Below are 57,671 nucleotides of genomic sequence, written 5' to 3'. Positions count from 1 at the left end.
GCGCACCAATTCGCCACGGCGCGGCGCCGGAACCTTGCGCCACAGTTCGAACGCATGATCTGCGCGACTGATGTGCTGCTCGACTTCAGCGGCGCCTTCCCAGTTCACGGCAGCGATACGGCTGCCATCGATAGGCGAATGCACCGGCACTTTGCCGTTCTGGTACAGGGCCGGGTTCACACCTAGACGATCAAGCAATGCGGCAACCATGGGTCACTCCTCAGGCAAAAAACAGAAAACGTGCAGCCGGATTAACTCGGCTGATCAGACCTGTAGTTTTAGCTCCCCGGAGGTTACCCAACAAACGACCTTTAAGAGAGATATCATTCCGTTTATTCATGCTGCGAATCTGCCGGTAAAAAAGAGCACAGAGAAACAAGAAAAAGGACCACCCATGCTGAATAAACGCTACTTGCCGTCGATCACCGCATTGCAGTGCTTCGAGGCCGTGACCCGGCATTTGAGCTTCACCCGTGCCGCCGAAGAGCTGAACCTGACGCAGAGCGCCGTGAGCAAACAGGTCGCGCAACTCGAAGAGTTGTTGCAACACTTGTTGTTCCGCCGGGTGCGCCGACGCCTGCAAATGACCCCGGCAGGTGATTTGTACCTGGTGGAGGTAAGAAAAATCCTCACACAGGTCGAAATGTCGACCCATTACCTACGCTCCTACGGCGGCGATACCGAAGTCTTGCGCGTCTCGACACCTCCGACCTTCGGTGCACGCTGGCTGGTGCCGCGCTTGAAAGGCTGGCGCCTGCGCCATCCGTCAATCCATCTGGACCTGTGCAGCGAGCAGGAAGCCGACGATCTGTTGCAAGGTCGCAGCGACCTGGCGTTCTACTTTGGCCAGGGCTCACGGCCCGGCACCGAATGCCTGAAACTGTTTGGCGAGGAGCTGGTGCCGGTCTGCGCGCCGGGTAGTCTGCCGGATACGCCGTTTACCGACCCTACGCAACTCACCGACCTGGTCCTGCTGCAAAATGCTTCCCGGCCCCAGGCCTGGCACGACTGGTTCGACAGCCAGGGCTACCATACCGAACACAGCTACCACGGCCCACGTTTCGAAACCTTCTACATGTGCATCCGCGCCGCCCAGGTCGGCTGCGGCGTGGCGCTGCTGCCGAAGTTTCTGGTGGAAGAGGAATTGGCCGACGGCAAACTGGTCATTCCCTGGAAGCATGCGATGCCCAGCACCGACGCCTATTACCTGGCGTATCCGGAGCATTCGGCGGAAGTGCCCAAGGTGCGGGATTTTGTGAAATGGATGCTGGAGCAGATCGATAATCCGGATGCGCCGCACAATTGAAATGTCACACGACTTCTGTGGCGAGGGGGCTTGCCCCCGTTGGGTCGCGTAGCGGCCACAAAACCTGCAATCGCGGCCCTTCAGACAGATCGTGCATACCGAACTTGCGACTGCTGAGCAGCCGAACGGGGCAAGCCCCCTCGCCACAGGGATCTCTATCATCTAAAAATTTGCTGGCAATAACTGCCACTGATATGCGCCACTAGCCCCATTCATTGAAACAGCTGCAACGTCGCTGCCACGGGCCGCGGCCAGCCTGGAGAACCCGTTATGAGCGAGAGTGTGTTTGCCGATCGCATCGTGCAGAACCTGCTCGACACCGACTTCTACAAACTGACGATGATGCAGGCGGTGCTGCACAACTACCCGAACGTGGAAGTCGAATGGGAGTTTCGTTGCCGTAACAGTGAGGATCTGCGCCCATACCTGGCGGAGATCCGTTTCCAGATCGAGCGCTTGGCCGAGTTGAGCCTGAGTGCCGATCAGTTGAGTTTCCTGGAGCGCATCAGCTTTCTGAAACCGGACTTCCTGCGTTTTCTCGGTCTGTTCCGCTTCAATCTTCGCTATATCCATACCGGCATTGAAAACGGCGAGTTGTTCATTCGTCTGCGCGGGCCGTGGCTGCACGTGATTCTTTTCGAAGTGCCGCTACTGGCCATGGTCAGCGAAGTACGCAACCGTTATCGCTACCGGGAAATCATTCTGGAACAGGCCCGTGAACAGCTCTATCGCAAGTTCGACTGGCTGTCCGCCAACGCCAGTAGCGATGAATTGTCCGAATTGCAGGTAGCCGATTTCGGCACTCGCCGTCGCTTCTCGTACCGTGTACAGGAAGAAGTGGTGAACGTGCTTAAACATGACTTCCCCGGTCGCTTCGTCGGTACCAGCAACGTGCACCTGTCCCGGGAGCTGGACATGAAGCCGCTGGGCACCATGGCCCACGAATGGATCATGGCCCACCAGCAACTCGGTCCACGGCTGATCGACAGCCAGATTGCCGCCCTCGACTGTTGGGTCCGCGAATACCGGGGTTTGCTGGGGATCGCCTTGACCGACTGCATCACCTCCGATGCCTTCCTTGGCGATTTCGACCTGTTCTTTGCCAAGCTCTTCGACGGCCTGCGCCACGATTCCGGTGACCCGGTGCAGTGGGCGGAAAAAGCCATCGCCCACTATCACAAGCTTGGCATCGACCCAATGAGCAAGACCCTGGTGTTTTCCGACAGCCTGACACTGCCCAAGTCCCTGGAGATTTTTCGGGCATTGCGCGGTCGGATCAATGTCAGCTTCGGTATCGGCACTAACCTGACCTGCGATATTCCGGGTGTCGAACCGATGAGCATCGTGCTTAAAATGACGGCCTGCAACGGCCAGCCGGTGGCCAAGATTTCTGATGAGCCTGGCAAGACTCACTGCAAAGACCCGAATTTCGTCGCCTACTTGCGACATGTTTTCCAAGTACCTGCCGCCCTTTCCAGTACATCAAGCAAGGAGTGAATTCATGCAAGCCGTACAGCGTGAGATTGCTGAACAGCTCAAGGTCCAACCGCCCTTCGCGGACCAACTCGCCCTCGAGGCTGAAGTCACCCGGCGGATCACCTTCATCCAGGACTGCCTGGTCGATTCCGGGCTCAAGACCCTGGTGCTCGGCATCAGCGGCGGCGTCGATTCCCTGACCGCCGGCCTGCTGGCCCAGCGTGCCATGCGTGAACTGCGCGAACGCACCGGGGACAGCAGCTACAAATTCATCGCCGTGCGCCTGCCTTATGGCGTCCAGTTCGACGAACATGATGCCCAGGCCTCAGTGGACTTCATTGCCCCCGATGAACGCCACACCGTAAACATCGGCCCGGCGGTCAAATCCCTGGCCAGCGAAGTGGCGGCCTTCGAGGGTAAGGAGGCGGTGCAGAAGGATTTCGTGTTGGGTAACACCAAGGCGCGGATGCGCATGGTCGCGCAATACACCATCGCCGGCGCGGCTCATGGCCTGGTGATCGGCACCGATCACGCGGCAGAAGCGGTGATGGGCTTCTTCACCAAATTCGGTGACGGCGCCTGCGACCTCGCACCGCTGAGCGGCCTGGTGAAGAATCAGGTCCGGGCGATTGCCCGCAGCTTCGGCGCGCCGGAGTCGCTGGTGGAAAAAATCCCGACCGCCGACCTTGAAGACCTGTCACCGGGCAAACCGGACGAAGCATCCCACGGCGTGACCTACGCCGAGATCGATGCCTTCCTGCATGGCGAGCCGGTCCGTGAGGAAGCGTTCAAGATTATTTGTGACACATATAAAAAGACTCATCACAAGCGAGTGATGCCGTTCGCGCCTTGAGGACGTCGGCGTCTGTACCGACGCCTTCGCGGGCAAGCCACGCTCCCACAGATTTTGTGTCGGACCCCGGTAATGGGCACGACACAAATCCTGTAGGAGCGAGGCTTGCCCGCGAAAAACGATGACTCGGTCTATCGTCAGGCACAAAAAAAGCGTCCCTCACAGGACGCTTTTTTCATGAACGCAATTTAATCACTTCAGGGTAACAGTGCCTTTCATCATCGAGATGTGGCCTGGGAACGAGCAGAAGAAACCGTATTTTTCAGCAGCATTGAGCTTCGACACGTCGAATGTCACCGAGTCGGTTTCCTTCGCGCCGATGACTTTGGTGTGGGCGATGACGCGGGTATCGCCGTCTTTCAGGTAGTTCTTGTCGATGCCAGCCGACAGGCCATCAGTGGCGATCGGCTGCATGTCGGCTTCTTTGCTCAGCACCCAGTTATGGCCCATCACGTTTTTCGGCAGGTTGCCAGAATGTTTCAATTCCACGGTGAACGTCTTGCAGCTCTTGTCGATGGTGATGTCCTTGGTATCGAAGGACATCTGGTCAGTGGAGTCGACAGTGACCTTGCATTCGGCGGCCATCAATTGGCTGCTGGCCAGTGTCAGCAGGGATACCGCAACAAGTTTGGCAAACATGGTGAATCTCCAAGGCAGGGTTAACAAAAGTGCTAATGGACAGAAGACTGCCTGAAATCTTCGCAAGTTCCTATGACCTGAATCAAAAATTGTATACAACTTTCGGGCTATGACACTCATCGAAACAATCTACCAGCCAGACGTCTGGCTCGGCCCTATCATCAGGGCCGTCATCTCTCATCTGGAGCGTCTGTCATGCCTTTCAACAGCTTGTTGTGCAGTTTGCTCGCCGCCTACGCCTGCGGCGTCAGTGGCACCTGTGAAACACCAAAACGCGAGGTTTAACCCTTGGAACGAGGCAAGCCTGCCTTTACTCTGTGGCCCTGATGACCATGGAGTAAGGCATGTCTTTAGCGTCCGTTTGTGTATTTTGCGGTGCCAGCACTGGCACTAACCCGGCTTATCGTGAAGCGGCTGTCGCCCTGGGGCGAGCGTTGGCCGAGCGCAAGCTGACCCTGGTCTATGGCGGCGGCGCCGTCGGGCTGATGGGGATCGTTGCCGATGCCGCGCTGGCGGCCGGCGGTGAAGTGATCGGGATCATCCCGCAGAGCCTCAAAGACAAGGAAATCGGCCACAGCGGCCTGACTCGCCTGGAAGTGGTGGACGGCATGCACGCGCGCAAGGCGCGAATGGCCGAGCTCAGCGATGCCTTCATCGCTCTGCCCGGCGGCCTGGGCACACTGGAAGAGCTGTTCGAAGTCTGGACCTGGGGCCAGCTCGGCTATCACGGCAAACCGCTGGGTTTGCTGGAAGTGAACGGTTTCTACAGCAAGTTGACGTCTTTTCTTGATCATATCGTCGGCGAAGGCTTCGTTCGCGAAGCGCACCGTGACATGCTGCAAATGAGCGAGTCGCCGCAAACCCTGCTCGATGCACTGGACGCCTGGCAACCCTCGGTACCGCCAAAATGGACCGAGCAAAAACCCAGCTAACGGCTCGGTGCCGATACAGGGCAGAATATGCGCCGCTCAACCTCACCTTCGACCCCAGAGGATCGCCCATGGCTAAACCTAATTATTCCTTCGCCAAACGTCAGAGAGACTTGGCCAAGGAGCAGAAGAAAGAGGAAAAGCTTCAGCGCAAGAAAGCTACAGCTGAAGAAGAAGCAGCAGCACTGAACCCGGATACCGAAGGCGAAGTGGCTACAGACGAAACTGAAGCACCGAAAGATCAGGCGCCCGACGCCTGAGACCCTCAGGGCCCGATGATCTGATCAGGCCCACCGGATCTGTGTCCAGGGTCAGCAACGATGTTGCTGACCCTCACAGTCCAGTCTGAAAATCCCCCGTCCAGAACTGACTTGCACATCCCCATGTGGGAGCGAGCCTGCTCGCGATGACGGCGGCACACTTAACAATTACTTGACTGATACACCGCTATCGCGAGCAAGCTCGCTCCCACACTGGATCTCCACTATTCCAATGGCATTACTGTGACCCGAACCTCGGGATCGTGGCTGCCACCGCCCAGGATCACCCCACGCAACGGCGACACATCGGAAAAATCCCGGCCCCAGGCCAGGGTGATGTGCTCCAGCGCCGGCTGCACATTGTTGGTCGGGTCGAAATCCACCCACCCCAGCACCGGGCAAAACACCGACACCCAGGCATGAGACGCATCGGCGCCGATCAGCCGTGGCTGGCCTGGTGGTGGCTGGGTCAGCAGGTAACCGCTGATGTACCGCGCCGCCAACCCCCGGGAGCGCACACAAGCGAGCATCAAATGTGCAAAGTCCTGACAAACCCCGCGCCGCCTCTCCAGCACTTCCACCAGCGGCGTCGCCACTTGGGTCGCTTCGGCGTCGAAGGTGAATTCGCTGAAAATCTTCTCCATCAACGCCTGAACTCCCAGCAGCAATGGCCGGCCAGGAGGAAAGCAACTTTCGGAGAACTCGACGAAGTTGCGCTTCAAGTGCACGTAAGGTGATTCGAACCGGTAACGACAGGCTTCCAGCAGTTCAGGAGAGAGCGGCTGACTGCTGTAGGTCAGTGCGTTGCAGGTCGCTTCCCAGGCTGGCGATTGATTGAAGTCCAGCGATGGTCGGGCCAGCACTTCGACCGTCAGGCTGGCATTGACCAGCAACTCATCGTGCGGCCGCTCGAATGCCAACCGGGTCAGCGGATTACCAAACACGTCCAGCTCATCCCGGCGCGAGGTCGGATCGGGACTGATCTGCAATTGCTGATCGGTGCAGCGCTGCCAAACACAAGCCCGCGGCCACAGGTGCGCCAGTTGCTGGGCCAGGGACACCGGGCTGTCATAGTGATAATGGGTGTCGTGGAAAATCTGGTAACGGGCATTCATCAGACGGACACCGTGCGTTGGCTGACATCATCGACATGGGCGAAATGGCGCAAGGCCAGGCGATCCGATACTTGTCCGCTGGCATCGGCGATTTCCTGCAACAGATCGGCCAACCCCTCTATGGCGGCGCGAACACTGGCCTCGCCAAACAGTGAGTTTTCCAGGCAACCCAGATCGAAGCGCGCCAACCGCTCCACCAACTGCGGCAGACCTGTTTCGCGCGGCGCGCCAAAGTCGTCGTTCAAGCGCTTCAACGTGCGGGTCACCAGTTTCAACTGGAACAGCACCGCGTGAGGGTTCTGCTCGTCGAGCAACAACAGGTCCAGCACCGGGATCAATTGCGCCACCGCCAAATACCGCGAGCGGTAAGTGATGCTGCTGTTGCCCAGCTCCAGCAGCCATTCCAGCCCGGCCTGATCGAAAGCCCCGGCGCCCCGCAGAAACGCCGCCAGACTGCCGCTGAGAAATTGCAGCCGCTCGATCCGCCGACCGATCATCAGGAAACGCCAACCTTCGTCCCGGGTCATGTCGTCGAGGGCAAAACCGGACAGCGCCGCCAGCGACATCACCAGTCGGTTGAGGAAATCCAGCAGCTCGCCGAAATCCGGCTCTTCGGTTTCCAGTTCCATGGCCTCGCGCTGCAATTCCACCAGCGCTTGCCAGTTCTCTCGCGAGAGCTTGCCGCGTACTTGCGACGCCGCCCACTGCAAGCGTTGCAGGTTGGAGCGCAGGCTGAACGGCCAATCATCGCCGAGCAGCGCCGCCAGCAACCGCTCCGGTAACTCGCCCTCCTCCGGCAACAGATTCAAGCGTTCACCGAGATCGACCGCCGCCTCCAGGGCTTGCGGATCATCGCCATCGACATAGCGCGCGAGCATGATGCGCAGCAGTCGCGCGCTGTCATCGCAGCGCTCGCAGTAACGGCCGAACCAGAACAGGTTCTCGACCACCCGCGACGGCAGATACGGATCGCGTCGCACCAGATCGTGAACGCCAATATTGCGCTGGGCTTTCCATTGTTCGCCGCTGGGCGGGCGATCGCCCAACACCCAAGTGTCCTTGCTTGCACCGCCGCGCTGCATCGACACCACTTCGGCGTCGGCTTCGGCGGCAACCCGGGTCAGCCCGCCGGGCAGTACCCGATAGCCGTCCCGACTGGCCACCGCGTACACGCGCATGCCAATGGCCCGCGGTTGCAACTGACCACCTTCGGCCTGCCAGATCGGCGCCTGAGACAGTTGCGCCAATTCTTGCGCAACATAGGCGTAAGGCCGTGCCTGCATGCGCTCGGCCAGTGCCTGGCGCTGTTTTTCACTCAAGTCACGACCAAACACCGGGGCGAAGCTCTGAGAAGGAAACGCTGGTTTGATCAGCAGCTCCGGCAGCTTCTCCAGGGCCTGGGCCAACACCGGTGCTTCACCGCACCACCAGGTCGCGATGGACGGCAGGATCAGCTCTTCACCGAACAGATACTGATTAATCTTCGGCAGGAAACCCAGCAACCCCGGTGACTCCAGTACGCCGCTGCCGAGGGCGTTGGCCACCAGCACCCGGCCCTGACGCACCGCTTCGAGCAACCCTGGCACGCCAAGGGCCGAGTCGGTGCGCAGCTCCAGCGGGTCGCAGAAATCATCGTCGAGCCGACGCATGATCGCGTGGACCCGACGCAGGCCGCTCAAGGTTTTCAGGTAGACCGTGGCATCCCGGACGGTCAGGTCGCCGCCCTCTACCAATGGATATCCGAGCTGACGAGCAAGATACAGGTGTTCGAAATAGCTTTCGTTGAAACGCCCCGGCGTCAGTAGCACCACCAGTGGCGCTTCGTCATCGCTCGGCGCCTGACGAGCGAGCGTTTCCTGGAGCGTGCGAAAGAATCCGGCCAGGTGCTGAACCTTCAAATCGCGGTACAGCTCGGGAAAGGCTCGGGACACGATGGTGCGGTTTTCCAGCGCGTAACCGGCACCGGATGGCGCTTGAGTCCGGTCCGCCGTCACCCACCAGCGACCGTCAGGGGTGCGCGCCAGATCCACGGCGTACAGATGCAAAAAGGCCCCGTCGGGCGGCGAAATGCCCTGACAGGGCCAGAGAAAGTTGTTGTGACCGAACACCAGTTCAGCCGGCAGCAGACCTTCGGCGATCAAGCGCTGAGGGCCGTACAGGTCCGCCAGCACAGCATTGAGCAAGCGCGCCCGTTGAGCGATCCCGGCCGATAACTGTTCCCACTCATCAGCGGCAATCACATGGGGCAGCAGGTCCAGCTCCCAAGGCCGGTCGGCGCCCTTGGGGTCGGCGTAGACGTTATAGGTCACGCCGTTTTCCTGGATCTGCCGGGTCAGCAGCGCCTGACGCTGCACCAGTTGCGCTGGCGTGCTGCGTTGCAATTGATCGAACAGCCGCCGCCAGTGCGGGCGCACGGCGCCGCTGTCGTCGAGCAGTTCGTGGTAAGTGCCCGCGGTCAGCGGGTAGCGGTCAAGCAGGTCAGGCATGGAAAGCTCGGCAGACAGCAAAGAACGGTCAGACTAACGCAGGCTCATGACGCCCGGATATACGAAAAATCCGAGCGTCGCGTACGGTTTAGAAACGTCGCAAATCGAGAGTCATCGGCAGCTCGTCGTTAATTTCCAGATTCGGTATAGGAAGTTTCCCTGGCGTGTGTCCGAGACGGAAGAAACGCGCCATCCGCCGGCTCTCGGCCTCATTGGCGTTCACCGGCAAGCTGTCGTAGTTGCGCCCGCCCGGATGGGCGACGTGGTACTGACAACCGCCCAGCGACCGCCCCATCCAGGTGTCGAGCACGTCGAACACCAGCGGCGCGTGGACCGGGATGGTCGGTTGCAGGCAGTTGGCCGGCTGCCAGGCGCGAAAGCGTACGCCGGCGACGAACTCACCGACCCGCCCCGTGGGTTGCAATGGCACCGGGATGCCGTTGCAGGTCAGCAGATAACGCTGGGGCGGCAGACCGCTGAGCTTGACCTGCAAACGCTCCAGCGACGAATCCACGTAACGCACCGTGCCACCTGCCGCGCCTTCCTCGCCGAGGACATGCCAAGGCTCCAGCGCCTGACGCAATTCCAGCTGGATGCCGCTGACGGCGTAGTCGCCGACCTTGGGGAAACGGAATTCCAGATGCGCCGCGAACCACTCGGCCCGCACGGGGTAACCGGCGGCATTGAGGTCGACGATGACGTCAGCAAAATCCTGCTCGATAAAGTGCGGCAACAGGAACCGGTCGTGCAATTCTGTACCCCAGCGCGCCAGTTTCGGCGGCGCATAAGGCTCGCGCCAGAACCGTGCCACCAACGCCCGCAGTAACAATTGCTGAGCCAGGCTCATGCGCGCATGGGGCGGCATTTCAAAGGCGCGCAGTTCCAGTAATCCGAGGCGCCCGGTGGCGCCGTCCGGCGAATAGAGTTTGTCGATGCAGAACTCAGCGCGGTGGGTGTTGCCGGTCACGTCGATCAGCAAATTGCGCAGCAAGCGATCCACCAGCCAGGGTGGACACTCCTCGCCCGGCTTCGGCATCTGTGCGAAGGCGATTTCCAGCTCATACAACGAATCGTTGCGCGCTTCATCGACGCGCGGCGCCTGGGACGTCGGGCCGATGAACAATCCGGAAAACAGGTAGGACAAGGACGGATGGTTGTGCCAGTAGCTGATCAGGCTGCGCAGCAAATCCGGACGGCGCAGAAACGGTGAGTCAGCCGGGGTCGCACCACCCAAGACGAAATGGTTGCCGCCGCCGGTCCCGGTGTGCCGGCCGTCGATCATGAACTTCTCGGTGGTCAGTCGAGTCTGGCGCGCCTCTTCGTAAAGAAATTCGGTGCGCTCCACCAACTCATCCCAGGTGGCGGACGGCTGGACGTTGACCTCGATCACGCCGGGGTCTGGAGTGATGCGAAAGTTGCTCAAACGCGGGTCACTCGGCGGTTCATAGCCTTCCAGCAACACCGGGCAATGCAGCTCCTCGGCGGTGGCTTCGATGACGGTGACCAGTTCCAGATAGTCCTCGACCCGCTCCAGTGGCGGCATGAACAGGTACAACCGACCTTCTCGCGCTTCGGCGCAGAAGGCGGTGCGGGTCAGCCAGTCGGCGGACTCGTCGATCTTTGGCGCACGCTCTTCAGTGACAGCAGGTTCGCCATGACTCTGCAGTTGGGTGGTGTCCGGCAGCTCAGGAAAATCCTGATTCGGGTCGACTGGATGAATGAACGGATACTCCGCAGCCTTCACCCAAGGCTGCGAACCGAGTGGCAAGCGATACCCCAGCGGCGAATCCCCCGGCACCAATCGGCAATGCTCTTCCCGCAGATACCAGCGACCGCTTTGCCATTGATCGCCCTTGGCGGTGCGCGCCAGCGGCAGGACCTGACCGATAACCTTGTCCAGGCCCTGACTGAAGACTTTGCGCAGGCGCGCACGCTCCAAAGGCTCTTCGAGACGTGAGTCTTCGGCGCTGACGTTCTGCGGCAAAGCGCCTTCGCGCCAGAGGTAATAGAAATTGTCTTCGTAGGCCGGGAACACAAAGCGTGTCGGAATTTTCAAGCGTTCGGCGACACTCGCCAGAAAACGCCCGGCCAACTCGCCATCGGCACCGTAGTCTTCCTGCTCATCGGCGATCAGCGCGCTGTTGTGCCAGATCGGCACGCCGTCGCGGCGCCAGTAGCAGTTCAGCGACCAGCGCGGCAGTTGCTCGCCCGGGTACCACTTGCCCTGACCGAAATGCACCAGGCCTTTGAGCGCGTAATGCTTGCGCATGCGCTGGAACAGTTCGGCGGACAGGCGACGTTTATTCGGGCCGAGCGCGGCGGTATTCCATTCGGCACCGTCCGGGTCATCGATGGAAACGAACGTCGGCTCGCCGCCCATGGTCAGGCGCACATCGCCCTCGAGCAGGTCGGCATCGATCTGCCGGCCCAATGCCTGAATCGCCAGCCATTGATCTTCGGTGTAGGGTTTTGTTACCCGCGGTGCTTCCCAAATCCGTTCCACGGACATCTCGTGGGTAAATTCGCACTCGCACGGTTCCACCAAGCCACTGATCGGTGCCGCAGAGGACGGATCAGGACTACACGCCAACGGAATGTGCCCTTCACCGGCAAACAACCCAGAGGTTGCGTCCAGGCCGATCCAGCCAGCACCAGGCAAATAGACCTCGCACCAGGCGTGCAGGTCAGTGAAGTCCACTTCGGTGCCCGAGGGGCCGTCGAGGCTTTTGACATCGGCGGTCAACTGAATCAGGTAACCGGACACGAAACGCGCCGCCAGGCCGAGGTTGCGCAGCAATTGCACCAGCAACCACGCGGAGTCGCGACAGGAGCCGGAGGCATGCTCGATGGTGTATTCCGGGGTCTGTACGCCTGGCTCCATGCGAATCAGGTAGCCGATGTCTTCGCTGAGGCGCTGGTTGAGCGCAACCAGGAAATCCACGCTCGGTAGCGGCGTGCGATCAATGCCATCCAGATAGGCCTTGAATTTCGGCGTCAGGGGCAATGTTTCCAGGTACGGCGCCAGCTCTTTGCGCTCATCCGCGGCGTAGGCGAAAGGGATCTTTTCGGCGTAAGGCTCGAGGAAAAAGTCGAACGGATTGAAGACGGCCATCTCGGCCAGCAAGTCGACCTCGATCCGCAGTTCATCGGTTTTCTCCGGGAACACCAACCGCGCCAGGTAGTTGCCCTGAGGATCCTGCTGCCAGTTGATGAAATGCTGCTCGGGGGAGACTTTCAGCGCATAGGACAGTATCCGCGTGCGGCTGTGGGCAGCCGGGCGCAGGCGAACGATCTGCGGACCGAGCTCGACAGCGCGGTCGTAGCGGTAATGCGTGACGTGGTGCAATGCGACATGGATCGACACGGCGTGCCTCCTGCGAGCCTGGACGTTATCGAAAGCGGCGCAAAACTTATGCCATACCGACAGGTCGGCCCCTTTCTTCGGTTACTCAAGGCAGTAGAGCACTAAAAGCGCGCATTGCTCGCTTTCGTGCACACAGGGGCGCACATAAATGTGGCGGATCGATGGGCGAGTCGACTTAACGGCGGCGCGATGCCTTGAAGCTCTGTTTCATGCGCTCTCGCTCATGGCGAATATCCACCAGCTTGCTTCGCATTTCTCGTTGTCCGTTGCTATTGAGAAAAAGCAGCCCCAGTAAAGGGGACAGCAAGGCCAACACATAAATGGCTCTGGGGGGGGCGTAATAGATCATCGGCAATACGAACAGCAGGCATGCCACCAAAACCCCGACCACCACCCACACCCACCACGGCCTTCCACGCACAATCATGAAATTGCTATGAACAACCAGCAGCGTCAGTGCTGCGCCTGCCAGAAAAATGTACAACCCGCTGTCAGCAAGTGGCGCATTCTGGAAATAGGTGACGAACGACAGTGCAACTGCAAAGGCGAGTGAAAAGTAGGCGGCAAAAATCCCGCCAAGAAATGCCAGAAAGTAACGTCTGAAAAATGCCTTGAGTGTTAGTTGTTCGCTCACTCGTCGATCTCCTCATACAGGCCGATCGCAACAGTTTTGACATTGCCTGACAACGCACTTCCAGTAAGGCCGATAGCAGCCCCTAATGAATCTTTGATCTGGGTAACCGTGCCGTGCTTGAGTTGAGTTGGCGTGAAGCGCTTAGGCAGTTCTCCCGCCAATTGCTTCAATTTCAACATTTTCGATGTCAACCTTGGATCATTGATGCTCAGAAGTTCCTTGGTCAGCTTCGCCCGTTCCTGCCTGTTCAGCCCACGAAGTACATCGCGCAGGCTTTTCCCAGTAGTAGCTTTGGCGACCCTGACCAGTTTGATGGTGGTCAGAGCAGATGCCCCAACACCCACCAGTGAAGCGGCATCCAACCCGATAGATGCATTCTGGTACCACGCCTCGCTGTCCAGCCAATCGTTCACTTCAGGTTTGGCCACTTCAAGGGTGGTTCGTGTGATGCCATTGAGGCACTGAAGACTGCTTGCACCGGCGGCGGTATAAGCAATAGCTACAACGACCGAACTCGCACCCGCGCTGAACGGAACCAGGATCGTTCCGCTGGCAATGACAGCCCAACTGATCACCGCACCGGCGCACGACAGTGTGGTATTCACTGCCTCTGCTACCAATCGCGATTCCCGCGGATTGCTCTGCACCTGATCAGCGAATTGAGCCGGTGCAATGTACTTCTGCGCCTCGCGCAAAATGATTCGCTTGGGCTTGATACTGCAAATCGGCTTGAACTCGCGCAGGGTCACTACGTTGAACTCGGCGTCGATGTACACCACGCCCGCACCGACGATTCCGGGGTCGGCGTCGATGGCGGCGAACAGGCGTGGCAGGTTGATCTGGCTTTCGATCCGTTGACGGGCCATGAACTGAGAAGGGCTGTAATCCATGCCGATGCCCGGTAAGGGGTTGCTCATGTGAATCGTCCTTGAAGATCGGGGGGAGATCTTTATTGCCTGTGCCGCCATCATCGCGAGCGAGCCCGGCTCCCACAGGGTTTGGCGTCGTATAGGGAAATCAGTTTCCGGGCAGCCATTGAAGTGCGCGTCACCTTAGCAAACAGGCCGCACACTCGCTAGAAAACAAAACGCCAGCACTGAGGCTGGCGTTTTGCGATTTGGCGCGGAGATTAACGCGGCACGACTGGCTTGCGGGCCGGTTTGGGTCCCTTGCCTTTGGCCGCGTCCTTGCGTTCCTTGGCCGCTTGTTGGTTGCGGGCGAATGCCGCCGCCTTGGCCTGTTCACGCTTGTCCCACGGGTTACCGCCATCGCTGGCACGCGGTGGCAGGCCGGTGTGCTGGGTCAGGATCTTGGTGGTCTTTTCCCCGGACACTTTATGGCTACCGGCCGGCGTCGAGTTCTTGCGACGGGCGCTCTGGTAGCTGTCGGTCGCCGGTTGATGCAGCGGGATCAACTGGTTCTTGCCCGGCCCGATCAGGTCGGCGCGGCCCATGCGGGTCAGCGCTTCGCGCAGCATCGGCCAGCCTTTGGGGTCGTGATAACGCAAGAACGCCTTGTGCAGGCGACGCTGTTCTTCGCTCTTGACGATGGTCACGCCGTCACTCTTGTAAGTGACTTTGCGCAGAGGGTTCTTGCCCGAGTGGTACATCGCGGTGGCGGTGGCCATCGGCGACGGGTAGAACGCCTGCACCTGGTCGGCACGGAAACCGTTGCCCTTGAGCCACAGGGCCAGGTTCATCATGTCTTCGTCGGTGGTGCCCGGGTGAGCGGCGATGAAGTACGGAATCAGGTACTGTTCTTTCCCGGCTTCCTTGGTGTACTTCTCGAACATGCGCTTGAACTTGTCATAGCTGCCGATGCCCGGTTTCATCATCTGGTTGAGCGGACCTTCCTCGGTGTGTTCCGGGGCGATCTTCAGGTAACCACCGACGTGGTGAGTCACCAGTTCCTTGACGTATTCCGGCGACTCGACCGCGAGGTCGTAACGCAGGCCGGACGCGATCAGGATTTTCTTCACACCCGGCAAGGCACGGGCGCTGCGATAGAGCTGGATCAGCGACGAGTGATCGGTGTTGAGGTTTTCACAGATGCCCGGGAACACGCAGGACGGCTTGCGGCACGCGGATTCGATGACCGGGCTCTTGCAGGCGATGCGGTACATGTTCGCGGTCGGGCCGCCGAGGTCGGAAATCACCCCGGTGAAGCCTGGCACCTTGTCACGGATCTCTTCGATTTCGCGAATGATCGACTCTTCGGAACGGTTCTGGATGATCCGGCCTTCGTGCTCGGTGATCGAGCAGAACGTACAGCCGCCGAAGCAGCCGCGCATGATATTCACCGAGAAGCGGATCATGTCGTAGGCAGGAATCTTTTCCTTGCCGTACGCCGGGTGCGGAACCCGTGCGTAAGGCATGCCGAAGACGTAGTCCATTTCTTCGGTGGTCATGGGAATCGGAGGCGGGTTGAACCAGACGTCCACTTCGCCATGCTTCTGCACCAGCGCACGGGCGTTGCCTGGGTTGGTTTCCAGGTGAAGCACGCGGTTGGCGTGGGCGTAGAGCACCGAGTCGCCACGGACTTTTTCCATCGACGGCAAACGGATGACCGTTTTCTCGCGGGTAAGGCGCGGGTTCGGCAGCAATTGCACGACCTTCGCTTCGTTCGGGTCTTCAACCGGCCCCTTTTCCTGCTCGATAGCACAAGCCTGGGTGTCTTGGGTGTTCACGTACGGGTTGATGATCTTGTCGACCTTGCCCGGACGGTCAATGCGCGTGGAGTCGATCTCGAACCAGTCTTTTGGCGTGTCACGACGAATGAACGCGGTGCCACGCACATCGGTGATGTCTTCGATCTTGTGACCGAACGACAGACGCTGGGCGACTTCGACGATCGCACGCTCGGCGTTGCCGTAGAGCAGGATATCGGCGCAAGCGTCGATCAGGATCGAGTTGCGCACCCGGTCCTGCCAGTAATCGTAGTGGGCAATGCGGCGCAGGGAGGCTTCGATGCCACCGAGCACGATCGGCACGTGCTTGTAGGCTTCCTTGCAGCGCTGGCTGTAAACCAGGCTCGCGCGATCCGGACGTTTGCCCGCCAGGCCACCGGGGGTGTAGGCGTCGTCGGAACGGATTTTCTTGTCGGCGGTGTAGCGGTTGATCATCGAGTCCATGTTGCCGGCCGCGACACCGAAGAACAGGTTCGGCTCGCCGAGCTTCATGAAGTCGTCTTTGGACTGCCAGTTAGGCTGGGCAATGATCCCGACGCGGAAGCCCTGGGACTCCAGCAGCCGGCCAATGATTGCCATGCCGAAAGACGGGTGGTCGACGTAGGCATCACCGGTGACGATGATGATGTCGCAGGAATCCCAGCCAAGCTGATCCATCTCCTCCCTGCTCATCGGCAGGAATGGCGCTGGCCCGAAACATTCGGCCCAGTACTTGGGATAGTCAAATAACGGCTTGGCTGCTTGCATGTCGATAACCGGTGTTGGCTTTCATTGAATTTCGCGGGCGCGGAATATAGCACAAAATTTGACCAATTCCGACGGCTATGGTCGGAAATTAGTGTCGCCCCCTTCGCGGGCAAGCCTCGCTCCTACAGGTCATGTGTCGTTCGTGCAATCGTGATCCAACACAAAACCTGTAGGAGCGAGGCTTGCCCGCAAAGAGGCCCTGTCAGGCACTACACAACTTACTCGTCGTCGAAATTGTAGCTGCCCGGCGCCAGGTTTTCGAAGCGGGTGTACTTGCCGATGAACGCCAGTCGTGACGTGCCGATCGGGCCGTTCCGCTGCTTGCCGATGATGATCTCGGCGATGCCTTTATGCTCGGTTTCCGGGTGATAGACCTCATCCCGGTACACGAACATGATCACGTCAGCATCCTGCTCGATCGCTCCGGATTCCCGGAGGTCGGAGTTGATCGGGCGTTTGTTCGGTCGTTGTTCCAGGGAGCGGTTGAGCTGGGACAGCGCCACCACCGGGCAGTTGAATTCCTTGGCGAGGGCTTTCAAGGAACGGGAGATCTCGGAAATCTCGTTGGTCCGGTTGTCGCCGCCGGAACCTGGAATCTGCATCAACTGCAGGTAGTCGATCATGATCAGGGCGATGTCGCCGTGTTCACGCACCAGACGCCGGGTCCGCGCACGCATCTCCGACGGGCTGATACCGGCCGTGTCGTCGATGAACAGCTTGCGATCGTTCAGCAGGTTGACCGCCGAGGTCAGGCGCGGCCAATCGTCATCGTCCAGGCGACCGGCCCGGACCTTGGTCTGGTCGATACGCCCAAGGGACGACAGCATACGCATGATCAGCGATTCGCCCGGCATCTCCAGCGAGTAAACCAGTACGCACTTGTCGCTGCGCAACACGGCGTTTTCCACCAGGTTCATCGCGAAGGTGGTTTTACCCATGGACGGACGGCCGGCGACGATGATCAGGTCGGAAGGCTGCAAGCCGCTGGTCTTCTCGTCGAGGTCGGTGTAACCGGTGGACAGGCCGGTGATGGCGTTGTCGGTGTTGAACAAGGTATCGATGCGGTCGATAGCCTTGGTCAGCAGGTCATTCACGCTCACCGGGCCGCCGGTTTTTGGCCGGGCCTCGGCGATCTGGAAGATTTGCCGCTCAGCTTCGTCGAGAATCTCTTCAGCCGTGCGGCCTTCCGGGTTGAAAGCGCTGTCGGCAATTTCGGTGGCGATGCCGATCAGTTGCCGTAAGGTCGCCCGCGCACGAACGATCTGGGCATAGGCCTTGATGTTGGCGACAGACGGCGTGTTTTTCGCCAGCTCACCCAGGTAGCCGAGACCACCGACCTGGGACGTCTGACCTTCCTTGTCCAATTGCTCGGCAAGGGTCACGACGTCGATCGGGGAGTTCTGATCGGCCAGCTTGGCGATCGCACGGAAGATCAGGCGGTGGTCATGCCGATAGAAATCGCCGTCGGAGACTTGATCCAGCACACGTTCCCAGGCGTTGTTGTCCAGCATCAGACCACCGAGCACGGCCTGTTCGGCCTCGATGGAATGCGGCGGCACCTTCAGGGCAGCGGTTTGCAGATCGTATTGCTCGGGAGCGGAAATATCGTTCATGGCCACTTGGAATTAGTTTGTAGAAAATCAGGAACCGCAGAAAGACAAAGGGCACGACCTGTAAACAGGATCGTGCCCGATGTTACCGGCAAGCACCCGAGGGTGCCAGCCGACAAGTGCTGCTTAAGCTGCTACCACGACAACGCGTACGGTGGCTTCAACTTCGGCGTGCAGGTGCACGGCTACGTCGAATTCGCCTACGTTGCGGATGGTGCCGTTCGGCAGACGAACTTCGCTTTTTGCAACTTCAACGCCAGAGGCGGTCAGTGCATCAGCGATGTCGTGGGTGCCGATCGAACCGAACAGCTTGCCTTCGTCACCAGCGGTGGCAGTGATAGTCACTTCCAGCTCAGCCAGTTGGGCGGCACGGCTTTCAGCCGAAGTTTTACGGTCTGCTGCGGCTTTTTCCAGCTCAGCGCGACGCTCTTCGAACGCAGCCAGGTTGGCAGCGGTCGCAGCGGTAGCTTTGCCGTAAGGCAGCAGGTAGTTACGACCGTAACCAGCCTTAACGTTCACTTTGTCACCCAGGTTGCCCAGGTTGGTGACTTTTTCCAGAAGGATCAGTTGCATGTGAAAATCCTCTTAACTTTTAACCTTCACCGTTCGCGTTATCGGCATCTTTCGGTGCCGAACGACCGCGAAAATCAATCAGGCTGTCGACGATGGCCAAGACCACCAGCAACGGATAGATCAGTTGCATGAACAGCAACAGCGTGACGTACAACCCCACCAGCCAGAATTTGGCCAGTCGCTTTTGCGCCACCAGCCCGTGAATCAGGGCCAGCCCGGCGAACACCAGCGGTACGCTGCACAACGGTGTCAACATGGCCATCTGCGAGCCTAAGTTAGGCCCCAGAAGCATCAACACCAGCAGCAACATCGCCGGTAAAAGCGGGATTCGGATGGCGCGAAACTCGCGACCAAAACCACCCGGGTTGTACAACAACGCCTGCCAGTAGCGCCCGACAATCAGGCTCAGCACACTGACGATTTGCAACAAGGCCGCAATCAGGCCGGTCAGGACCGGTGCAATCAGGGACGCGAAACGCGCTTGCTCGTCTACCGACAATTGCTGGTAGACATCACCGAGTAGCGACGGCATGACTTTTATCAAAGCCTGCGCCAGCATCTCGATCTGGGGCGCAAAAGCCGCCCCCAGCACCACTGAAAACACCAACCCCATCGCTATGCTGACCAGCAGCACGCGGTTCCAGGACTCGCTTGCGCGCAAAACCAACGCAAGGCTCGAAGACCCCAGCAGCACCAGAAGTGCCCGTGGGTCGTCGGAGTAAAGCCACCAGATCAACGCCGGCAGCAGTCCCAGAGCAAGAACGCCCAAGGCGTCCTTCAATCCGCGCCGCAGGAGCACAAGGCATCCGGCGGCAGCACCCAACCAATACAACAACGGCAATGTTGCGCATCCGGCCACTACCAGAGTGGCCTGCATACGGCCGCGCATGATGAACTCAGCTAAGGCGCGCATGCATTCAATCCTTTGCTACGTGTCGACTGCCCGGTCTCAGCGGCCGTGGCTGTCGGTGTAGGCCAGCAGGGCCAGGAAGCGGGCGCGCTTGATAGCGGTGGCCAGCTGACGCTGATAACGAGCTTTGGTACCGGTGATGCGGCTTGGAACGATTTTGCCGGTCTCGGATACGTAAGCTTTCAGAGTGTTGAGATCTTTGTAATCGATCTCTTTCACGTCTTCAGCGGTGAAGCGGCAGAATTTACGACGACGGAAGAAACGTGCCATGTAATAGGCTCCTCAAAAGGTCCGTGGATTACTCGTCAGCGTTATCGCTGGCGTCGCTGTCATCACCATCAACGCCTTCGGCGTCGGAGTGCTCAGGACGGTCGCGACGCTCACGGCGCTCACTGCGGTTTTCTTCAGCCTTGAGCATCTCGGATTGGCCGGTGACGGCTTCTTCGCGACGGATGACCAGGTTACGGATCACTGCATCGTTGTAGCGGAAGTTGTCTTCCAGCTCGGCCAGGGCCTTGCCAGTGCACTCAACGTTCAGCATCACGTAGTGAGCCTTGTGAACATTGTTGATTGCGTAGGCCAGTTGACGACGGCCCCAATCTTCCAGACGGTGGATTTTGCCGCCGTCTTCTTCGATCAGCTTGGTGTAACGCTCAACCATGCCGCCGACTTGCTCGCTTTGATCCGGGTGGACCAAAAAGATGATTTCGTAATGACGCATGAATGCTCCTTACGGGTTGTAGCCTGCCGCTCAAAAGCGGTCAGACAAGGAGTGAATGACACTTATGGACTTGCTTGCGATAGACACATGCGTGCCTGCCGTCACAGCAAGGGGCGCAATTGTAGAGAAGGGACAAGAGAGGCGCAAGGCAATTGGTGATTATTTGAACAACCACAATTATTTGCCCAAAACACAAACCACTGTGGGAGCTAGCCTGCTAGCGATGAGGAAACAACATTCAATATTGATGCTGAATGTTACTCCGCCATCGCTAGCAGGCTAGCCCCCACAGGAGGGGTTTACCGCTGAATCAGGACTTCTTGGCAGAAGCCTTGGCCTTGGCACCACGTTGACGCAGGGCCTCGAACAGGCACACTCCAGTCGCCACGGAAACGTTGAGACTGCTGACACTACCAGCCATCGGCAGGTGCACCAGGTAATCGCAAAGATCGCGGGTCAGGCGACGCATGCCGCTGCCTTCAGCACCCATGATCAGGATGGTCGGGCCGGTCATGTCTTGCTGATACAGACTCTGTTCAGCCTCGCCCGCCGTACCGACAACCCACAAGCCACGCTGCTTGAGTTTTTCCAGGGTGCGCGCCAGGTTGGTCACGGCCACCAACGGAATCACTTCCGCCGCACCGCAGGCCACTTTACGCACCGTCGGGGTCAGCGTGGCTGACTTGTCCTTCGGCACGATCACCGCCAGCGCGCCGGCCGCATCGGCCGAACGCAGGCAAGCGCCGAGGTTGTGCGGATCGGTCACACCGTCGAGCACCAGCAGCAACGGTGCGCCTTCGGTGCGATCGAGCAACTCATCGAGCATCGCTTCGCCCCAGACCTGGCTCGGACTCACCTCCGCCACCACGCCCTGGTGCACGCCTTCAACCCAGGCATCCAGCTCACGACGCTCGGCGTTGCCGACGGCCACGCGATTTTCGTTCGCCAACTCGATCAGCGCCTGAACCCGCGGATCACTGCGGCCTTCAGCCAGCCAGATCTGCTTGACGCGTTTTGGGTGGTGACGCAGCAACGCTTCTACAGCGTGCACGCCATAGATCTTTTCCAACTGACTCATGACTTGGCCTTAGGTTTACGCGCCCCGCCGCTTCTGGCGGCTGGAGCGGAACCCGCTTTTGGCGGGCCTTTACGGTGTTTGCTCGGCTTTGCTGGCTTGCCGCCGGAGGCCTTGTCAGGCGCCGACCGCCCGGTCTTTCCCCCAGACGCCGCTTTACCGCCGCTTTTCGCTTCAGACAACAACGCCTGTTTCAGTTCACGACTTTTGCGCAACTCGGCATTTTTTGCCGCGGCATCGCTCGGGCGATAGGCTTCGACAGCCTTTTCCTTGGCAGGACGACGGCCGGTTTTCGCCGGTGCCGGTTCTGCGGCGGTTTTGGCAGCAGGGGCAGTAGTCTCAGCCCCTCGCTTCTTGCGGCCGATTGGCGCGCTGATGGTTTTTTCAGCCATCTCGAAGTCGATCTTGCGCTCGTCGAGGTCGACGCGCATGACGCGCACTTCAACGGTGTCGCCAAGGCGGAAGCTGCGACCGGTACGCTCACCGGCGAGGCGGTGGTGTACAGGATCGAAGTGGTAGTAATCACCCGGCAGCGCGGTGACGTGCACCAGGCCCTCGACGTAAATATCGGTCAGTTCGACGAACAGGCCGAAACCGGTCACGGCGGTGATCACACCCGGGAACGATTCGCCCACGCGGTCTTTCATGAACTCGCACTTGAGCCAGTTCACTACGTCGCGGGTCGCTTCGTCGGCACGGCGCTCGCTCATCGAGCACTGCTCGCCGAGCTGCTCCAGGATCGCTTCGTCGTACGGATAAATGCGCGCTTTCGGAATGGTCATCGCGCCAGCACGGCGAACGTGCGGGGTGTCCATTTTCGAATGGATGACGCTGCGAATCGCCCGGTGCGTGAGCAAGTCCGGGTAGCGGCGAATCGGCGAAGTGAAGTGGGTATAGGCTTCGTAATTCAGGCCGAAGTGGCCCTGGTTATCAGCGCTGTACACCGCTTGGCTCAACGAACGCAGCATGACGGTCTGGATCAGGTGGAAATCCGGACGGTCCTTGATGCCTGCCAGCAAAGCCTGGTAATCCTTCGGCGACGGACCATCCTTGCCTTTGTGCAGGGACAGGCCGAGCTCGCCAAGGAAGGCGCGCAGTTTTTCCAGACGCTCCGGTGGCGGGCCGTCGTGAACGCGATACAGCGCAGGGATTTCGTGCTTCTTCAGGAACTCTGCAGTGGCCACGTTGGCCGCCAGCATGCATTCCTCGATCAGCTTGTGGGCGTCGTTGCGAACGGTCGGACGGATTTCGGCGATTTTGCGCTCGGAGCCGAAGATGATCCGGGTTTCCTGCGTTTCGAAATCAATCGCGCCACGCACGTGACGGGCCGCCAGCAAAACCTTGTACAGCGCATACAGCTGCTTGAGGTGCGGCAGGACGTCGGTGTACTCACCACGGAGCTGACGCGCTTCGGTAGCTTTCGGCGTCTCCAGCATGGCACTGACCTTGTTATAGGTCAGGCGGGCGTGGGAGTGAATCACCGCTTCGTAGAAGCAGTAGTCGGTCATTTCGCCGGATTTGGAGATGGTCATCTCGCAGACCATGGCCAGGCGATCGACGTGCGGGTTCAGCGAGCACAGGCCGTTGGACAGCTGCTCAGGCAGCATTGGCACGACGCGCTCGGGGAAGTACACCGAGTTGCCACGAACCTGGGATTCGTTATCCAGCGCCGAACCGATTTTCACGTAGCTGGAAACGTCGGCGATCGCCACGTACAACTTCCAGCCACCGGAGAACAGGCGCAGCTTGCCCGGTTTGGCTTCGCAGTAGACCGCGTCATCGAAGTCGCGCGCATCTTCACCGTCGATGGTCACGAACGGCAGATGGCGCAGGTCGATGCGCTTCTCTTTGTCTTTCTCTTCGACCTCCGGCTTGAGCTTGGCGGCTTCCTTGAGCACCGCTTCAGGCCAGACGTGAGGGATATCGTAGGTGCGCAGGGCGACATCGATTTCCATGCCCGGCGCCATGTAGTTACCCACGACTTCGACCACGTCGCCTTGCGGCTGGAAGCGTGGCGTCGGCCAGTGAGTGATCTTCACTTCGACGAATTGACCGATCTGGGCATTGGCGTTACGGCCCGGAGTCACCAGCACTTCTTGCTGGATCTTCGGATTGTCCGCGACGACGAAACCGATACCGCCCTCTTCGAAGTAACGACCGACGATGGTCTCGTGAGCGCGGGACACCACTTCGACGATCATGCCTTCGCGGCGACCGCGACGGTCGAGACCGGAAACACGAGCCAGGGCACGGTCACCATCGAACACCAGGCGCATTTGCCCCGGGCTCATGAACAGGTCGTCACTGCCGTCGTCCGGTACCAGGAAGCCGAAGCCGTCACGGTGACCGCTGATGCGGCCCAGGATCAGGTCGAGCTTGTCCACCGGCGCATAAGTGCCACGACGGGTATAGATGAGTTGAGCGTCGCGCTCCATGGCGCGCAGGCGGCGACGCAGGGCTTCGATCTGGTCTTCTGTGATCAGACCAAACTCTTCGACCAGCTGCTCGCGGTTAGCAGGCGAACCTCGATCAGCAAGGTGCTGAAGGATCAGTTCGCGGCTAGGAATAGGGTTTTCATATTTTTCCGCTTCACGAGCGGCCTCGGGATCGAGGGACTGCCAATCGGCCATTAGAGAGTTTTCACCTTGTCTATATGCGGGTTAGTTTGGCATAGGCGTAATGAAACGGGAAATTTCAGGCTATGACAGCCCATCTAAAGCCCTTTATCGACATCGCAAAGCTGATTTGAATACCACTGGAGAAATTTTCCAGGTTTTTTCGATGTCGGGGGTTTACAGTTAAAAAGACGCTCCGTATAGTGCGCGCCATCGACGACGCACACGCGCTGCCGATACTGCCCAGATGGTGAAATTGGTAGACACGCCAGCTTCAGGTGCTGGTGACCGCAAGGTCGTGGAAGTTCGAGTCTTCTTCTGGGCACCAATTTCGAGCTTGAGATTAGAACAATTTCAAGGCTCACACAAAAACCCGCGAAAGCGGGTTTTTGCATTTCAGGCTTCCGGTTTATTAAAATTAAATCAGGGGTTTACAGATCAAAATGCTCTCCGTATAGTGCGCCACATCAACAGCGGCAACGCTTGCGATTATGCCCAGATGGTGAAATTGGTAGACACGCCAGCTTCAGGTGCTGGTGACCGCAAGGTCGTGGAAGTTCGAGTCTTCTTCTGGGCACCAATTCAAATTCAAGGTCACGATCTTGAATTTCACAGAAACCCGCGAAAGCGGGTTTTTGCGTTTCTGGCTTTCAAAAACCCCAAGCCAATACCTCCCTGTGGCGAGGGAGCTTGCTCCCGCTGGAGTGCGAAGCGCTCCTCATCATTCCAACAGTTACACCGCACTCTCAGGGTTTACGACTGCTTCGCAGCCGAGCGGGAGCAAGCTCCCTCGCCACAAAACTCGCCCCCGCCCCTCTAGCAAACACTCCTCAGACCCGCAAGACGCATATGAGAAACAATATCGTTTATCATTGTTACAAGTTTTTGCAATGCGACAGTGAGGAACCCTGCGAATGATGTTTCGAAATACCCTGCGCCGCGGCCTGACCATCACCCTCCTCGGCCTGACACTCGCCACTCCCCTCACCCAAGCCGCCGACCCGGCTTCCCTGACACTCTATAACGGCCAACACAAGGAAGTCGGCGACGCCGTCGCCAAAGCCTTCGAAGCCAAGACTGGGATTCACGTCAATGTGCGCAAGGGCAGCAGCAACCAGCTCGCCAGCCAGATTGTCGAAGAAGGCGATCGCTCCCCCGCCGACGTGATCTACACCGAAGAATCCCCACCACTGAACAAACTCGGCGAACAAGGCCTGCTGGCGAAAACCGATGCCGCCACCCTTGAAGTCCTGCCCAAGGACTACGTTGCCAGCAACGGCACCTGGATCGGTATCACTGCGCGAGTCCGCGTGGTTGCGTTCAACCCCAAGTTGATCGATGAAAAAGACCTGCCCAAATCGGTGATGGAATTTTCCGATCCGAAATGGCAAGGCAAGGTCGGCTTCGTACCCACCAGCGGCGCATTCCAGGAACAGGCCGTGGCGATCATTAAAGTCCACGGCATGGACGCCGCCGAAGAATGGCTCACTGGCCTGCGCGCTTTCGGCAAGACCTACAGCAACAACATGGTCGCGCTGAAGGCTGTGGAAAACGGCGAAGTCGCCACCGTACTGGTGAACAATTACTACTGGTTCGCCTTGCAGCGTGAAAAAGGCCAGCTCGATTCGAAACTGCATTACTTTACCGGCGGCGACGTCGGTGGGTTGATCACTGTTTCCAGCGCCGCCGTACTGAAATCCAGCAAACATCCAGAAGAAGCCCAGCAATTCCTCGCCTACATGGCCAGCGAAGAAGGTCAGCGCGTGATCACCCAGACCACCGCCGAATACCCGCTGCACAAAGGCATGGAATCGGATCGCGGCCTCAAGCCGTTCAGCGAACTGCAAGCACCGAACGTCACGCCCGCCGATCTCGGCAACGCCGAAGAAGCCCTGGACCTGGAACGTGACGTTGGCCTGAACTGATGAGCGCATCGTTATCTGCCCCCGCCTTGCGTGGGGGCTACGTGCCACGGCGCAAGCGGCCGTCGATCTGGTTGTTGCTGCCGGTTTTGCTGCTGGTGGTGCTCAGCCTGTTGCCACTGGCTTATGTCGGCCTCAAGACCTGGCAAGCAGGCTTGGCCGAGGCGCTGCATCTGTTGTGGCGACCTTACGTGCTTGGCCTGCTGCGTAATACGCTGGCGCTGATGGTGGGCGTCACGCTGGCCTGCGGCGTGATTGGCTTGTCGCTCGCCTGGTTGCTGGAACGCAGCACTCTGCCGGGGCGACGGCTATGGGGCGTGATCCTGTGCCTGCCGTTCGCAGTGCCGGCATTTGTCAGCAGCTTCACCTGGGTCTCCCTGAGCGCTCACTTCGAAGGGCTAGGCGGCGCGATTCTGGTGATGACCCTGTCCAAGTACCCGCTGATTTTTCTGCCGGTGGCGGCAACCCTGCGCAATCTCGATCCGTCCCTGGAGGAGTCCGCACGGACCCTGGGGCAGAATCGCTGGGGCGTGTTCTTCAAAATCACCCTGCCCCTGCTTTGGCCGTCGCTGCTGGCCGGTTCGCTGCTGATTGCGCTGCACATGCTGGTGGAGTTCGGCGCGCTGTCGATCATCGGGCTGCAGACTTTCACGACAGCGATCTACCAACAGTTCGAGCTGGAATTCAGCAACGCTAACGCAGCGATGCTCTCGGCGGTGCTGTTGGCGCTGTGTCTGGTGCTGCTATGGCTGGAGGTACGCGTGCGTGGCAAGGGCCGACATGTGCGCACCGGCCAGGGCGCGGCGAGGCAGGCGCAACAGGTTCGCCTGGGGCCATGGACGACTGTCGGACAGGTTTGCTGCCTGCTGCTCGCGATCATCGGCAGCGGCATTCCGCTGGGGATGCTGGCGTACTGGCTGATGGTGGGTTCGTCGGCGGCGTTCCCGGTCGCCGCGATCAGCGAGGCGTTGTTGTCGTCTCTGGCGCTGTCTCTCGGTGGTGCGGCGCTGTGCCTGGTGCTGGCGGTACCGGTGGGATTATTGGTGGTGCGCCATAAAGGCCGACTGGCAATCTGGGCCGAGCGCCTGCCGTATCTGCTGCATGCATTGCCAGGATTGGTGATTGCACTGACTCTGGTGTATTTCGCCCTGCATTATGTGCCGGTGCTGTATCAGACCTCGGCGCTGTTGCTGATTGCATATGCGCTGTTGTTTCTGCCACTGGCACAAGCACCGATTCGCACCGCGCTGAACAAGGCGGCACCGCAACTGGAAGAGGCCGCACGCACGCTGGGGGCGTCGTCCTTCAGCGCGTTTTGTCGGGTGACGCTGCCGATTATCTTCCCTGCCTTGGGGGCCGCGTTTGCATTAGTGTTTCTGGATGCGATGAAGGAGCTGACGGCGACGCTGTTGCTGAGTCCGACCGGGCTGAATACCCTGGCGACGGAAGTCTGGGCGCATACCGCGAATGTGGAATTTGCGGCGGCGGCGCCTTATGCGGCGCTGTTGATTGTAGTGTCGGGGTTGCCGGTTTATCTCCTAACGACTCGGATGTATTTGAGCCGCTGAACAGCTTCGCGGGCAAGCCTCGCTCCTACGGTGCCGCGTCGTTCGCAAAATGTGCGCACGACGCAATTCCTGTAGGAGCGAGGCTTGCCCGCGAAGGCGTCAGACTTGCGGAGGAAAAACTTAAGCCCGGAACTGCCCCAGGCTCGCCTTCAATTGCGCCGCCAAGCCATCCAGCACCTTGCCGCTGGCAGTGGTTTCCACCACCGCCTGAGCAGCCTTCTCAGCCTGAGCATGAATGGTCTCAACCCGCCCACGCACAGCCTGCGCACCTTGCGCCTGATGCGCCGCGGCCTGGGTCGCCAGACCGATCGCCGCATGCACCTGCTCGACCGACGCCTGCACCGACTGCTGCAACCGCGCACTGTCGCGCAACACCAGCAAACCTTCGCTGGCCTGACGTCCAGCCTGACCAATCGCTGCAACAGCCTCCCTTGCGCCCTGCTGCAACGCAACGATGTGTGCCTGAATGTCGCCGGTTGAGCTCTGAGTCTTGCTCGCCAGTGCCCGCACCTCATCCGCCACCACGGCAAACCCGCGACCGGTCTCGCCGGCACGCGCGGCCTCAATGGCCGCGTTCAACGCCAGCAAGTTGGTTTGTTCAGCGATCCCGTGAATCACCGTCAACACCACTTCAATCTGCTCACTCTGCTGCGCTAGGCGCTCGATGACTTTCGCGCCGGTATCGACTTGTCCGGCCAATGCCTCAATGAGACTGCCAACTTTCGCCGAGGTCCGGGTGTTCTCATCCGTAGCCTGACGAATATCCACCACCTGCCGCAAAGCGGCCTGCATGGCGTGGCTTTCAGACTGGGCTTCATCAGCCATTTGCGACAACGCGCGCAAGCTTTCGGCCACTTCATCGCGCTGCATGCCCGCCGCGGCATCGGCGCCGGCATTGCGCAGGGTCATGGCGCCGATTTCCACGCCGGTCCGCTGGGCCACATCGCCTGCCTCCCGCACGATCGGCTGTAACTTATCCACAAAGCGATTGACCGCCGAGGCCATGTCGCCAATCTCGTCCTGGCTGTTGATCTGCACACGCTTGGTCAGATCACCCTCACCTGCCGCTAAGTCATCCATGGCGGTGATCAGCATTTTCAAGCGGTTTACCACTCGACGGCCCAGTACCACTGCCAGCAACAGCAGCACACCAAAACCCACAAGCGCCAAACCCATGCCAATGCGCCAGCGTAAAGTCCCCGCTGCTTCCTGCACGGCAGTGGTGGTATTGGCTTTCATTTCAGTGGCGGTGGACTGCGCCGATTGCAGACGCCCGCGCATCGCCGCTGCGCTGTCAGCCGCCGCGCCTTTGAGGCTGTCGCCCACCAGTTGATCACTGCTGGCGATCAGCGCCGAGAAACGCTTGTCCAGCGCCGCCAGATCGGTTTCCACCGAGGCGGTCGAGACACCCATCAGAACCTTGCCGATCTCCACCCCATTGGGGTTGATCGAGGCTTCAAGGTAGTAGACCGACGGATCGTTCTTCGCCGCATCCAGTACCTTGTCCAGCGCCCGCTCGCCCTGGCCTTTTTCCAGAAGCGCCTTGTTGATCGGGTTCTCCCGGTTGAGGTAGCGCGTCAGGTGCTGGCCCGTGGCGTCGTCGTAGACCACGAACAACACATTGGGATTGCGCTGGGCACGGCGAGCGAATTCGGACAGGGTGGGGATGTCGCTGTCCCACATGGCGCGGGGTGCGACCGAGGCCAGAAGCTGCGCCATGTCGTTGGCCGAATCCTTCAGGTCCTTCTCCAGCGTCGTACGCAGTTGTGCCTGCTCGTCCTTCAGACGCGAAGACAGCCCAGCGGTCAGGCGCTGACGGGTACTGGTGGACAGGCTATCCAGGCTCGACGTGACTTCACGCCCTGCCTGCTCAAGTTCACCCGAGAGCTTTTGGCTGTCGGCGTCCAGTCGCACACCCAAATCAGCTTCCAGCGCAGTCACTGTGCTCCGGGTCAGAGCGACAGCCACCAGCACCTGCACCAAAAGGGCGATACCAAGGGTAACGAACACGGGCCGCAAGAGACGGCTTTGTAACAGTGAGAGAACGGCCGACACTGAAAATCCCTCTGCTTTGACGCCATCAAATTGATAGCACGTCAGAAACGATGCTTTTTTAATGTTCGCAGCAAAGGTCATGCCGTTCGACGGGCATAAACGACAAAGGCCCCAATTAAGGGGCCTTCGTGTTTTACATCAACGACTTATTAAGCGAACGGGTGACGCAGAACGATGGTTTCGTTGCGGTCCGGGCCCGTCGAAATAATGTCGATCGGCGCACCGATCAGCTCTTCAACGCGCTTGATGTAAGCACGGGCGTTAGCTGGCAGCTCTTCCAGAGTTTTGGCACCCACGGTCGACTCTGTCCAGCCCAGCACTTCTTCGTACACCGGCTGCAGACCCATGTAGCTGTCAGCGTCAGTCGGGGCAACGTCCTTACCTTCTGCATCTTTGTAGCCGACGCAGATGTTGATGGTTTCCAGACCGTCGAGTACATCCAGCTTGGTCAGGCAGATGCCCGAGATGCTGTTCACATCGATAGCGCGACGCAGGATAACGGCGTCAAACCAGCCACAACGACGAGCACGACCGGTAGTCGCGCCGAACTCGTGACCTTGTTTAGCCAGGTGCGCACCGACTTCGTCGAACAGCTCAGTCGGGAATGGACCCGAACCTACACGTGTGGTGTAAGCCTTGGTGATACCCAGGATGTAGTCCAAGAACATAGGACCAACGCCCGAACCGGTAGCAACGCCGCCAGCGGTGGTGTTAGAGCTGGTCACGTACGGGTAGGTGCCGTGGTCGATGTCCAGCAACGAACCTTGGGCGCCTTCGAACATGATGTCTTTGCCAGCACGACGCAGGTCGTGCAGCTCGGCAGTCACGTCCAGCATCAGCGGCTTGAGCAGTTCAGCGTATTCTTTACACTCGGCCAGGGTCTTGTCGAAGTCAATGGCTGGTTCTTTGTAGAAACCGACCAACATGAAGTTGTGGTATTCCACCAGTTCACGCAGCTTGGCTTCAAAGCGCGGCATGTTGAGCAGATCACCTACGCGCAGACCGCGACGGGCAACCTTGTCTTCGTAAGCCGGGCCGATGCCGCGACCGGTAGTACCGATCTTCAGCTCGCCACGGGCCTTTTCACGGGCCTGGTCCAGCGCTACGTGGTAGGACAGGATCAGCGGGCAGGACGGGCTGATACGCAGGCGCTCGCGCACCGGTACGCCTTTCTCTTCCAACTTGATGATTTCCCGCAGCAGGGCGTCGGGTGCAACCACCACGCCGTTACCGATCAGGCACTGCACGCCTTCGCGCAGCACGCCCGACGGGATCAGGTGCAAGACGGTTTTTTCACCGTCGATCACCAGGGTGTGGCCAGCGTTGTGGCCACCTTGGTAGCGCACTACGGCGGCAGCATGTTCGGTCAGCAGATCAACGATCTTGCCTTTGCCCTCATCACCCCATTGGGTGCCCAGGACTACGACATTCTTACCCATAACACTTGTCCTCATTCGCGCAAACTTGGTGCCGGCGGCGGCCGGCAGGAAAACTCAAGAAGCCAGCGGCAATACTTGCCAAAGCCCGTTCTGCTGAATCAATTGCCGGTCGCAGTCCGCTTCACGGGCGGCGGCCAAAAGCTGCCCAGGCAATGCCTGAACGACACGCTGACCCTCACTGCGCAACTGGCAAACCTGCTGCCAGAGTGCTGCATCCGTACTGTCAGGCATCCAGATACCGCCAGACGGTAGCTCGATTTCAGCACGCCCCAGGGTCACCAGGGTTTTCAAATCGGTAGAGAAACCAGTCGCCGGACGGGCACGACCGAAGTCGGCACCGATGTCGTCGTAACGACCGCCCTGAGCAATGGACTGGCCAACACCCGGTACGAACACGGCGAACACTACACCGGTGTGGTAGTGGTAGCCGCGCAACTCGCCCAGGTCGAAATACAGCGGTAATTCCGGGAAACGCGTGGACAGACGCTCGGCAATTGCCAGCAGATCGTCCAGGGCCGCCAGCACGGGTGCCGGCGCATTGGCCAGACGCTCACGCGCTGCGCTCAACACCTCACGACCGCCACACAGGTCGACCAGCGCTCGCAGCATGCCCGACAGATCGGCAGGCAGGCCTTCGGTCAAGGTAATGACCTCGTCGATGGCTTTACGTTGCAACGCATCGAACAACTGTTGCTCGACTTCACCGGACAAACCGGCGGCACGGGCCAGGCCGCGGTAGATGCCTACATGACCGAGATCCATGTGCACATCCGGCACATCGGCCAGTTGCAGCATGGCCAGCATCAGGCTGATGACTTCCACGTCACTGCTCGGGCTGGCATCGCCGTACAACTCGGCGCCCAGTTGAATCGGGCTGCGCGAGGACGACAACGCACGCGGCTGAGCATGCAGCACGCTACCGGCATAACACAGACGGCTCGGCCCTTCGCGACGCAGGGTATGCGCATCGATGCGCGCCACTTGCGGCGTGATGTCGGCACGGAAACCCATCTGCCGGCCCGACTGCGGGTCGATGACCTTGAAGGTACGCAGATCGAGGTCCGAGCCCGCGCCGGTCAGCAGGGATTCCAGGTACTCGATATGGGGAGTCACGACAAACTCGTAACCCCAGCTCTGGAACAGATCCAACACCTGGCGACGCGCTACTTCGATGCGCGCAGCTTCTGGTGGCAGTACTTCTTCGATGCCATCTGGCAGCAGCCAGCGGTCTACCGTTGCCATTACGCCATTCCCCTATGATCCGGGCGACAAGCCTTTGGGCGAGCCTTGAGTGAAGCAGAAAATGATCGGCCCATGCGCACAAACCGCGCGCATGGACAACGGGGCGAAAAGCCTGAAACCGGCTTCGCCAACCACTTTCCTCGAAAAACCTGTCGAGTCATTCAACTCGGGCGCCTGCATAAAAACAGCAATCAAACGTGCAGACGCAAAAAAGCCGGGAATTTCCCGGCTGCCGCATCATACACACGTTTTCCCAAAGGATCACCCCGCCCGAGGTTTTAGCCGCCAGGCGGGGGATGATTCAGGTCAACGCCGTATCAAGGCTTGGCTTTTTCCAGGTAACGGAAGAAGTCGCTGCCCGGGTCCAGGACCATGACGTCGGATTTGTTCGCGAAGCTTTCACGGTAGGCACGCAGGCTACGGTAGAACGCGTAGAACTCCTGATCCTGGCCGTATGCCTTGGAGTAGATCGCAGCAGCCTGGGCGTCACCGTCACCGCGAACCTCTTCAGATTCACGATAGGCTTCAGCCAGCAGCACGCGGCGTTGACGGTCGGCGTCGGCACGAATGCCTTCGGCCAGCTCGTTACCCTTGGCGCGGTGCTCGCGAGCTTCACGCTCACGCTCGGTGCTCATACGTTCGAACACGCTGCGGTTCACTTCCTTCGGCAGGTCGATGGTTTTGACCCGGACATCGACAACTTCGATGCCCAGCTCTTTTTCCGCCATCTTGTTCAGCGAAGAGGTGATGTCTGCCATCAGCGCATCACGCTCACCGGACACCACTTCGTGCAGGGTGCGCTTACCGAACTGGTCACGCAGGCCAGATTCCAGACGACGGGAAAGACGCTCGTCGGCAATCTGCTTGAGGCCGGAAGTCGCGGTGTAGAAGCGCTCGGCATCTTTCACGCGCCACTTGGCGTAGGCATCGACCATGACGGCTTTCTTTTCCAGCGTCAGGAAGCGCTGTGTCGGTGCATCCAGTGTCATCAGGCGCGCGTCGAATTTGCGCACCTTGTTCACGTAAGGCACTTTCACGTGCAGGCCCGGCTGAACATCGGCCTGGACCACGCGACCGAACTGCAGCAACACCGCACGCTCGGTCTGAGCCACGATGTAGAAGCAGTTCCAGGCAACGATCGCCACGACGACGCCGATAATAAGGGCGATCAGCGATTTATTGCTCATCAGCGACTCTCCCTGGTACGTGCTTGCTGTTGCTGCAGATCAGCTGCCGCACGCGCATTCACTTCATTGCTGCTGGCTGCCGCACCGGTCACCGGAGCGCCGGGACTGCGACCACTGTCGATCATCTTGTCCAGCGGCAAGTAGAGCAGATTGTTCTGGCCATCCTTGTTGCCGGTCACGAGAACCTTGCTGGTGTTGCTGAAGATTTCCTGCATGGTGTCCAGGTACAGACGCTGGCGGGTGACTTCAGGGGCCTTGCGATACTCGGCCACCAACTTGGTGAAGCGATCGGCCTCACCCTTGGCGCGGGAGACGGTCTCGTCGCGGTAACCGTTGGCATCCTCGAGGATGCGTTGGGCCTGACCACGGGCTTCCGGCACGACACCGTTGGCGTAGGTTTCAGCCTGGTTTCGCGAACGCTGCTCGTCTTCACGGGCGCGGATCACGTCATCGAAGGCTTCCTGGACTTCACGCGGTGCAGCTGCGCTCTGTACGTTGACCTGAGTGACGGTGATACCGGTGCGGTAGGTATCGAGGAAGCGTTGCAGACGCTCCTTGATTTCGCTGGCCATCAACTCACGACCTTCGGTCAGCACCTGATCCATGGCGGTAGAACCCACCACGTGACGCAAGGCACTGTCGGTTGCATGTTGCAGGCTGATTTCCGGCTGATCGACGTTCAGTACGAAGTCTTGCAGGTTGCTGATCTTGTACTGCACGGTCAGCGGCACTTCGACGATATTTTCGTCTTCAGTCAGCATTTGACCCTGCTTGGTATAGGCACGCTCACGCGTGACGTTTTCCATGTACTTGCGATCGATCGGCGGGAAATAGATGTTCAGGCCCGGGCCGACGGTTTCATAGTATTTGCCGAAGCGCAGCACTACGGCTTGCTCCTGCTCGTCGACCACGTAGACAGCGCTGTACAGCCACACAGCCGCCAGCACGACCAGGCCGATGCCGAGCAGGCCGCCGAAGCCGCCACTCTTGCCCGGGCGACCGCCCTCGTCACCGCGTTTTTTACCACCACCGAACAACCCGTTCAGGCTTTCCTGCAGCTTTCGGAAGGCCTCGTCGAGATCCGGTGGTCCCTTGCGGTCGCCGTTATTGCGGCGCTTGCCACCCCAAGGATCCTGATTATTCGAGTTGCCACCCGGCTCATTCCAAGCCATAGCGCTCTCCATCTGATAAAGCAAAGACGCACCCACGGCGCGCCGACCAATGCTACAGAATGCCTGTCACCACGGCACAACCGCTTTCTCAGGCTTTTATTGCAAAGTGTGTTGCTCGATGAATTCCATCGGTTGCAGACCCTCGCGGCTCACGAGTCGATTCAATTCGATCCGTGGCAAGCGAACGGCCAGCAAGCTGATGCCTTCTTCGTCGTGTTCTTCTTTTTGCACCGCACCGAGTTCGAAAAACTGCGCACGCAGTCGAGCAAAACGTTGCGGCAAGCGCAAGGTGCCAATAAACAAATCACTGCCTAACAGTTCGGCCACAGCCTGCTTGAGCAGGTCCAGACCGGTACCGTCCTTGGCCGACAACCAGACCCGCTGCGGTTTGCCATCGGCATCGCGCTGGATCTGCGGCTCAACACCCTCGAGCAAATCGAGTTTGTTGTATACCTCAAGGATCGGCAAGTCTTGCGCCCCGATCTCCCCGAGCACCACCATGACCTGTTCAATCTGGGCCATACGCTCAGGCTCATGCGCATCGATCACATGCAGCAGCAGGTCGGAGTTGCTCGACTCTTCGAGCGTAGCCCGAAATGCCTCGACCAGTTTGTGCGGCAGGTGGCGAATGAAGCCCACGGTGTCGGCCAGTACGATCGGCCCGAGGTCGTCGAGTTCGAGTCGGCGCAAGGTCGGGTCGAGGGTAGCGAATAGCTGGTCGGCGGCGAAGACGTCGGAATCGGTGACCGAGTTGAACAGCGTCGATTTGCCGGCGTTGGTATAACCCACCAGTGAAACCGTCGGGATGTCAGCACGTTTGCGCCCGCGCCGAGATTGCTCGCGCTGGCTGCGGACCTTTTCCAGGCGCCCCTTGATCTGCCGCAGGCGAACCCGCAACAGACGCCGGTCGGTTTCCAGCTGGGTTTCACCCGGGCCGCGCAGACCGATACCGCCCTTCTGCCGTTCAAGGTGAGTCCAGCCACGAACCAGCCGCGTACTCATGTGTTCAAGCTGGGCCAGTTCGACCTGGAGCTTGCCTTCATGGGTGCGGGCGCGTTGGGCGAAGATATCGAGAATCAAACCCGTGCGGTCGATCACGCGACACTCGAAAATACGTTCGAGGTTACGTTCCTGACTGGGCGTGAGGATGTGATTGAAAATCACCAGATCGACCTGTTCGGCGCTAACCAGGTCGCGTAATTCTTCGACCTTGCCGCTGCTGATCAGGGTTTTGGCGGTTGGCCGATGACGCGGCACGTTAAAAAACGCGACGGTCTCGGCGCCAGCCGAAATTGCCAACTCCTGAAACTCCTGCGGATCTTCGCGCGCCTCAGGGTCCTGACCATCCAAGTGAACGAGAATTGCCCGTTCACCACCACCGTGGCGCTCAAAGAACAAAGGAGACTCCTATCAGGCGTTACCTGGCTCAGCGTCACCTGCTTCGGATTCGGTTGCGCTAGGCAGACGAATTGGACGAACCGGCACCACTGTAGAGATAGCGTGTTTGTAAACCATTTGGCTAACGGTGTTTTTCAGCAGGATTACGAACTGGTCGAAAGACTCGATCGTGCCTTGCAGTTTGATCCCGTTGACCAGGTAGATGGAAACCCCCACTTTCTCTTTACGTAAAGTATTCAAGTAAGGGTCTTGTAGCGAATGCCCTTTTGACATGTGCCGCACTCCTTTAAGGATTCAATATAAAAAATAGGTAAACAGATGGCTTGGGGCCGTCACACCCCCAAGGATAGACGGCAATTGCAAGGACTCAGCTCAATATGGAGATGGTCCCGAGGTATTTCAAGGCGCGCGGCAGATTGTCGCAATCGAGGCTGTCCAACCAGTGTAAATCAGCCCAACTGCGCAGCCAGGTGAACTGGCGCTTTGCCAATTGGCGCGTGGCAATGATTCCACGCTCCTGCATCTCGGCTTGCGTCAGCTTGCCATCCAGGTAATCCCAGACTTGTCGATAGCCTACAGCACGTATAGACGGCATCCCCGAATGCAGGTCACCTCTATCTCGCAGGGCTACGACCTCGTCTATGAATCCCTGTTCCAACATATTTGTGAATCTTTGTTTAATGCGCTCGTGCAGTACCTGACGATTTGCCGGGGCGATAGCCAAGTTCGCGACAGTATAGGGCAATTGTTGCAGTCCCGAAGCGGCTGCTTCAGTACTTTGCGCAGATTGTCGCAAGCGTAGCTCAGTCATGCTCTGACCACTGACGCGATAAACTTCCAGTGCGCGACTGAGGCGCTGCGGATCGTTCGGATGAATTCGCGCTGCAGATTGCGGATCGATGACCGCCAATTGATCGTGCAGGGCTTGCCAGCCAAGGCGTGCAGCCTCTTCTTCGATTTGCGCGCGCACCTGCGGATCGGCCGCCGGCATGTCGGCCAGACCTTCGAGCAAAGCCTTGTAGTAGAGCATTGTACCGCCTACCAGCAGCGGAATTTTGCCTCGAGCGGTGATCTCTGCCATGGCCTCAAGCGCATCACGACGAAAATCGGCAGCGGAATAACTCTCGGCCGGGTCGAGAATATCGATCAACCGATGCGGAAATTCGGCCAACAACTCTTTGGAAGGCTTGGCGGTGCCAATGTCCATGCCACGGTAAACCAGCGCCGAATCGACGCTGATAAGCTCGCAGGGCAAAACTTTGGTGAGTTCGATGGCCAGGTCGGTCTTGCCGGCAGCCGTCGGCCCCATCAGGAAAATCGCAGGAGGGAGCTGGCTCATCAACGACCGCGCAAAAACAGTTTGTCCAGATCGTCCAGGCCCAATTGGGTCCAGGTCGGTCGGCCATGGTTGCATTGACCGCTGCGTTCGGTGTTTTCCATGTCCCGCAGCAGACCGTTCATTTCCGGCAAGGCCAGACGCCGATTCGCGCGAACCGCGCCGTGGCAGGCCATGGTGCCGAGCAGTTCGTTCAGGTGTGCCTGAATCCGGTCGCTGGTGCCGTATTCCATCAAATCCGCCAGAACGTCGCTGACCAATCGATTGGCTTCCGCCTGTTTCAGCAACGCGGGGATTTGCCGGATCGCCAGCGACTCCGGGCCAAGGCGCTGCAATTCAAAGCCCAGCCGCTGGAACCACGCGACGTGTTCTTCGGCGCAATCGGCTTCGCGCTGACTGACCGCCAGGGACTCCGGCACCAACAGCGGCTGACCACTCAGACCTTCGCTGGCCATGGCGATTTTCAGGCGTTCGTACATGATCCGCTCGTGGGCGGCGTGCATGTCCACCAGCACCAGGCCCTGGGCATTTTCCGAAAGAATATAGATGCCCTTGAGCTGCGCCAACGCATAGCCTAGCGGTGGAATGTCGTCCTGCCCGGCTGGCAGCGCGACCGCGTTGGCTTCGGGCAGTGGCGCGAAGAACTCACGGTAGGCCGCTTGAGCTTCGGCGACGGGCACGCCGGACTGCGGCCGCGGCGTGTATTGATACTGATAACCGGCGCCAGCGCCCGAGCCAGCCGGCGTGTTGAACGACGGTTGTGCCTGCGGCTGTTCCAGCAGCGCATTGGCCGCCAGACGCATTTCGCCCTGCGGACCGAACTCACCGGCGTCGAGCCCGGTAGGCCGGACAATGGCGGTCGCGACAGGTGCGGCCAGATGATCCTCCGGCCGCACATCGCCGAGGGCGCGGTGCAAAGTGCCATAGAGGAAATCGTGAACCATGCGCCCGTCACGGAAGCGTACTTCGTGCTTGGTCGGGTGCACGTTGACGTCGACGCCCGCCGGATCGACTTCGAAAAACAGCACGAACGTCGGGTGCCGACCGTTGAACAGCACGTCGCGATAAGCCTGGCGCACCGCGTGGGCCACCAGTTTGTCGCGCACCGCGCGGCCATTCACAAAGAAATACTGCAAGTCTGCCTGGCTGCGGTTGAACGTCGGCAACCCGACCCAACCCCACAAATGCAGGCCATTGCGCTCGATTTCGATCGGCAGCGCCTGTTCCAGAAAACCCGCCCCGCAGATCGCCGCCACACGCCGGGCGCGGGCCGCATCGTCATGGGCTTCGTGCAGGCTGAGGATGGTTTTGCCGTTGTGGCGCAGATGGAATGCCACATCGAACCGCGCCAGCGCCAGACGCTTGATCACTTCTTGCAGGTGATCGAACTCGGTTTTTTCGGTCTTGAGAAATTTGCGGCGCGCTGGGGTATTGAAGAACAAATCGCGCACTTCCACCGAAGTCCCCACGGGATGGGCCGCCGGTTGAACGCGAGGCGCCATGTCCCGGCCTTCGGTTTCCACCTGCCAGGCTTGATCGGCATCGCGAGTGCGGGACGTCAGGGTCAGACGTGCCACGGAACTGATGGACGCCAGCGCCTCACCACGAAACCCCAGGCTCATCACCTGTTCAAGGTCTTCCAGGTTACGAATCTTGCTCGTGGCGTGACGGGCCAGGGCCAAAGGCAGGTCATCGGCAGAAATGCCGCTACCGTCATCGCGCACCCGCAGCAACTTGACGCCGCCCTGCTCCACATCGACATCGATGCGTTTGGCGCCGGAGTCGAGGCTGTTCTCCAGCAACTCCTTGATCACCGAGGCTGGGCGCTCAACCACTTCACCGGCGGCAATCTGGTTCGCCAGCCTCGGGCTGAGCAGCTCGATGCGCGCAGTGTTGGTCAGCACCTGGTTCATTCTTTGGCCGCCAGTTCAGTGCCGGGGATGGTCAGAGTCTGACCAATCTTCAGCTCGTCACTTTTCAAGTTGTTTGCGTTACGCAAGGTGGCCGGGGACACCTGATAACGCACGGCGATCATCGCCAGGGTTTCGCCGGGGTTCACGCGATGGTCACGTGGGCCTTGGGCAATTTTGCCGGAATCGCGCAGCCAGGCAATGTAGGTGCCCGGCGGTGGATTCTGCTGGAAGAACTGCCGCACGCCGCTGCTGATAGAACGCGCCAGCGCCTGCTGGTGGTTCGCTGCGGCAAGCTTGGAAGCTTCATTGGCGTTGGAGATAAACCCGGTTTCCACCAGAATCGACGGGATATCCGGCGACTTCAGCACCATGAACCCGGCTTGCTCTACGCGCTGTTTGTGCAGCGGCGTGACGCGGCCGATGTTGCTCAAGACTTTCTGGCCAACGTTGAGGCTGGATGTCAGGGAAGCAGTCATCGACAAATCGAGCAGCACACCGGCCAGCATGCGGTCCTTGTCGTCGAGGCTGACGTTGCCGGCACCGCCGATCAAGTCGGAACGGTTTTCGCTGTCGGCCAGCCAACGGGCAGTCTCCGACGTCGCGCCACGGTCAGACAAGGCGAACACCGAGGCACCGAACGCAGCAGCCGAAGGTGCGGCGTCAGCGTGGATCGAAACGAACAGGTCAGCCCCCTTCTTGCGAGCGATTTCGGTACGACCGCGCAACGGAATGAAGTAGTCGCCGGTGCGAGTCAGTTCGGCGCGGAAGCCTTTCATGCCATTGACCTGACGCTGCAGTTCACGGGCGATCGCCAGCACCACGTCTTTTTCCCGCTGACCGCGAGAGCCCGAGGCGCCTGGGTCCTCACCACCGTGGCCGGCATCGATCACCACAATGATGTCGCGCTTGCCGGCTGGGGCGGGCGGCAATTTGATCGAAGGCTCGGAGGGTGCGACAGGGACCGCAGGCAACGTTGCCACGGACGGCGTTGGCGCAGGCGGTGGCGCGGCATCGGCCGCATTGTCGAACAGGTCGACGACCAGGCGATTGCCATATTGGGCGTTTGGCGCCAGGGTGAAGCTTTTTGGCGTGACGGCTTTTTTCAGGTCGATGACCACCCGCAGGTCGGTCGGCGTGCGCTGAGCCGAGCGCATCGCGGTAATCGGGGTGTTCGAGGTATTAACGTTCAGTGGTGCGCCGAGAGTTGCACCATTAATGTCGATCACCAGTCGATCCGGGGAGGTCAGGGTAAAAACGCTGTGCTGGACAGACCCTGTCAGGTCAAACACCAGCCGCGTGTTGTCCGGCGCCCGCCACAGGCGAACACTGTTGACCTTCGTCTCGGCCACAGCGTCGACGGTCACCGCCAGAAACAACAATCCTACGGCAGCAACCAACGCGCGAAAGCGCATACCTAACCCCATCATTTATTTGGATTCCAATGCCAAAGCGGCACACCACGACTCGCCACGCGAGCCTTGTGGCGAAATTTTCAGCGAACGCCCGCTGTCTTGCGGGCTAATGGTAATGGTCAGGTCGGGCTTTGGCAAAAAGCCTGCACCGTTACGGGGCCATTCGATCAGGCACAACGCGTCGTCTTCGAAATAGTCGCGGATGCCCAGGTACTCCAGCTCCTCCGGATCGACCAGTCGATAGAGGTCGAAATGGAAGGCGCGGACCTCCCCAATCTCGTAAGGCTCAACCAGGGTGAAGGTCGGACTTTTTACCGCCCCCGTATGCCCCAGGCCACGAATAATGCCCCGGGACAGCGTGGTTTTCCCGGCGCCCAGATCTCCCTCGAGAAAAATCAGACCGTGCCCTTCAGTGGTTTGTGCGATACGCGCACCAAACGCGGTCATCGCCTCTTCATCAGCCAGGTACAGGGTTACTTCAGACACGGTGCTTGCTCCTCCAACAACTGACGAATGGCTGGAATCAGATCACTGGCCGCCAGCCCACGGCCGAATTTACCTTGTTGCTCGCCGGCATTGGCGTGCACCCAGACCGCCAGGCATGCCGCGTCGTACGCATCCATACCCTGAGCGAGCAAGGCGCCGACCAGCCCGGCCAGCACATCACCCAAACCGGCAGATGCCATGGCCGGATGGCCCTGATGACACAGCGCCAGGCGCCCGTCGGGGCTGGCGATCAGGCTGCCGGCGCCCTTGAGGATCACCACCGCTGTATATTTTTTGCTCAATGCATGGGCAGCGGCCGGACGATCGGCCTGAACTTCGGCCGTCGACAACCCCAGCAATCGCGCCGCCTCGCCAGGGTGCGGCGTGATAACACAACGTGCGGGCAAACTCACGCCACCTTCGGCCAACAGGTTCAACGCATCGGCGTCCCAGACTTGCGGCAAAGGCGCATTGGCCGCGGCCGACAACAGACTGCGCCCCCAGGCGGCCTGCCCCAGCCCCGGGCCGACGACCAACACCGTGACCTTCTCAAGCAGCCCCATCAATTGATTGGCCGACGAAGTGCCGAGCACCATCGCTTCTGGCAAACGCGCCAAGGCGGCTGGAACATGTTCGTTGCGGGTGGCCACAGACACCATGCCGGCGCCGCTGCGCAAAGCACTTTGTGCACCGAGCAGAATGGCGCCACCAAAACCACGATCACCACCGATCAGCAATACATGACCAAATTTGCCTTTGTGGGCAGTTGGAGCGCGACCGGTCAGACGCGGCACATTACCGGCCGTCAGGCGACGAGCACTGACCGTGGCCCCGATAAACGTCTCAGGGGCGGCTTGCAGATCATTGAAGACCAAATCACCAACCACATCCGCAGCGTCACCGGTGAACAGGCCCAGCTTCAAACCGATGAACGTCACCGTCAGGTCCGCTCGAACCGCAATGCCGAGCTCGCGCCCCGTATCGGCGCACAGCCCCGAGGGGATATCCACCGCCGCAACCGGTAGCCCACTGGCGTTGATCGCGGCGATGACGCTGGCGTATGGCTCGCGCACTTCACCGGTCAGGCCGGTGCCGAGCAAGGCATCCAGCACAATGCCACGCAATTCTGAATGCGCATTCCAGTCTTGAATGGCGACGCCTTCGGCTACTGCCTCGGCATGGGCCGACGCGGCATCGCCCTGCAAACGCCCGGGATCCCCGGCGGCCAGCACCCGCACGTGCCAACCGGCACGTCGGGCCAGCACGGCCACCAGGTAACCGTCGCCCGCATTATTGCCGTGGCCGGCCACCACGCTCAATTCGTGTGCCGTGGGCCAATGACGGACCAGCGCGCGCCAGGTCGCCCGCGCCGCACGCTGCATCAATTCGAAGCCCGGCGTACCGGCCGCAATCAGGCTCGCATCGAGCCCTCGGACTTGCGCGGCGCTATACAGCGCGTCGGGTAATTCATCTTTAGTGTGCGGCATGCGTCTTCAGGCTCCGATGTCTGGCAGAATTATACGCACCTCAGCTCCGGTTTCTCTCGCCTCATGCCCGCTATTACCACAGACCTGCCCGCCCTCGCCCAATCCATCAAGGACTGGGGCCGCGAGCTGGGCTTTCAGCAAGTCGGCATCAGCGGCCTCGACCTGGCCGAGCATGAGCAGCATCTGGAGCGCTGGCTCGAAGCCGGCTACCACGGCGAAATGGACTACATGGGCGCCCATGGCAGCAAACGTTCGCACCCGGAAGAGCTGGTGCCGGGCACTCTGCGAGTCGTTTCCCTGCGCATGGACTACCTGCCGGGCGACACCGAAATGGCCAAACGCCTGGCCCAACCGGAAAAAGCCTACGTCTCGCGTTATGCCTTGGGCCGCGATTACCACAAATTGATCCGTAAACGCGTGCAACAACTGGCAGAAAAAATTCAGGCAGTGATCGGCCCGTTCGGCTACCGCGCCTTTGTCGACAGCGCCCCGGTACTGGAAAAAGCCATCGCCGAACAGGCTGGCCTTGGCTGGATCGGCAAAAACACCCTGGTCTTGAATCGCAAGGCGGGCAGCTATTTTTTCCTCAGCGAACTGTTCGTCGACCTGCCGCTGCCGGTGGACCCGCCTCACGCAACCGAACACTGCGGTCGCTGCACCGCCTGTCTGGACATCTGCCCGACCAACGCCTTCGTCGGTCCATATGTACTGGACGCCCGACGCTGCATTTCGTACCTGACCATCGAACTGAAAAGCGCGATCCCCGAAGATTTGCGGCCATTGATCGGTAACCGGGTATTCGGTTGCGATGACTGCCAGATCGTCTGCCCATGGAACCGCTTCGCCCGACCTTCCGGGGAAAGTGATTTCAAGCCACGGCACAATCTGGACAACGCCGAACTGGCCGAACTGTTCATGTGGGATGAAGAGAAGTTCCTCAGCAGCACCGAAGGCTCACCGCTCAGACGTGCGGGTTACGAGCGTTGGTTGCGCAATCTGGCGGTCGGCCTGGGTAATGCGCCGTCAAGCATTCCGGTGCTGGAAGCGCTCAAGGCACGACGGGACTATCCGTCGGAGCTGGTGCGCGAACACGTCGAATGGGCCTTGAAACAACACGGACTCCTGTAGCAGCAGCTGCCGAAGGCTGCGTTCGGCTGCGCAGCAGTCGTCGTACCGCAAAGCGAGTCCTGCGGCCTCGAACGCAGCCTTCGGCAGCTGCTACAGAGACCGTGTCAGGCCTCGTCGTTATAAACGAACTTGGGCATTTCCCAGTGGAAGCGGATCGCCAGCAAGCGCAGCAGGAAGCCGCCGAACAGGGTGATCAGGATCGACTGTTCGCCGGGTAATTGCAGGTAGATGCAGAGCAGGTAGCACCACGCCGCGGCAAACGAGACGCTGGCGTAGAGCTCGCGGCGGAAGATCAGCGGGATGTCGTTGCAGAAGATGTCCCGCAAGATACCGCCAAACACGCCAGTGATCACGCCGCTGACCGAGGCCACCAGCATGCCGTGGCCCATTTCCAGGGCAGTCATGCAGCCGATCAGGGTGAACGCCACCAGGCCCACGGCGTCAAGCACCAGAAACAGCGAGCGCAGGTGGCGCATCCAGCGGGCAATGAAGATCGTCAGCATCGCCGCGACGGAGGTCAGCACCAGGTATTCCGGGTGTTTGACCCAGGTCAGCGGGTAGTGGCCAAGCAGCACGTCGCGCACCGAACCGCCGCCCAGCGCCGTGACGCACGCGATCAGCACCACACCAAACCAGTCCATGCCGCGACGGCCCGCAGACAGGGCGCCAGTCATGGCTTCGGCAGTAATGGCGATCAGGTAGAGCATCAGCAACATGGTGGCGGTCCTGGCAGAAAGGCGCGCAGTCTAGCCATTTAGGGCCGGCACCAAAAGGGGGCACTCATTCAAATAGACCGCGTCGCCTTCTTCGCGGGCAAGCCTCGCTCCTACAGGTACAACGCAGGTCCCGTAGGAGCGAGGCTTGCCCGCGAAGGCGTCAGAACAGACACACCACCCAATCAGGCCTTGATGAAATTCTTGCGGTAGTGCTGAAGCTCGGCGATCGATTCGCGGATGTCGTCCAGCGCGAGGTGGGTGCTGCCCTTTTTGAAGCTGTCGCGTACGTCCGGCGCCCAGCGCGCGGCCAGTTCTTTAAGGGTCGACACGTCGAGGTTGCGGTAGTGGAAGTAGCTTTCCAGCGATTTCATGTGGGTATAAAGGAAGCGACGATCCTGGCAGATGCTGTTGCCACAGATCGGCGACTTGCCCTTCGGCACCCATTTTTCCAGGAAGGCGATGGTCTCGGCTTCGGCTTCGGCCATGCCGATACGGCTGTCGCGAACCCGTTGGGTCAGCCCGGAGCCGCCGTGCTGACGGGTATTCCACTCGTCCATGCCGGCGAGGATCTCGTCGCTGTGGTGGATGGCGATCACTGGACCTTCGGCCAAGGTGTTCAAATTACTGTCGGTGACGATGGTGGCCATCTCGATGATGACGTCGGTATCAGGGTTCAGACCGGTCATTTCCAGGTCGATCCAGATCAGGTTCAGCGGGTTTTGCATGAGTCGGCTCCTCGGCGTAGGTGCGCAGTTTAGCCTAGGGAGGCCACCGGGCGTGCTAAACTCGCGGCCGTTTTACCTAATCGCTGCATTCTCGATACGGAACACCCATGGCCAAACGCCAACTCAATCGTCGTCAAAACTGGCGCATCGAAAAGATTCAGGGCGAGCGCGCTGCCCGCGCCGCCAAACGCGAGTCCTCGGCTGTCGAGGCTCTCGAAGGCGGCGACCTGGGTCCGGAACAGACGGGCCTGGTGATCGCGCACTTCGGTGTGCAGGTCGAAGTCGAGGCCCTCGATGGCGAATTGGCCGGCCAGGTATTCCGTTGCCATTTGCGCGCCAACCTGCCAGCGCTGGTGACCGGCGATCAGGTTGTCTGGCGTGCCGGCAACCAGGGCATCGGCGTGATCGTGGCGCAACTGCCGCGTAAAACCGAGCTCTGCCGTCCCGACAGCCGTGGCCAGCTCAAGCCAGTGGCGGCCAACGTCGACTTGATCGTGATCGTCTTCGCGCCGCTGCCCGAGCCTCACGCCAACTTGATCGACCGTTACCTGGTCGCCGCGGAACACGCGGGTATTCGGCCGTTACTGCTGCTGAACAAGTTCGACCTGATCGACGAACAGAACGCCCCGGCGCTGAATGCCTTGCTGGCGGTTTACCGCACGCTGGGTTACCCGGTGCTGGAAGTGTCGGCCCACCACGGCAATGGCATGGAACAGTTGCAGAAGCAGCTGGACGGGCACATCAGCGTATTCGTCGGCCAGTCCGGCGTCGGCAAGTCGTCGCTGGTCAACAGCCTGCTGCCGGAAGTCGACACCCGTGTCGGCCCACTGTCCGAGCTGTCGGGCCAAGGCACCCACACCACCACCACCGCGCGGTTGTTCCACTTCCCCGGTGGCGGTGAGTTGATCGACTCCCCGGGTATTCGGGAATTCGGCCTGGGTCACGTCAGCCGTGCCGACGTCGAAGCCGGTTTCATCGAGTTCAACGACCTGATCGGCACCTGCCGCTTTCGCGACTGCAAGCACGACCGCGAACCGGGTTGCGCCTTGCTCAAGGCTCTTGAAGAAGGCCGCGTGCAGCAGCAACGGATGAACAGCTATCGCTCGATCATCGCCAGCTTGCCCGAAAGCAGTTATTAAACAGACGTGCCAGCCGCCCCTGACTCTTACGGGGCGGTAGGTCGTTCGTGGCATCCTACAAAAACTCCCTAAATTAAACGTCAGACCTTCCTGTAAGGCTTCTTCGCGCCTGCCTGAAGGACGCGTCTCTTTAACCGTCAAGGCCTTGTTGCGGCCACTCAAGTGCATACATTCGAGCCCTCATCGCATTTCAGGCGATACCGAGGGACAGCCATGCAAACCTATCATTTGTTCATCAGCCACTCGTGGAACTACTCAGACGCCCACGACAATCTGGTTCGCCTGCTCAACGCCAAGCCCGACTTCGCGTTCAAGAATTTTTCGGTGCCACCGGACAACCCGATCATCGGCGCGAAAACCGACAAGCAACTTGAAGAAGCCATCGAAAACAAGATTCGGCTCTGCTCGGCAGTGCTGATCATGGCAGGGATGTATTCGACCTACAGCAAGTGGATCAACAAGGAAATCGCGATCGCCAGGCGAATGGGCAAGGTCATCATTGCGATAAAGCCGTTTGGCGCCGAACGGATTTCCACGGTGGTACGCCGGGCGACGCACGCGGAGTGTGCGTGGAACACCAATAGCATCATCAGCGCCATTCGCACTCACGCGGCGGGCTGAACCATGCGCAAGGGACTGTTCATCGGCATTAATAACTACAGCCATGTTTCGCAATTGAGTGGTTGCAACAACGACGCGATGGCCATGGCTTCGGTGCTGAAAACCGACGCCAATGGCGATCCGAATTTCAAGAACCTGGTCCTGACCTCCGCCGAAGATTATCTGAGCCGCGAAAAGCTCGAAGGGCATATCCAGGAATTGTTTTCAGGCGATTGCAGCGTTGCATTGTTGTATTTCGCCGGACACGGCAACTTCGACGTCGATACGGACGAAGGCATGCTGATCCCCCAGGACTACAAATCCGCCAAGGATGGAATTCGCATCAGCGACATCCTGAACTGGGCGACCAAAGCGGTAAAAATCAAAAACAAAGTGATTATTCTCGACTGCTGCCAGGCGGGCTCGGCGGGCGAAGTGCGGGCGCTACGCAGCGAAAGCAGCATGGTGTGTGAAGGCATGACCATTCTCACCGCGTGCAAAAAAGAAGAGCCGGCGATGGAAGGCGCCAACCACGGCGTCTTCACAGGGCTGTTGCTGCAAGCACTGCACGGCGGCGCCGCAAACATATTGGGAAAGATCACCCCCGGCAGCCTCTATTCATTCGTCGACAACGCTCTCGACGCATGGGAACAGCGCCCGGTGTTCAAGACCAATGTGTCGCAGTTCATTTCATTGCGAGAAGTCTCGCCGCTGATCCCCAAAGAGATCCTGCGCAAACTGCCTGATTGGTTCGAAGAGGCGGAATCAATGTTCGCCCTCGACCCCAGCTACGAACCTACCGAAGCCATGTTCGACCCAGAGCACGGCGAAGTCTTCGCACAACTGCAAAAGTGCAACCGCCACAGCCTGATCGAACCGGTGGACGCCGAGCACATGTACTACGCGGCCATCCACTCCACGGGCTGTCGCCTCACCGCCCTCGGCGCCTATTACCGCGAACTCGCGATCAAGGGACATTTCTGATGCCCGTGTTTATCAGCTACCGCCATACCGATCGGTCCCACGCCATCGCCATCAGCACCCGTCTGATTCGGGCCAACATCAAGACCTACTTCGACGTGCTGGATCCGGAATCACAGACCACTGACGACATCACCGGGGTCATCACCCGCAACATCACCGAGTGCACGCATCTGCTGGCGATAGTCTCGGACAAGACCGCGCTGTCGTGGTGGGTGCCGTTCGAAATCGGTGAAGCGACCATCAGCAACCGGCGGATATGCTCATTCAAGACCGGACCGGCGGAACTGCCGCTCTATCTCGACAAATGGCCAAAGCTCAGCACCGACAAGGATCTGGAGTTTTTCATTGATGCCTATCGTGAAGAAGTGGCGACCAAGCGCTCAATGACGCTGGGTTCGATCAATGAATCCCTTTACCGCACCTACAGAGGCAACGCCGAGTTGTTCCACGACCAACTCAAGAGCCGCATCCGACGTGGTTTCTGACAGGTGCAAAAAAGCCGCGATGATTGCAATGCTGTTCACTTAAGCGAGACTCTTCAGTCAAGCCTACCTTTGTGGCGAGCGAGCTTGCTCCGCGCGGCGTTCCGATGCAGGGTTGCTTAGCAGCCCCAAAATCCGATAACAATCGCCGAATTTTGTGAGTCCGCACTCAAGCGGGAGCGAGCTCCCTCGCCACAGGTTTCTCACTGACTAAAGCCCCTCTTAAGTGCCCTCTGAACGGCCAAAAACAGGATTTACGCACGCTATCAGCACTAGTGATACCGTGCGAAAAAAATGAATTAACTGAGGCTGAAGGCTTCTTGAATGGTCTTGATCAAGCGGTCGCCATCCACCCTTTTGTAACCTTGAGGGTTTGACGCAAGCTCAGCGGGCACCTGGCTGAGAAATAACGTCAAATCGAGAGCCATTCGTTCAGGAAGCTTGGCCATTCCTTCTGTAAGACCGACAGACAGTAAGATCACATCCCTGAAGTGCTTGTTGATATCACGACTGTCCACTCGTACGCCGCTCTCGACCTGTGCCTTCTTGTTAAGCCAAGCATGGGCCTTGAGCGGAACGAGCCTGTCGGCCCCGATGTGACTGATTTCCTGAGTGTGGTCGACGCCGGCCAGGAGAAAGTTGTAATACTCATCATCAAGGATGATCGCAGAAAGGCTTGCGGCTTGCTCTTCTACGGGGACTTTGGTCATTCGTGCCGCTTCTTCGTGCTCCAGGCCATCTGGAACCCGAGAAAAAAGCTCGATCTGAACTGGAAAGGATTTGTCCTGAGGATCCTGGAAGCGATAGAAAACAGGGGAGTCCCCTCCGCTGTCGCCATTTTGGCGAATGGCGTACCCGCCGTCCTTGATGAACTTCCAGAACTGCCCTACGAACTCACGATTGAGGGCCTCAACGACCAGCACGACATCCAGATCCTTGGTGGCTCGAAATGGCTCATCCAGAAGCTCCATGGTAATGGATGCTGCCACCCCGCCAATCAGAACGTAGCTACCTTGGTAGTCTTTGAAATACTCTCTAAACCGGTCGATACCCACTACCATTTCACGTTCTCCATCATTTCATCCAAGCACATTTGCACTCGGTCATCATGCTCATCCTTGAGACTCAGGTAGAGAGAAAAGGGGTCTACAGCCCCGGTGGCTGTGTTGCTATACAGAGGGTCATAGCTCCAAAACTGGATGCAACACGCTGCATGGTTTTGCGGCACCTCATAATAGGGGGATGTGGTTTCGAATTTCGATTTGGCCGTCTTTGAGGTTGAGCCCCAAAAGCTGATCTCTACCCCATATGCCGTATTCACTTTTTGACTGTGATCAGACTGAGCTAGCCCTCGAATGTTATCGAACTGCGCAGTCGTCATTGCAAAACAAGGCACTTTTGGACTGGCGAGAAGGCTCATTTCTGCCAGGGCTGCCTCCCCCGCCAGCAGCATTGGGGTGTCAAACGCCTCAGGAATTGCATTTAACCAAAGCGTTTTTTTGACCGGCGTACGCATATAGTTTTTCGCCATTTCCCAAGTCGCCCTGGGAGACAAGTGAAAAAATATCGCGGCTTCACCCATTTCCTTTCCAGGCCGAACGATGTCCAAGTCGGTCAGCTCTTTAATGGCTCTGGTGACGGTCATTTTCGCGTAGGTAAAGGATTTTTCGAAAGTGGAGCGAGTGATCAGTAGCTGGTGCTGCCATCCTTTAATCAAGAATTGAATAAGCATGGATTGGGTGGCGGGACTCAGGACCTGAGGTTTTTCCAGACGCTGCCTGTAGTACTCCCGCAAATCCATTCCAAACGCAGGAAGGTAAAGCTGGTTTCCTGGCACGATGAATTGGACGCCTTTCTCGACCAGTCGCTTTCTGTCATAGCTCGGAAGTGTGTCTGTGACGAAGATCATGAGGTCGCTGGTTTCGGGCGATTTCTTCGCCAGCAGGTTGTTGATTGCCTGCATATGCTTGGCGACATCTGCAACGCTAGCTTCCCGCTGCGGACGTTCCTTGAGGATGAGGCACTCGGCGCCCAAGATTTGCGTGACGAAAAACTCGTATCGGTCACGCAGCGCATACGGAAGGATTTTGATGTGTTCCCACGGTTTTAATCGCAGCTTTAGGCCAAGCACACTCTCTACATAGACCTTGAGCTCGATCAGGTCACGCCTCTCATGGAGGTCGTCGCTGGTAAAATCAACCATGGTCATTCTTCCGCATCACGATTTCATCACGATATCAGAGGGTCTGATAGCGTGCAAAATTCTTGATATTCCTCCGTGAATTTTGATGCAGAGTCTCTGAGAAGCAAGATAAAAGGTAATGGCCGCCGACGCTGAAATTGCCTTGCAGAGGATGATACTTAGCCATAGGTCTAACTCCGGTCACTTGGGTGAGATTCCATCCTTGTTTCGACCGGCTAAGATCGATCGCCGATTCGTCGGCGACGGGCGAACTATAGCGAGCAACCTAGGGAAGTAAAACCCGGCCAATACGCCTCAGAACGGTCCTACGCCAATCTCGGAAGAAAGCCATGTTCTTTATTTTTGCTGCTGGCAGTGTCAGTCCCGTGCCCGGTGAGTAGAGACAAAAAAGCCGCGATCATTCGCGGCTTTTTCATGGGTCACTGCTTGGGCGACTCACCCGATTTCGGCACCGGATCATCAAACAGATTCAACCGCTCACGAAGCTCATGAGCCGGCAGCGGTTCCTTGTCCGCCGGCAATGCGTTCGGGTCGGCTGGCGGCGTGGGCACTTCGCCCGGGCCACCCTGCCCTTGCGTCGGCGCTGGCGCAGGTTCGGCACCTTGCGAACCTTCGATCGCACGCTGGGCTTTCTTGGTCAGCACCACGATGTCGATGCGGCGGTTGACCGGATTGAACGGGTTTTCCCGGTCGAACAGCGCCGACGAGGCATAACCCACGACTCGCGCTACTTGAGAGTCCGGATAGCTGCCGGCGATCAATGCACGGCGAGCCGCGTTGGCTCGGTTGGCCGAGAGTTCCCAGTTGCCGAAGTCGCCGGTGCCCGAGTACGGCTTGGCATCGGTGTGGCCGCTGATGCTGATCTTGTTCGGCACCGCTTTGATGGTGTCGGCCATGGCCAGCAGAATGTCTTCGAAATACGGCTTCAGACGCGCACTGCCGGAGTCGAACATCGGGCGGTTTTCGGCGTCCACAATCTGGATGCGCAAACCGTCCTGGGTAATCTCGAAGAGGATCTGGTCCTTGAACTTTTGCAACTGCGGGTTTTCTTCGACCTTGTTCTGCAACTCTTGCAGCAGCAGTTCCAGACGCTCTTTCTCGACCAGCTCGGCCATGCCTTCGACCTGCTCGGAGTCGATGGTCACCTTGTCCGGCTGAGGCTGGGACTTCACCTCGGGGTTGAGGGTGTTCTCCGGCGCCAGGGTCGGCGAGCCGCCCAGATCGATGATGTACGGCGTACCGCTTTCGGAAAAACCGACCGGGTCCTTGAAGTAACCGGCGATGGCAATCTTCTGTTCCGGTGTTGCCGTGGACAACAGCCACAACACCAGGAAGAACGCCATCATCGCCGTCGCGAAGTCCGCGAAGGCGATTTTCCAGGAGCCCCCGTGATGCCCGCCCGCGTATTTCTTTACGCGCTTGATGATTATCGGCTGGTTATTTTCCATGACTTAGCGACCGCGAACCGCTTGTTCCAGCTCAGCGAAGCTAGGACGGTGCGCCGGGTACAGAACCTTGCGACCGAATTCCACTGCCAGCGATGGCGGCATGCCAGAAGCCGAAGCCACCAGCGAGGCCTTGATGGCTTCGTAGACGTTCAGTTCTTCCTTGGCATCGTGGGCCAGGGCATGGGCCAGCGGACCAAAGAAGCCGTAGGCGGCGAGAATACCGAAGAAGGTCCCCACCAGTGCCGCACCTACGTGCACGCCGATCATTTTCTGGTCGCTTTCACCCAGGGAGGCCATGGTCACCACGATACCCAATACGGCCGCGACAATACCGAAACCGGGCATCGCGTCGGCGATGCCATTCACCGCGTGGGAAGGATGATCCAAGTCTTCCTTAAGGCTGGTCAGCTCCATGTCGAACAAGCCTTCGAGCTCATGGGGAGCCATGTTGCCGGAGGACATGATGCGCAGGTAATCGCAGATGTACGCAGTCATGCGGTCATCTTTCAGGACTGCCGGGTACTTGGCGAAGATCGGGCTCGCGGCGGCATCTTCGATGTCGCCTTCGATCGCCATCATGCCTTCGCGGCGGCTCTTGTTGAGGATCTCGTAAATCAGACCCAGCACTTCCAGATAGAAAGTGTGATTGAAACGCGAGCTGAACATTCCCAAGGCTTTCTTGAGAACGTGCTTGACCATATGACCAGGGTTGGCCTGCAGGAATGCGCCGAGGGCCGCACCACCGATAATCATCACCTCGAAAGGCTGAATAAGGGCGGCAATCTTGCCGTGGGAGAGCACGTATCCGCCGAGCACGCTCGCGAATACGACGATGATGCCGAGAATTTTAGCCATAGGTAGGAGAGCACTTACTGAGTCGGGTTCAAGGTCATATTCGGAAGTTAAAAAATCTCTTCTTCTCCTTATCGGCAAAACTGCGCCAGACTATAGCCAGTTCAATCGAAAAGCTAAATTAGCCCGCGCAGGGATAGGTAATGCAGACAATGATCGCGTGCAACCATGGCTAACGAAACGAACGTCCCAACGCCAAAACCAACCACGCTCGAAGGCTGGGTCAAGCTTCTCGATGGCGTACGCCTGCCGGTTCCGCAAGCCAGTCACGACCAAGTCTGCAAAGCCATCCGCGACAACCGCAGCTCGCTACGAGACATCGCCGAACTGATGCAGGACAGCCCGGCCCTGGCCTTGAGCGTGATTCGCGAAGCTAACCGCCATACCCATGGCAGCATGACCGAGCCTGCTGAAAATCTTGAAGTGGCGATCAATCGGCTCGGCTTGAAACGCACCGAAGAATTGCTCGAGCGCCTGCCCGCCGAACCCCAATCGCAGCTCCCTGTCGCCTTGCGCCAGCTTCAGTTGATCAGCCAGCACGCCACCCAACAAGCCAATGGTTTTTTTGCCGGTCGCCTGGCGCGGTTATGGCAGGACATCCACTGGGGCAGCCTACTGTTTCTTTCGCCACTGTGGCCCATGGCGTTGATCCATCCGCAGTTGCTTGAAGAATGGGAGCTGCGAGTCATCCATAAAGGCGAGTCGGCGCGCAAAGTCGAAAAGCAATTGTTCGGCGTGCGCCTGCTGGAAATCTGTCTGGCGCTGGTGGATGTCTGGCGTTTGCCGATCTGGGTGCAGCAGGGTTATCGGCTGCTGCGGAGCGAACAACGCGAACTGGTGAAAGTCCTGCGCATCGCGCGTGACAGCGATCACCCGCTACGCCAACAGAATCGTCTCGATGACGACCCGACGCTACGCCGCTGGCTCAATCAGCCGGCCAATACCGTGCTGCTGGCCAACGGTCTGGCGTTGTCGGCACAACAGGGCTGGGACAGTCCTCACTGTGAACGCTGGCAGTACCTGGCCAGCCTTTACCTGCAGATGCCGATGGATGAAGTGCAACAACAATTGCACCAACAGGCCGCTAACAGTGCGCGCCAACACGCCATGCCGGACCTCTGGCACCCGGCCGAAGCGTTGATCTGGCCGTCGGGCATCAACCGTGTTCACAGCGGTTTGCTGCCAGCCCCGGCACCCACCGCTGAAGACCTGGCGAAGTGGCGTAAACAATGCGCCGAATTGCTGGTGGAGCCGAGCCCTTTTACCAATGCCATGCACTTGACCAGCTCGGCCCGAGACGCCCTGGTGGCGTGTGGCATGCGGCGGGTGATGATCCTGATGGCCGACCGCACGCACGCTAATCTGCGCGCGCACCAGACCGCCGGGCTGCCCAAGGAAGTGGCCGGCCTGAACCTGGTGGTCAGCCAAAGCACCGTGCTGCAACGCCTGCTCGCACAACAGGCCCAGGTGCGCCTGACGCCGGCCAACAACGCACAATTCTCGGCCCTGCTGCCGGCCAGCCTGCGTAAACAGTTCAGCGGTGAACACTTGCTGCTGCGCTCCCTGGTCAACAACGGTCGGGTGATCATGATCGTGGTGGCGGATCAGGGCGGCGGGCCGTTCTCGGAAATCACCGTGCAAGCGTTCGGCAAAACCGCACAGTGCATCGAAAAAGCCCTGCACAGCTTCAGCCATCGCTAGGGGCTGATGCCAGTCAGTTAAGAAAAGGACGTGCCAAATGCCATGTTTGTGGCGAGGGGGCTTGCCCCCGTTCGGCTGCGAAGCAGTCGCAAATCCAGTGGATGCAGTGTGCCTGGCAGAATGAGGTTGTAGGTTTTAGGACTGCTTCGCAGTCCCACGGGGGCAAGCCCCCTCGCCACAAGCCCGTGCCGAAATAACTGATAACAGGCCCTCATGACGCTGCGCTACAATCCTCCCCTTTGTGCTCTGGAGACCTCACATGTCTGACTTCTCTGGCTTGGCGTTGGTGATCGAGCCGAGCGACCTGCTCCCGCGTCTCGACTCCCGCGAACTGATTCTGGTGGATCTGACCAGCAGCGCCCGCTATGCCGCAGGGCATATCCCCGGGGCACGCTTTGTCGATCCAAAACGTACTCAACTGGGTCAGGCGCCTGCGCCAGGCCTGCTGCCGACCCACGCTGCGCTTGAAGCATTGTTCGGCGAGCTGGGCCACAACCCCGATGCGGTCTACGTCGTCTATGACGACGAAGGCGGCGGCTGGGCCGGGCGTTTTATCTGGCTGCTGGATGTCATCGGCCACAGCAAGTATCACTATATCGATGGCGGCCTGCCGGCCTGGCTGGCAGAAGGCTTGCCCATGTCGATCCAGATCCCGCCGGCGGTCGGCGGCCCGGTCGCCCTGACCCTGCACGATGAACCCATCGCCACCCGCGAATACCTGCAAAGCCGCCTCGGTGCCAACGATCTGGCGATCTGGGACGCCCGTGGGCCGCTGGAGTACTCCGGCGAGAAAGTGCTAGCGGCCAAGGGCGGGCACATTCCGGGCGCTGTCAATTTCGAATGGACAGCCGGCATGGATCAGGCACGCAACCTGCGCATCCGCACCGACATGCCAAAAATCCTGGAACAACTCGGTATCACCAAAGACAAAGAAGTCATTACCCACTGCCAGACTCACCACCGTTCTGGCTTCACGTATCTAGTAGCCAAGTCGCTCGGTTATCCGCGCGTCAAAGGCTACGCCGGCTCTTGGGGCGAATGGGGCAACCATCCCGACACGCCCGTAGAGATTTAAGGTTTTTTAAGGACAGTTAATGAAGAAGCGTTTGTTTATCCTCAGCCAATACCTGCTGCCCCATCACTTGCTCTCGCGACTGGCCGGCTGCATTGCCGAATGCCGCGTGCGCTGGTTCAAGAACGCCCTTACCGCCTGGTTCGCCAAGCGTTACCAAGTGGACATGTCCCAGGCGCTGGTCGAAGACCTGACGGCTTACGAGCACTTCAATGCATTCTTCACTCGTGCCTTGAAAGACGGCGCTCGCCCGCTGGACGAAACCCCAGGCGCGATCCTCAGCCCGGCCGACGGTGCCGTCAGCCAGCTCGGCCCTATCGAACACGGTCGCGTTTTCCAGGCCAAGGGTCACAGCTTCAGCGTGCTGGAACTGCTCGGTGGTGACGCCGCCAACGCAGCACCATTCATGGGCGGTGATTTCGCCACCATTTACCTGTCGCCCAAGGATTACCACCGCGTGCACATGCCGCTGGCCGGCACTCTGCGCGAGATGGTCTACATCCCCGGCCGCATCTTCTCGGTCAACCAGACCACTGCTGAAAACGTACCGGAGCTGTTCGCGCGCAACGAGCGTGTGGCGTGCATTTTCGATACTGAGCGCGGGCCGATGGCCGTGGTGCTGGTGGGCGCGATGATTGTGGCGTCGATCGAAACCGTGTGGGCCGGGCTGATCACGCCGCCAAAACGCGAGCTGAAAACCTTCCGCTACGATGAAGCCGCCCGTGCGCCGATCCATCTGGAAAAAGGCGCGGAATTGGGCCGCTTCAAGCTCGGCTCTACGGCGGTCGTGCTGTTCGGACCGGATCAAGTGAAATGGGCTGAAGGCCTGGGCGCTCTTTCGCCAGTGCAGATGGGTCAGAGCATCGGCTTGCCAAGCGCCTGATCCCGGGCCCGCCGCCCCGAATTTCTTCCGGGCGGCACATCCCCCTGTAAGGCAAGCGTGACGTAAAAATCGCGACACCCCCTCCGCGTTCATAGCTGCTACAGTCAAGTCATTCACTGCCCATTTCCCGGTCGGAGTTTGTCTACGGCATGAATGAAACCAATCCTGTCCTGCTGCTACGCGCACCGATCCCGACGCAGTCGCGTCTGTCTTTCTGCGAAGCCACGCCTCGCGACCTCAAGCGCTGGATCGCCAACCTGCCCAAAGCCAACATCGGCGAAACCGCTCGCCAGTTGTATCAAGGCTTGAGCGAACTCAACCAACTGCTCACACCCAGCGACAATCGCCTGCAATTGCTCGAACTGCTGCGGCCCGAGGTGTATTACGTCTGCAAGCACCTGGAGCGACATTTCCTGCATCAGGCGATTGTGCTCGACGAGCGCTCGCGCAAGATCGCCAACCTTTGCCAGGCACTGCAAAGCCACTTGGCGATCGGCTACAAGCAAATCGTCATTCGCGTCACGCCGCGCTTCAGTAAGGATCGCGCGCCGCTGCTGACCCAGGCTTTGCAACGGGCAATCCATTGCCTGAACGGCGCATTGATCCGCGCCACTGAACTCTATTGCCCGGTGCCCGAAAATCTGTGGCTGGAACTGCATCAGCTGTATCGGATTGGCTGTCAGTTCCAACTGCAACATTTGAGCGCGCGCGATGAACTGGCCAGTCAGACGCACAGCCTGAGCATCGAGCAAACCTACGTCGTCGCCCTTCTGCTGGGTGCTTCACGCTGCAATCAGCTGCGCCAGAACCAGATCGCCCGGCTCGCCGAGGTGCTCGAACCCTGGAGCCAGTGGATCAAGCTGCAACCGGCCAAACCGGACAACGGGCTGTTTGCCATCGCCCCGGATCTCGACACCGGGCCGCGCTACCGCTCCAAATTCCTCGCCGAACAACAGGAGAGTTTGCTAGGGATCGACCCGCAGCCCTTGGTCACGGCCATTGAAAACCATCTGCAACAGTCAGCCGACAAGGCATCGCCGCTGCCCGTTCCGACGGGGCTGAGCCTGGATACGCTGCAACACCTGCATGCCGCCTGGGGTCAGGCCGCCGAGCGCAGTTTCC

Annotated in this window: 49 protein-coding genes and 2 tRNA genes (2 of these 51 cut by a window edge); 18 read left to right on the top strand and 33 right to left on the bottom strand. The window is 59.4% G+C overall.

Annotation, left to right across the window (positions count from 1 at the left end; translation table 11 throughout):
- Positions 1-210: the beginning of an L-piperidine-6-carboxylate dehydrogenase gene (amaB, locus tag PMI18_RS11145; protein ID WP_007902720.1), read on the bottom strand. It extends 1,281 nt beyond the left edge of the window; only the first 210 of its 1,491 coding nucleotides appear in the window; the start codon lies at positions 208-210; the stop codon falls past the left edge of the window.
- A 184-nt stretch (positions 211-394) separates the two neighbouring features.
- Between amaB and PMI18_RS11150 the strand changes: the two genes are divergently transcribed.
- The 3 genes from PMI18_RS11150 to nadE all read left to right on the top strand — a co-directional run bounded on the left by PMI18_RS11150 (position 395) and on the right by nadE (position 3,635).
- Complete coding sequence (locus tag PMI18_RS11150; protein WP_007902718.1) at positions 395-1,306, top strand: LysR family transcriptional regulator; 912 nt, start codon at positions 395-397, stop codon at positions 1,304-1,306.
- 270 nt (positions 1,307-1,576) lie between these two features.
- A complete protein-coding gene (gene pncB, locus PMI18_RS11155; RefSeq protein WP_007902716.1) occupies positions 1,577-2,803 on the top strand; it encodes a nicotinate phosphoribosyltransferase in 1,227 nt (408 codons plus the stop codon).
- Between the two features lie 4 nt (positions 2,804-2,807).
- Positions 2,808-3,635, top strand: a complete 828-nt coding sequence (gene nadE, locus PMI18_RS11160) for an ammonia-dependent NAD(+) synthetase (protein WP_007902715.1) — start codon at positions 2,808-2,810, stop codon at positions 3,633-3,635.
- Positions 3,636-3,827: 192 nt separating this feature from the next.
- Here nadE and azu read toward each other — a convergent pair whose 3' ends face one another.
- Positions 3,828-4,274 carry an azurin gene (azu, locus tag PMI18_RS11165; RefSeq protein ID WP_007902713.1) on the bottom strand — a complete coding sequence of 149 codons (447 nt, stop codon included), beginning with the start codon at positions 4,272-4,274 and terminating at the stop codon, positions 3,828-3,830.
- A gap of 344 nt (positions 4,275-4,618) precedes the next feature.
- On the opposite strand from azu, the gene PMI18_RS11170 reads away from it, so the two are divergent.
- Positions 4,619-5,206, top strand: a complete 588-nt coding sequence (locus PMI18_RS11170; RefSeq protein WP_007902708.1) for a TIGR00730 family Rossman fold protein — start codon at positions 4,619-4,621, stop codon at positions 5,204-5,206.
- Positions 5,207-5,274: 68 nt separating this feature from the next.
- On the top strand, positions 5,275-5,463 hold the full coding sequence (locus PMI18_RS11175; RefSeq protein ID WP_007902706.1) for a hypothetical protein: 189 nt from the start codon (positions 5,275-5,277) through the stop codon (positions 5,461-5,463).
- Between the two features lie 224 nt (positions 5,464-5,687).
- Here PMI18_RS11175 and PMI18_RS11180 read toward each other — a convergent pair whose 3' ends face one another.
- The 13 genes from PMI18_RS11180 to rnr all read right to left on the bottom strand — a co-directional run bounded on the left by PMI18_RS11180 (position 5,688) and on the right by rnr (position 24,014).
- A complete protein-coding gene (locus PMI18_RS11180) occupies positions 5,688-6,578 on the bottom strand; it encodes a transglutaminase family protein (RefSeq protein ID WP_007902704.1) in 891 nt (296 codons plus the stop codon).
- Positions 6,578-9,064: a circularly permuted type 2 ATP-grasp protein gene (locus tag PMI18_RS11185; RefSeq protein WP_007902702.1), complete on the bottom strand. Its 2,487-nt coding sequence runs from the start codon at positions 9,062-9,064 to the stop codon at positions 6,578-6,580. Before PMI18_RS11185 ends, PMI18_RS11180 begins: the two co-directional genes overlap by 1 nt.
- A gap of 88 nt (positions 9,065-9,152) precedes the next feature.
- The gene (locus tag PMI18_RS11190; RefSeq protein ID WP_007902699.1) at positions 9,153-12,428 is read right to left on the bottom strand and encodes a transglutaminase family protein; all 3,276 of its coding nucleotides are present in this window, start codon (positions 12,426-12,428) and stop codon (positions 9,153-9,155) included.
- Positions 12,429-12,603: 175 nt separating this feature from the next.
- Complete coding sequence (locus tag PMI18_RS11195) at positions 12,604-13,062, bottom strand: hypothetical protein (protein ID WP_007902698.1); 459 nt, start codon at positions 13,060-13,062, stop codon at positions 12,604-12,606.
- Complete coding sequence (locus tag PMI18_RS11200; RefSeq protein WP_007902697.1) at positions 13,059-13,979, bottom strand: hypothetical protein; 921 nt, start codon at positions 13,977-13,979, stop codon at positions 13,059-13,061. Before PMI18_RS11200 ends, PMI18_RS11195 begins: the two co-directional genes overlap by 4 nt.
- Before the next feature lie 212 nt (positions 13,980-14,191).
- Complete coding sequence (locus tag PMI18_RS11205; RefSeq protein WP_007902696.1) at positions 14,192-16,495, bottom strand: YgiQ family radical SAM protein; 2,304 nt, start codon at positions 16,493-16,495, stop codon at positions 14,192-14,194.
- Between the two features lie 218 nt (positions 16,496-16,713).
- Positions 16,714-18,108, bottom strand: a complete 1,395-nt coding sequence (gene dnaB, locus PMI18_RS11210; RefSeq protein WP_007902695.1) for a replicative DNA helicase — start codon at positions 18,106-18,108, stop codon at positions 16,714-16,716.
- A gap of 123 nt (positions 18,109-18,231) precedes the next feature.
- Positions 18,232-18,678: a 50S ribosomal protein L9 gene (gene rplI / locus PMI18_RS11215; RefSeq protein WP_003197251.1), complete on the bottom strand. Its 447-nt coding sequence runs from the start codon at positions 18,676-18,678 to the stop codon at positions 18,232-18,234.
- 19 nt (positions 18,679-18,697) lie between these two features.
- Positions 18,698-19,591: a hypothetical protein gene (locus PMI18_RS11220; protein ID WP_007902692.1), complete on the bottom strand. Its 894-nt coding sequence runs from the start codon at positions 19,589-19,591 to the stop codon at positions 18,698-18,700.
- 36 nt (positions 19,592-19,627) lie between these two features.
- The gene (gene rpsR, locus PMI18_RS11225; protein ID WP_002551829.1) at positions 19,628-19,858 is read right to left on the bottom strand and encodes a 30S ribosomal protein S18; all 231 of its coding nucleotides are present in this window, start codon (positions 19,856-19,858) and stop codon (positions 19,628-19,630) included.
- A gap of 28 nt (positions 19,859-19,886) precedes the next feature.
- A complete protein-coding gene (rpsF, locus tag PMI18_RS11230; protein WP_007902678.1) occupies positions 19,887-20,309 on the bottom strand; it encodes a 30S ribosomal protein S6 in 423 nt (140 codons plus the stop codon).
- Positions 20,310-20,619: 310 nt separating this feature from the next.
- Positions 20,620-21,387: a 23S rRNA (guanosine(2251)-2'-O)-methyltransferase RlmB gene (gene rlmB, locus PMI18_RS11235; RefSeq protein ID WP_007902677.1), complete on the bottom strand. Its 768-nt coding sequence runs from the start codon at positions 21,385-21,387 to the stop codon at positions 20,620-20,622.
- A complete protein-coding gene (gene rnr, locus PMI18_RS11240) occupies positions 21,384-24,014 on the bottom strand; it encodes a ribonuclease R (protein WP_007902676.1) in 2,631 nt (876 codons plus the stop codon). Before rnr ends, rlmB begins: the two co-directional genes overlap by 4 nt.
- 226 nt (positions 24,015-24,240) lie before the next feature.
- Here rnr and PMI18_RS11245 point away from each other — a divergent pair.
- From PMI18_RS11245 to PMI18_RS11260, 4 genes are all read left to right on the top strand, one after another.
- Positions 24,241-24,327, top strand: a tRNA-Leu gene (locus PMI18_RS11245).
- A 165-nt stretch (positions 24,328-24,492) separates the two neighbouring features.
- Positions 24,493-24,579: transfer RNA gene (locus PMI18_RS11250), tRNA-Leu, on the top strand.
- 334 nt (positions 24,580-24,913) lie between these two features.
- The gene (locus PMI18_RS11255) at positions 24,914-25,924 is read left to right on the top strand and encodes an iron ABC transporter substrate-binding protein (protein ID WP_007902675.1); all 1,011 of its coding nucleotides are present in this window, start codon (positions 24,914-24,916) and stop codon (positions 25,922-25,924) included.
- On the top strand, positions 25,924-27,489 hold the full coding sequence (locus tag PMI18_RS11260) for an ABC transporter permease (RefSeq protein ID WP_007902669.1): 1,566 nt from the start codon (positions 25,924-25,926) through the stop codon (positions 27,487-27,489). The genes PMI18_RS11255 and PMI18_RS11260 overlap by 1 nt, the downstream gene beginning before the upstream one ends.
- Positions 27,490-27,609: 120 nt before the next feature.
- On the opposite strand, the gene PMI18_RS11265 is transcribed toward PMI18_RS11260, so the two are convergent.
- From PMI18_RS11265 to PMI18_RS11320, 12 genes are all read right to left on the bottom strand, one after another.
- On the bottom strand, positions 27,610-29,544 hold the full coding sequence (locus tag PMI18_RS11265) for a methyl-accepting chemotaxis protein (RefSeq protein WP_007902667.1): 1,935 nt from the start codon (positions 29,542-29,544) through the stop codon (positions 27,610-27,612).
- A gap of 149 nt (positions 29,545-29,693) precedes the next feature.
- On the bottom strand, positions 29,694-30,983 hold the full coding sequence (locus PMI18_RS11270; RefSeq protein ID WP_007902666.1) for an adenylosuccinate synthase: 1,290 nt from the start codon (positions 30,981-30,983) through the stop codon (positions 29,694-29,696).
- A 54-nt stretch (positions 30,984-31,037) separates the two neighbouring features.
- A complete protein-coding gene (locus PMI18_RS11275) occupies positions 31,038-32,225 on the bottom strand; it encodes an ATP phosphoribosyltransferase regulatory subunit (RefSeq protein ID WP_007902665.1) in 1,188 nt (395 codons plus the stop codon).
- A 317-nt stretch (positions 32,226-32,542) separates the two neighbouring features.
- Positions 32,543-33,412 carry a protease modulator HflC gene (gene hflC, locus PMI18_RS11280; protein WP_007902663.1) on the bottom strand — a complete coding sequence of 290 codons (870 nt, stop codon included), beginning with the start codon at positions 33,410-33,412 and terminating at the stop codon, positions 32,543-32,545.
- Positions 33,412-34,584 carry an FtsH protease activity modulator HflK gene (gene hflK / locus PMI18_RS11285; protein ID WP_007902662.1) on the bottom strand — a complete coding sequence of 391 codons (1,173 nt, stop codon included), beginning with the start codon at positions 34,582-34,584 and terminating at the stop codon, positions 33,412-33,414. Before hflK ends, hflC begins: the two co-directional genes overlap by 1 nt.
- 96 nt (positions 34,585-34,680) lie before the next feature.
- Complete coding sequence (hflX, locus tag PMI18_RS11290) at positions 34,681-35,982, bottom strand: ribosome rescue GTPase HflX (protein WP_007902661.1); 1,302 nt, start codon at positions 35,980-35,982, stop codon at positions 34,681-34,683.
- A gap of 12 nt (positions 35,983-35,994) precedes the next feature.
- A complete protein-coding gene (gene hfq, locus PMI18_RS11295; RefSeq protein WP_007902656.1) occupies positions 35,995-36,255 on the bottom strand; it encodes an RNA chaperone Hfq in 261 nt (86 codons plus the stop codon).
- A 94-nt stretch (positions 36,256-36,349) separates the two neighbouring features.
- The gene (gene miaA / locus PMI18_RS11300; protein WP_007902653.1) at positions 36,350-37,321 is read right to left on the bottom strand and encodes a tRNA (adenosine(37)-N6)-dimethylallyltransferase MiaA; all 972 of its coding nucleotides are present in this window, start codon (positions 37,319-37,321) and stop codon (positions 36,350-36,352) included.
- Positions 37,321-39,231, bottom strand: a complete 1,911-nt coding sequence (gene mutL, locus PMI18_RS11305) for a DNA mismatch repair endonuclease MutL (protein WP_007902649.1) — start codon at positions 39,229-39,231, stop codon at positions 37,321-37,323. Before mutL ends, miaA begins: the two co-directional genes overlap by 1 nt.
- The gene (locus tag PMI18_RS11310; protein ID WP_007902646.1) at positions 39,228-40,658 is read right to left on the bottom strand and encodes an N-acetylmuramoyl-L-alanine amidase; all 1,431 of its coding nucleotides are present in this window, start codon (positions 40,656-40,658) and stop codon (positions 39,228-39,230) included. The genes mutL and PMI18_RS11310 overlap by 4 nt, the downstream gene beginning before the upstream one ends.
- Positions 40,659-41,129 carry a tRNA (adenosine(37)-N6)-threonylcarbamoyltransferase complex ATPase subunit type 1 TsaE gene (gene tsaE, locus PMI18_RS11315; RefSeq protein WP_007902643.1) on the bottom strand — a complete coding sequence of 157 codons (471 nt, stop codon included), beginning with the start codon at positions 41,127-41,129 and terminating at the stop codon, positions 40,659-40,661.
- Positions 41,117-42,616, bottom strand: a complete 1,500-nt coding sequence (locus tag PMI18_RS11320; RefSeq protein WP_007902642.1) for a bifunctional ADP-dependent NAD(P)H-hydrate dehydratase/NAD(P)H-hydrate epimerase — start codon at positions 42,614-42,616, stop codon at positions 41,117-41,119. The genes tsaE and PMI18_RS11320 overlap by 13 nt, the downstream gene beginning before the upstream one ends.
- 63 nt (positions 42,617-42,679) lie before the next feature.
- Here PMI18_RS11320 and queG point away from each other — a divergent pair, with 63 nt between their 5' ends.
- On the top strand, positions 42,680-43,744 hold the full coding sequence (gene queG / locus PMI18_RS11325; RefSeq protein ID WP_007902639.1) for a tRNA epoxyqueuosine(34) reductase QueG: 1,065 nt from the start codon (positions 42,680-42,682) through the stop codon (positions 43,742-43,744).
- A gap of 104 nt (positions 43,745-43,848) precedes the next feature.
- On the opposite strand, the gene PMI18_RS11330 is transcribed toward queG, so the two are convergent.
- Positions 43,849-44,460 carry a trimeric intracellular cation channel family protein gene (locus PMI18_RS11330; RefSeq protein ID WP_007902638.1) on the bottom strand — a complete coding sequence of 204 codons (612 nt, stop codon included), beginning with the start codon at positions 44,458-44,460 and terminating at the stop codon, positions 43,849-43,851.
- Positions 44,461-44,642: 182 nt separating this feature from the next.
- Positions 44,643-45,185 (bottom strand): oligoribonuclease, encoded by a 543-nt coding sequence (gene orn, locus PMI18_RS11335; RefSeq protein ID WP_007902637.1) that lies wholly within the window; start codon positions 45,183-45,185, stop codon positions 44,643-44,645.
- Between the two features lie 107 nt (positions 45,186-45,292).
- On the opposite strand from orn, the gene rsgA reads away from it, so the two are divergent.
- The 4 genes from rsgA (at position 45,293) to PMI18_RS11355 (ending at position 48,393) form a co-directional block, all read left to right on the top strand.
- Complete coding sequence (rsgA, locus tag PMI18_RS11340) at positions 45,293-46,324, top strand: small ribosomal subunit biogenesis GTPase RsgA (protein ID WP_007902636.1); 1,032 nt, start codon at positions 45,293-45,295, stop codon at positions 46,322-46,324.
- A gap of 213 nt (positions 46,325-46,537) precedes the next feature.
- The gene (locus tag PMI18_RS11345) at positions 46,538-46,945 is read left to right on the top strand and encodes a TIR domain-containing protein (RefSeq protein ID WP_007902634.1); all 408 of its coding nucleotides are present in this window, start codon (positions 46,538-46,540) and stop codon (positions 46,943-46,945) included.
- Between the two features lie 3 nt (positions 46,946-46,948).
- Entirely contained in the window at positions 46,949-47,908 is a 960-nt protein-coding gene (locus PMI18_RS11350; RefSeq protein ID WP_007902632.1) for a caspase family protein, read from the top strand.
- Complete coding sequence (locus tag PMI18_RS11355; RefSeq protein ID WP_007902631.1) at positions 47,908-48,393, top strand: toll/interleukin-1 receptor domain-containing protein; 486 nt, start codon at positions 47,908-47,910, stop codon at positions 48,391-48,393. Before PMI18_RS11350 ends, PMI18_RS11355 begins: the two co-directional genes overlap by 1 nt.
- A 296-nt stretch (positions 48,394-48,689) precedes the next feature.
- Here the strand turns inward: PMI18_RS11355 and PMI18_RS11360 are convergent, their stop codons facing one another.
- The 4 genes from PMI18_RS11360 to motA form a co-directional block, all read right to left on the bottom strand.
- Complete coding sequence (locus tag PMI18_RS11360) at positions 48,690-49,451, bottom strand: hypothetical protein (RefSeq protein WP_007902627.1); 762 nt, start codon at positions 49,449-49,451, stop codon at positions 48,690-48,692.
- Entirely contained in the window at positions 49,445-50,593 is a 1,149-nt protein-coding gene (locus PMI18_RS11365; protein WP_007902625.1) for a hypothetical protein, read from the bottom strand. Before PMI18_RS11365 ends, PMI18_RS11360 begins: the two co-directional genes overlap by 7 nt.
- 419 nt (positions 50,594-51,012) lie before the next feature.
- Complete coding sequence (motB, locus tag PMI18_RS11370) at positions 51,013-52,041, bottom strand: flagellar motor protein MotB (RefSeq protein ID WP_007902620.1); 1,029 nt, start codon at positions 52,039-52,041, stop codon at positions 51,013-51,015.
- A gap of 3 nt (positions 52,042-52,044) precedes the next feature.
- Positions 52,045-52,896: a flagellar motor stator protein MotA gene (gene motA, locus PMI18_RS11375; protein ID WP_007902618.1), complete on the bottom strand. Its 852-nt coding sequence runs from the start codon at positions 52,894-52,896 to the stop codon at positions 52,045-52,047.
- A 165-nt stretch (positions 52,897-53,061) separates the two neighbouring features.
- On the opposite strand from motA, the gene PMI18_RS11380 reads away from it, so the two are divergent.
- From PMI18_RS11380 to PMI18_RS11395, 4 genes are all read left to right on the top strand, one after another.
- Positions 53,062-54,594: an HDOD domain-containing protein gene (locus PMI18_RS11380; protein WP_007902616.1), complete on the top strand. Its 1,533-nt coding sequence runs from the start codon at positions 53,062-53,064 to the stop codon at positions 54,592-54,594.
- A gap of 259 nt (positions 54,595-54,853) precedes the next feature.
- A complete protein-coding gene (locus PMI18_RS11385) occupies positions 54,854-55,669 on the top strand; it encodes a rhodanese-like domain-containing protein (RefSeq protein ID WP_007902614.1) in 816 nt (271 codons plus the stop codon).
- A gap of 19 nt (positions 55,670-55,688) precedes the next feature.
- The gene (gene asd / locus PMI18_RS11390) at positions 55,689-56,549 is read left to right on the top strand and encodes an archaetidylserine decarboxylase (RefSeq protein ID WP_007902609.1); all 861 of its coding nucleotides are present in this window, start codon (positions 55,689-55,691) and stop codon (positions 56,547-56,549) included.
- 149 nt (positions 56,550-56,698) lie between these two features.
- Positions 56,699-57,671: the 5' portion of a hypothetical protein gene (locus PMI18_RS11395; RefSeq protein ID WP_007902607.1), read on the top strand. Its footprint extends 818 nt past the window's final position; 973 of the gene's 1,791 nt are visible here — the first part of the coding sequence; it begins with the start codon at positions 56,699-56,701; its stop codon lies off the right edge, out of view.

Source organism: Pseudomonas sp. GM102 (assembly GCF_000282555.1).
In the GTDB taxonomy this organism is placed as follows: Bacteria; Pseudomonadota; Gammaproteobacteria; order Pseudomonadales; family Pseudomonadaceae; genus Aquipseudomonas.
This window is presented reverse-complemented; position numbering and strand designations above follow the sequence as displayed.

Coding starts and splice junctions, on each gene's coding strand:
- PMI18_RS11150 (WP_007902718.1), top strand. CDS start 395: ATGCTGAATAAACGCTACTTGCCGTCGATCACCGCATTGCAGTGCTTC.
- pncB (WP_007902716.1), top strand. CDS start 1,577: ATGAGCGAGAGTGTGTTTGCCGATCGCATCGTGCAGAACCTGCTCGAC.
- nadE (WP_007902715.1), top strand. CDS start 2,808: ATGCAAGCCGTACAGCGTGAGATTGCTGAACAGCTCAAGGTCCAACCG.
- azu (WP_007902713.1), bottom strand. CDS start 4,274: ATGTTTGCCAAACTTGTTGCGGTATCCCTGCTGACACTGGCCAGCAGC.
- PMI18_RS11170 (WP_007902708.1), top strand. CDS start 4,619: ATGTCTTTAGCGTCCGTTTGTGTATTTTGCGGTGCCAGCACTGGCACT.
- PMI18_RS11175 (WP_007902706.1), top strand. CDS start 5,275: ATGGCTAAACCTAATTATTCCTTCGCCAAACGTCAGAGAGACTTGGCC.
- PMI18_RS11180 (WP_007902704.1), bottom strand. CDS start 6,578: ATGAATGCCCGTTACCAGATTTTCCACGACACCCATTATCACTATGAC.
- PMI18_RS11185 (WP_007902702.1), bottom strand. CDS start 9,064: ATGCCTGACCTGCTTGACCGCTACCCGCTGACCGCGGGCACTTACCAC.
- PMI18_RS11200 (WP_007902697.1), bottom strand. CDS start 13,979: ATGAGCAACCCCTTACCGGGCATCGGCATGGATTACAGCCCTTCTCAG.
- PMI18_RS11205 (WP_007902696.1), bottom strand. CDS start 16,495: ATGCAAGCAGCCAAGCCGTTATTTGACTATCCCAAGTACTGGGCCGAA.
- dnaB (WP_007902695.1), bottom strand. CDS start 18,108: ATGAACGATATTTCCGCTCCCGAGCAATACGATCTGCAAACCGCTGCC.
- rplI (WP_003197251.1), bottom strand. CDS start 18,678: ATGCAACTGATCCTTCTGGAAAAAGTCACCAACCTGGGCAACCTGGGT.
- PMI18_RS11220 (WP_007902692.1), bottom strand. CDS start 19,591: ATGCGCGCCTTAGCTGAGTTCATCATGCGCGGCCGTATGCAGGCCACT.
- rpsR (WP_002551829.1), bottom strand. CDS start 19,858: ATGGCACGTTTCTTCCGTCGTCGTAAATTCTGCCGCTTCACCGCTGAA.
- rpsF (WP_007902678.1), bottom strand. CDS start 20,309: ATGCGTCATTACGAAATCATCTTTTTGGTCCACCCGGATCAAAGCGAG.
- rlmB (WP_007902677.1), bottom strand. CDS start 21,387: ATGAGTCAGTTGGAAAAGATCTATGGCGTGCACGCTGTAGAAGCGTTG.
- rnr (WP_007902676.1), bottom strand. CDS start 24,014: ATGGCCGATTGGCAGTCCCTCGATCCCGAGGCCGCTCGTGAAGCGGAA.
- PMI18_RS11255 (WP_007902675.1), top strand. CDS start 24,914: ATGATGTTTCGAAATACCCTGCGCCGCGGCCTGACCATCACCCTCCTC.
- PMI18_RS11260 (WP_007902669.1), top strand. CDS start 25,924: ATGAGCGCATCGTTATCTGCCCCCGCCTTGCGTGGGGGCTACGTGCCA.
- PMI18_RS11270 (WP_007902666.1), bottom strand. CDS start 30,983: ATGGGTAAGAATGTCGTAGTCCTGGGCACCCAATGGGGTGATGAGGGC.
- PMI18_RS11275 (WP_007902665.1), bottom strand. CDS start 32,225: ATGGCAACGGTAGACCGCTGGCTGCTGCCAGATGGCATCGAAGAAGTA.
- hflC (WP_007902663.1), bottom strand. CDS start 33,412: ATGAGCAATAAATCGCTGATCGCCCTTATTATCGGCGTCGTCGTGGCG.
- hflK (WP_007902662.1), bottom strand. CDS start 34,584: ATGGCTTGGAATGAGCCGGGTGGCAACTCGAATAATCAGGATCCTTGG.
- hfq (WP_007902656.1), bottom strand. CDS start 36,255: ATGTCAAAAGGGCATTCGCTACAAGACCCTTACTTGAATACTTTACGT.
- miaA (WP_007902653.1), bottom strand. CDS start 37,321: ATGAGCCAGCTCCCTCCTGCGATTTTCCTGATGGGGCCGACGGCTGCC.
- mutL (WP_007902649.1), bottom strand. CDS start 39,231: ATGAACCAGGTGCTGACCAACACTGCGCGCATCGAGCTGCTCAGCCCG.
- PMI18_RS11310 (WP_007902646.1), bottom strand. CDS start 40,658: ATGATGGGGTTAGGTATGCGCTTTCGCGCGTTGGTTGCTGCCGTAGGA.
- PMI18_RS11320 (WP_007902642.1), bottom strand. CDS start 42,616: ATGCCGCACACTAAAGATGAATTACCCGACGCGCTGTATAGCGCCGCG.
- queG (WP_007902639.1), top strand. CDS start 42,680: ATGCCCGCTATTACCACAGACCTGCCCGCCCTCGCCCAATCCATCAAG.
- PMI18_RS11330 (WP_007902638.1), bottom strand. CDS start 44,460: ATGTTGCTGATGCTCTACCTGATCGCCATTACTGCCGAAGCCATGACT.
- orn (WP_007902637.1), bottom strand. CDS start 45,185: ATGCAAAACCCGCTGAACCTGATCTGGATCGACCTGGAAATGACCGGT.
- rsgA (WP_007902636.1), top strand. CDS start 45,293: ATGGCCAAACGCCAACTCAATCGTCGTCAAAACTGGCGCATCGAAAAG.
- PMI18_RS11345 (WP_007902634.1), top strand. CDS start 46,538: ATGCAAACCTATCATTTGTTCATCAGCCACTCGTGGAACTACTCAGAC.
- PMI18_RS11350 (WP_007902632.1), top strand. CDS start 46,949: ATGCGCAAGGGACTGTTCATCGGCATTAATAACTACAGCCATGTTTCG.
- PMI18_RS11355 (WP_007902631.1), top strand. CDS start 47,908: ATGCCCGTGTTTATCAGCTACCGCCATACCGATCGGTCCCACGCCATC.
- PMI18_RS11360 (WP_007902627.1), bottom strand. CDS start 49,451: ATGGTAGTGGGTATCGACCGGTTTAGAGAGTATTTCAAAGACTACCAA.
- PMI18_RS11365 (WP_007902625.1), bottom strand. CDS start 50,593: ATGGTTGATTTTACCAGCGACGACCTCCATGAGAGGCGTGACCTGATC.
- motB (WP_007902620.1), bottom strand. CDS start 52,041: ATGGAAAATAACCAGCCGATAATCATCAAGCGCGTAAAGAAATACGCG.
- motA (WP_007902618.1), bottom strand. CDS start 52,896: ATGGCTAAAATTCTCGGCATCATCGTCGTATTCGCGAGCGTGCTCGGC.
- PMI18_RS11380 (WP_007902616.1), top strand. CDS start 53,062: ATGGCTAACGAAACGAACGTCCCAACGCCAAAACCAACCACGCTCGAA.
- PMI18_RS11385 (WP_007902614.1), top strand. CDS start 54,854: ATGTCTGACTTCTCTGGCTTGGCGTTGGTGATCGAGCCGAGCGACCTG.
- asd (WP_007902609.1), top strand. CDS start 55,689: ATGAAGAAGCGTTTGTTTATCCTCAGCCAATACCTGCTGCCCCATCAC.